Consider the following 57,671-nt stretch of genomic DNA (forward strand, 5'->3'; position numbering starts at 1 on the left):
CTCTAACTTACCCGGCTGACCGAGCGGTGTAAACCTTACCAGAAGATTTTCACTGCTTCGTTCATCCGGTGTTCCCTGATCGAGCACTTCAGGCCCAACCCGGCGTGGGTTAGTCCTCGGAAGGTGTTCCAGGGAAGTTGAGCCAGGACCGGCCGCTTTCGCGTCCGTGTCTCCCTCGCTCCAACACGTAGAACTTTACGGATGGCCCACAGGCAGGTCAAATCGACGTGACATCACGACGCCGATGAGGCCCAAAGTGACCACACCGCAGGCAGATCAGCCCCGGCGGAGCACCGGGACGCCGAGCGAGACCGGCGTCGGCCCGGTGCCGGCACCACCCGCAGGAGCGGGAGCCGGACCACAGGCGTCGATCTGCCGGCGTTCCCAGGCGTCACCCGCCCGGCTGCGCCGCACCGCGTAGGCACTCCCCGAGTCGTCGGCCACCAGGTGGTGCGGCGCCCCGTAGGAGATGCGCACCGTGGCGAAGTCACCCGGCCGAGGCGTGGCCGCCCCGTCCGGGACCGAGAAGTGCACAAGACGGTTGTCGGGTGCGCGCCCGGAAAGGCGCGTCGTCGCCCCGTCCTTACGCCCCTTGCTCTCGGTGACCAGCAGCTCGAGGACCTCGCCCTCCAGCTTGCGGTTCTCCTGCCAGCTGATCTCTTCCTGCAGCTCCAGCAGGCGCACGTACCGCTCCTGCACCACCTGCTTCGGCAGCTGGTCGGGCAGCGTGGCAGCCGGAGTACCCGGCCGCTGCGAGTACTGGAAGGTGAAGGCCTGGGCGAAGCGGGCCTGGGCCACCACGTCGAGCGTGCCCTGGAAGTCCTCCTCGGTCTCCCCCGGGAAGCCGACGATGATGTCGGTCGAGATCGCGGCGTGCGGGATCTGCTCGCGCACCTTCTCGAGGATGCCCAGGAACTTCTTCGACCGGTAGGAGCGGCGCATCTCCTTCAGCATCCGGTCGGACCCGGACTGCAGCGGCATGTGCAGCTGCGGCATCACATTGGGGGTCTCGGCCATCGCGTCGATCACGTCGTCGGTGAAGGCCGCCGGGTGCGGGCTGGTGAAGCGCACCCGCTCCAGGCCCTCGATCGAGCCGACGGCCCGCAGCAGCGCGGCGAACGCCCCCTTGTCGCCGAACTCGACGCCGTAGGTGTTCACGTTCTGCCCGAGCAGCGTCACCTCGACCACGCCCTCGGCGACCAGCGCCTCGACCTCGGCCAGGATCTCGCCCGGCCGGCGGTCGCGCTCCTTGCCCCGTAGGGAGGGCACGATGCAGAACGTGCAGGTGTTGTTGCATCCCACGCTGATCGAGACCCAGGCCGCGGCGGCCGAGTCACGCCGGGTGGGCAGTGTGGAGGGGAAGACCTCGAGCGACTCCAGGATCTCGACCTGGGCCTCGGCGTTGTGCCGGGCGCGCTCGAGCAGCACCGGCAGCGAGCCGATGTTGTGCGTGCCGAAGACGACGTCGACCCAGGGCGCCTTCTGGACGATCGTGTCCCGGTCCTTCTGGGCCAGGCAGCCACCCACCGCGATCTGCATGTCCGGGCGCCCGGCCTTGACCGGGGCCAGCTGACCGAGGTTGCCGTAGAGCTTGTTGTCGGCGTTCTCGCGGACCGCACAGGTGTTGAAGACGACCAGGTCGGCGGCCTCTCCCCCGGGCGCGGCGGGCGCGTAGCCGGCCGCGTCCAGCAGGCCGGACAGGCGCTCGGAGTCGTGCACATTCATCTGGCAGCCGAAGGTGCGCACCTCGTAGGTGCGCACGGGCGCAGTGTCCTCGATCGTCATAGCAGCTCAACTGTACGACGCCGGCCCGGCGACCGAGGACCGGTCACCTACGCCGCTGGTAACGGTTGACGACCTCGCGCAGCGGCGGCACGTGCACCCCGTTCTCGGCCATCACCCGGCGCAGCCGCCGCCGGTTGTGCAGGACACCGACCACCCCGACCAGCCATAGCAGGTAGAGGCTGCAGAAGGCGATCCGGAATCCCTCCAGGCTGTAGGTGTCGGGCGTACCCGCGTTCTGCACGTCGAGCAGCGCCCCGATCATCAGCAGGGCCAGCAGCGAGGCCAGGAAACCGGCGCTGTTCGCCATGCCGGTGGCGCTGCTGGTCAGGTGCGGCGGGTTGGAGGTACGGGCGAAGTCGAGGCCGACCAGGGAGCCCGGCCCGCCCGCCGCGAAACACATCACCAGGATCAGGAGCTGCCAGACCGGTGCGGGCCCCGGATTGGCCACCACCACGGCCAGGGCGACCGCCTGGATGCCGACCACGGCGAGCACGGCCCAGGACCGGCGCAGCGGGTGCCGGCCGGCGAACCTGCCGATCAGCAGACCGAACACGGCGCCCGCCACGACCTGGATCGACAACAGCGCCTGGGCCTGGCCGATGGGGAGCCCCTCGCCGGCCGTCAGGTAGGGGAAGCCCCACAGCAGGGCGATCACGTTGCCCCCGTGCGGCGTGACGAAGTGCGCCCAGAAGCCGAGCCGGGTTCCCGGGTTGGACCAGACCTCCCGCACCCGCTGCACCACTCCCGGTCCGGCGGGCAGGACCGGCGCCTCGTGGTGGGGCGGATGGTCGCGCACGCTGGCCCCCACCGCGATCGCCACCAGCAGCAGCACCAGGGCCAGGCCGAGGAAGGCGAACGTCCAGCCGCGGCTGTGCACCAGGGCCAGCAGCGGGATCACGCTGACGATCTGGCCGAACTGCGCGATCAGACCGGTGACCTGGGTGAGCAGGGGCGCCTGGCGGGGTGGGAACCAGGCGATGATCAGGCGGACCACCGAGACGAAGATGGTCGCGTCGCCCGCGCCGACCAGGAAGCGGGCGGCGAAGGCGCCCGGCACCGACTCGGTCACCGCGAGCAGTCCCTGGCCCAGGGCCATCACCAGCAGGCCGACGGTGAGCACCCGGCGCGGCCCGATCCGGTCAAGGATCAGCCCGACCGGGATCTGCATCGCGCCGTACACGCCGAGCTGCAGCACGGCGAAGGTGGAGAGGGTGGCGGCGGTGACGCCGAAACGGTCGGAGGTCTCGGCGGCGACCGCCGAGAGCGACGAGCGGCTGACGATGGCGAGGATGTAGGCCAGGACGCCGAACGACCAGACGAGCCAGGCCCGGGTGGAGGGACGGGGGTGCGTGGGTCGGTCGGTTCGGGTCGCCGAGGTCGGGGCGATGCCGGTGCTCACTTGAAGACGCTTCTCTCTGCGGTTTCGGGGGTGGCGGCGGGGTCGTGGCCCGCCCGTCCGCAGCGTCTTCGGTCCGGCTCTACATTCCTGATCCTGCACTCAGGTGCGAATCCAGTATCCACCTCGCGACGCAGGGCGACGAACGGCGCCGTTCGTCCCACCGGATTGTTTCCTGGGGGTTGCCGGCTGGGCCGATCCGGGACGATCAGGCATGGTGGGCCGATGCGGTTCACCAGGACACTCGTGCTCACGGTGCTCCTGCTGCTGCCCATGGGGTGTTCCACCGGTACGGCCACGGCCGACGACTCGCTCGGCGAAGAACCCGGTCCGGGACGCATCGTGATCACGGCCGGCACCACTGCCGGGGTCTACTACGCCTGGGCCACCGCGCTGGCCCGGGAGCTGGAGAACGCGCACCCTTCGCTGACCGTCGAGGTGCTGCCCTCTTCCGGGAGCATCGAGAACCTGGCCCGGCTCTCGGCGGGTACGGCCGATCTGGCCGTAAGCGCCAACGACGCGGCGGAGAGCCGGAACGGGCGAGGTGCGGCGGACGACGAGAGCCGGGACGTGCCGCTGCGAGCGCTGGCGCGGATCTACGACGACTACTACCACGTGGTGGTGCCGGACGGCTCCGGGCTGAAGTCGCTGGAAGACCTGGCCGGGCTGCGGGTGGCGGTCGGCGACCCGGGCTCCGGTACCGCGCTGATCGCCCGGCGCCTGCTGAAGCTGGCCGGTATCTCGGTCGAGACCAAGGAACTGGGCATCGTCGACGGGCTCGTGGCCCTGGAGAACGACGAGGTGGACGCGGTCTTCTGGTCCGGCGGCGTGACCACGGCCGCGGTCGAGAACGCCTCCGAGCGCATGCCGCTGCGGCTGCTCGGGCTCGGTGACCTACCCAAGCGCATGCGCGCCGCGTACGGGGCGGTCTACCGCCCGGCCGCGATTCCGTCCGGCTACTACGGCATTCCTGAACAGGTGGACACCCTGGCTCTGGCCAACCTGCTGGTCGCCCGGGAAGACGCCGAAGGTGACCTGGTGACGGCGGTGCTCACCACGATCTTCGATCGGCGCGCGGCCATTGCCGAGGCCGCCCCCGCCGCCAATCAGACCGACCGCCGCTCAGCGATCCTGACCGGAGGGCTGGAACTGCACCCGGCCGCGGTCGCCTACTACCGCCGGCAGAAGCTCTAGCTTGCGGGCGGGATCACGAGCCGCACGCTCAGGCCCCCGGCCTCACCGGTCGTCGCCTCCAGCGAGCCGTCGTGCCGCTCCATCAGTGTCTTGGCGATCGACATGCCCAGGCCGGTGCCCTCCTGCTCAGCGCCCTCGGCGCGCCAGAACCGGTCTGCGATGCGGGGCAGGTCCTGGGCCGAGACTCCTGGGCCGTCGTCGGTCACCGTCACCTCGGCGCCGCCGCGGGGAGGCTGATCCGGTCCGGACACCTCAACGGCGTGGGCGAGAGCCAGCATCGGCGCCGAACTCGGTCCGCCGATCGGCACCACATCCCGCGGGCCGGGTCCGGCCGCGGCACCAGGCACTGAGCGCACCTCGACGGTGACCGTCCCGCCCTCGGGCGAGTACTTCAGGGCGTTGTCCAGCACTGCGTCGAGGGCTCCGGCCAGTGCCCCGGCGTCGTGCAGCCCCTGTGCTTCGACCGCTCCCCGGCGAACGATGTGCACCCCTCTGCGGTCGGCCACCACCATCCAGAAGGCCAGCCGCTCGTCCACCACTGCAGCGACGTCCAGAGCTACCGCGGGCGCACCAGCGTTCTCCACCTTGGCCAGGGCGAGCATCCGGTCGAGGGTGCCGGCCAGGTGCCGGCCGTCGGCGAGGGCCTGTTCCATCAGCTCGGTCTGCCGGGCCTTGGACACGCCGGGCAGGCCGGACGTCATCGCCAGCCCCTCCAGCCGCATCAGCAGGGCGGCGAGCGGGTTGCGGAGCTGGTGGCTGGCGTCGGCGACGAAGGCCCGCTGGGCCTCCACGGCGTCCTGCACGTGCACCGCCATGTCGTTGAACGAGGCCTCCAGGCGGCGCAGCTCCGGCGGCCCGGACCCGGTGGGCACGCGGGCCGACAGGTCGCCGGCGGAGATCTGGTGCGCGGCCTCGTCGAGCCGGGCCACCGGCCGCAGCAGCCAGCGGGCCAGCCGGTCGACCAGGGCGATCGCGCCGATCATGGCCACCAGCTCGGCCGCCAGCAGGATCGACCAGCGGGCGAGCACCCGGTTGGCCGCCTTCTCCACCGGCGACACGCTGACCACTGCACCCACGACGTCCCCGTCGCGCACCACCGGCTGGGCCGCCACCAGCGGCTCGGAGTCCCACGGCTGGATGTGGTCCCACACCTCGGTGAGGCGCCCGGACAGCGCGGTGTCGAGCGCCGCGTCCTCCGCCACCGACAGTGCTGCCGAGTCGGCATTGCTGTACCGGGGGTGGCGCGCAGCGTCGTAGACCGTCACCGAGATGCCGTAGAGCTCCTCGTAACGCTCCAGGTCGCGTTCCAGCGCCATCACCTCGGCGGCGCCCGGCTCCTCGCCGAAGGGGGCCCGGCTGACGAACAGCGACAGGTCGGCCATCCGGTCGGTGTGCAGGGTACGGGCCTCGTCCGCGGCCATCCCGGAGATCAGCGGGATGCCCAGGCTGACCAGGACCACGCCGATCAGCACGAGCAGGAGGGCGGACAGACGTGTCCTCATCGACTCCTCATCGGTTGATCAGGACCAGGTCGAGCTCGCCGCGCCGATCGCCAGCCGGTAGCCCACCCCACGCACCGTCTCGATCAGACCCGGCGACCCGGTCTTGGAACGCACCGCGGCCACGTGCACCTCGAGCGTGCGCCCGCAGCCGTCCCAGGTCGACTGCCAGACCTCGCTGATGATCTGCTCGCGCCGGAACACCACCCCGGGATGCCGGGCCAGCAGGGCGAGCAGGTCGAACTCTTTGCGGGTGAGGGCGATCGACCGCCCACCCTTGACCACTGTGCGGCTGCTGACGTCGATCACCACCTCGTCCGGAGACAGTGGTGCCGGTTCGGTGACGGGATCGCCGTCGGGGCCCACCGACGTCCCCAGTTCGCTCTCTTCGAACGCATCGGTGACCGCGCCGCCGGCGCCCGCACCCACCAGCTCGCGCCGGTGCCGGCGGCTCACCGCGTGCAGGCGGGCCAGCAGTTCGCGCACGTCGTAGGGCTTGACCAGGTAGTCGTCGGCGCCCAGGTTCAGCCCGTGCACCCGCGCGGTGAGGTCGGAGCGGGCGGTGGCGATCAGGATCGGGACGTCGTGGGTGCGCCGGATCCGGCTGCAGACCTCGAAGCCGTCCCGGTCGGGCAGGCCCAGGTCGAGCACCACGGCCTCGGTCTGCGGGGTGAGGCGGGCCAGCGCCATCCGGGCGGTGGTCACGTGCTCGACCTCCATGCCGTGCACCCGCAGCACGTCCGACAGCGCGGCCCCGAGCCGGGCGTCGTCTTCCACGAGCAGTACACGCATCCCCCTACCTTCGCCGGTCACGGTGTTTCGGGGAAGTCACGTAACCAGCCCGTGACCTCAGAAGATCCTCAATTCACCTTCACCGGCCGCTAGGTTCTTTCTACCTTCCAGACACACCATGCCGGAGGAGGAATCAGCCATGACGGCGGAAAACGTTGCACCGGGCGACGATTCGATGACATCAAACGGTGTCAACGGGTCCGGCGAGCGGACGGCCCTGGTCACCCTGACCGGCGTCAACAAGCATTTCGGCTCTCTGCACGTGCTCCGTGACATCAACCTCACCGTGAGCACCGGGGAGGTCGTCGTGGTGATCGGGCCCTCCGGGTCCGGAAAGTCCACCCTGTGCCGGACGATCAACCGGCTCGAGACGATCGACGCGGGAACGATCACGCTGGACGGAAAGCCGCTGCCGGCCGAGGGCAAGGCCCTGGCCACCCTGCGGTCGGACGTCGGGATGGTGTTCCAGTCGTTCAACCTGTTCGCCCACAAGACCGTCCTCGAGAACGTCACCCTCGGCCCGATCAAGGTCCGCAAGGAGAAGCGCGCCGAGGCCGAGAAGCAGGCGCTGGCCCTGCTCGAGCGGGTCGGGGTGGCCACCCAGAAGGACAAGTACCCGGCCCAGCTCTCCGGCGGTCAGCAGCAGCGGGTGGCGATCGCCCGGGCCCTGGCGATGAAGCCCAAGGTCATGCTGTTCGACGAGCCCACCTCCGCGCTCGACCCGGAGATGATCAACGAGGTGCTCGACGTGATGACCTCGCTGGCCAAGGAGGGCATGACGATGGTCGTGGTGACGCACGAGATGGGCTTCGCCCGCCGCGCCGCCGACCGGGTGGTCTTCATGGCCGACGGTCAGATCGTCGAAGAGGCGCCGCCCAGCACGTTCTTCACCAGCCCGAGCAGCGACCGGGCGCGCGACTTCCTCTCCAAGATCCTTACTCACTGAACCGGTTTCACCACTTACCAAGAGATTGGCGCACCCGATGAAGACCAGCATCCTGCGTACCCCGCGCGCCCGCCGCACCGTCAAGGTCGCGGCCGTCGTCGCGGCCGGTGTCCTGGCCCTCACCGCCTGCGGTGACAGCGACTCCGACGACAGCGACACCGGCTCGGCCGAGGTCAATGACGACGCCACCTTCGAGGCCGGCACCACCATGGCCACCCTCCAGGAGGCCGGGAAGATCACCATCGGCACCAAGTTCGACCAGCCCGGCTTCGGCCTCAAGGGCCTGTCCGGCGACCCGGAGGGCTTCGACGTCGAGATCGGCAAGATCATCGCCGGTGGCCTGGGCATCGAGGGCGACGACATCACCTGGGTCGAGACCCCCTCCGCGGTGCGCGAGACGGTGATCGAGGACGGCGACGTGAGCCTGGTCGCGGCCACCTACACGATCAACGACGAGCGCAAGGAGCGGATCACCTTCGCCGGGCCGTACTACGTGGCCGGTCAGCAGATCATGGTCCGCAGCGACGACACCGCGATCACCGGCCCGGACGCGTTCAAGGCCGACTCCAAGCTGAAGGTCTGCTCGGTCGCCGGCTCCACCCCGGCCGACAACATCGGCGAGTACCTGGCCAGCCCCGGCCAGCTGGTCACGTTCGACGTGTACAGCAAGTGCGCCGACGCCCTGCGCAACAACCAGGTCGACGCGGTGACCACCGACAACGTCATTCTGCTGGGCCTGGTCGGCGACTCCGACGGCGCGTTCAAGGTGGTCGGTGACACGTTCACCGAGGAGCCGTACGGCATCGGCGTCAAGAAGGGCGATGTGGAGTTCTGCAACTACATCGTGGACACGCTGAAGAAGGCGTCCGAGGACGGCTCGTACGAGAAGGCCTGGACCTCCACCGCCGGCAAGGTCGAGGGTTCCGAGGTCCCGACCCTGCCCACGGCCGACGCCTGCGCCTGAGCTCCTGGTGAGTCCGGCACCGGGGCTCCCCGCCCCGGTGCCGGCTCCACGACGTCCCCGAACTGACTGGAGTCACTGGTCATGAACGTCATCACCGACAACCTCGACCTCTTCTTCCAGGGATTCCTGAAAACGCTCGGAATCTGCCTGATCTGCATGGTCGGGGCGCTGGTCCTGGGAACCATCGTCGCCGCGTTCCGGGTCTCCCCCGTGGCCCCGCTGCGCGCGGTCGGCACGTTCTACGTGAACGTGATCCGCAACTGCCCGCTGACCGTGGTGCTGTTCTTCATCGCCTTCGGCCTGCCGGAGATCGGGATCAACCAGTCGTTCTACGTCTTCGGCTGCGCATCGCTGATCATCTACACCGCGGCGTTCGTCTGCGAGGCCCTGCGTTCGGGCATCAACGCGATCCCGGCCGGCCAGGCCGAGGCGGCCCGGGCGATCGGGCTGACGTTCAGTCAGAACCTCGGCTCGGTGATCCTGCCGCAGGCGTTCCGCACCGCGATCCCGCCGGTCGGCAGCGTGATCATCGCGATGTTCAAGAACTCGGCCATCCTGGGCGCTTTCGGGGTCAGCGGTGACCTGCTGGGCAACGCGATCCTGCTGACCAGCTCCCGGGGCGAGGACCCGACGCCGGTCTACCTGGGCATCGGCTTCTTCTTCCTGCTGATCACGATCCCCGCCGGCCTGCTGCTGGGATACTTCGAGCGCAAGGCGGTGATCCTGCGGTGAGCACGTCCAACCTCTCCGTCCTGTACGACGCCCCCGGTCCCCGGGCGAAACGCAACGCCCTGATCGGCAGCGCGGTGGTCGGGCTGGCCCTGATCGGTGTGCTGTACCTGGTCTACGCCCGGCTCGACGAGAAGGGGCAGTTCGAGCAGGAGCGCTGGGCACCCCTGGTCGACCCGTCGAACGACGACTTCAAGGCCGTCTGGGACCTGATCTGGGACGGCCTGAAGAACACCCTGGCCGGGGCCGGCGTGGCGATCGTGCTGTCGCTGGTCATCGGCATCGTCTTCGGCGTGAGCCGGATCATGCTGGGCCGCCGCTCCCGGCTGCCGGTGGTCACGGTCATCGAGATCCTGCGTGGCCTGCCGGTCATCGTGCTGATGTACATGGCCTACCAGCTGCTGCCGGACCTGGGGGTCAACTACGAGCCGCTGCCGGGTTCGGACGCGTTCTGGTGGATGGTGACCGGTCTGGTCGCCTACAACTCGGTGATCTTCGCCGAGATCCTCCGGGCCGGGGTGAACTCGCTGCCCAAGGGCCAGCGGGAGGCCGGTCTGGTGATCGGCCTGACGCCGTTGCAGACCATGCAGATGATCCAGCTGCCGCAGGCGTTCCGGACCATGCTGCCGGCGATCATCAGCCAGATGGTCGTGGTGCTCAAGGACACCTCGCTGATCGCCTTCATCGGGCAGTACCCGGAACTGCTCAAGCAGGGCCAGTTCATCTACCTGAACCTGAACAACCCGCTGCAGACCCTGCTGATCGTCGGTGGCATCTTCGTGCTGATCAACTTCGCACTGTCCCAGCTGGCGGTGTACGTGGAGCGGCGGATGTCCCGGCGCTCGGCGGGCCGGGGGATCAATGCGGTACACATCGACCCGGGAAGTGCTGGTAACAGCACGCTCTAGGACGATCGGGTGATCGCCCGAATGCCGAAGGCGCCGTTGCGCGGGAGACTTGTCTCCTCGCACCGGCGCCTTTCGCATGGGCGCGGCCCGCAGGAGGAGCCATGACTCTGACCGGTGAACAAGTCCGGAAGTACGTCGGCCGTGCAGTTTTCGACGCCGACCACGAGATGGTCGGTGAGGTCGACGCGGTCTACTTCAGCGACGACACCGGCGAACCGGCCTGGGTGTCGTTCCACACCGATTTCTTCGCAGAACGGGACGCTTTCGTCCCGGTCACGCAGATCGTGCCCACCGGCGAGGGGGTCTCGATCCCGCTCCCCCGTGACGTGATCCGCTCCATGCCGCGGATCAAACCCCGCGACGGCGCGCTGTCCAGCGCCCAGGTGGCCCGGCTGCACGAGTTTTTTGGGACGTTCTCGGGCCAGCATTTCGCCTCGGCTCACGAGGGTGCCCCGAAGTTCGCCGACATCAGTCACATCCCGGACCCGCGCCAGTCGTTCAAGGGCCGTGCGCACGAGACCGCCTTCGGTACCGGGATCGCGGGCCCGAACGAGCCGCACGACGTGACGTTGCAGGGCACGGGTAACTCGGCTCCGTAGGGGGCTGGGTTTCCAATTCAGGACGGTCGGCGCGCCGCTGTTTCTCGGGCGCGCCGATGCGCGTGGAGCCCCTGGGTGTGCGCGTGGTCGGGGCGTGTGGGGCTCTCGAATGGTGGGCGCGGGCGATCGCGTGAGACTTGCCTTCTCGGAACGGCGCAGGGCGCAGGTCTGCGCCAGGCAGAGGAGGAGAAGGTGGATCTGAAGCCCCACGAAGCGCGTGACCTGGTCGGACGTACGCTGCACGACTCCGGCGGCGAAAGTCTGGGCGAGGTCAGCGGCGTCTATTTCAACGATGCCGACCGGAGCCTGGAATGGGTCTCCATCGCCGTGCCGGCTTCGCTGGTCGGAGCCGATGCCCAGCAGGAGGAGCGGGACACGAGCGACGCGATCGCCTCGGACGGCAGGACCGACGTGACGGACATGAGCGACGAGCGGGTCACGTCCGACACCTTAGGTGCATCCAGGACCGGAGCCGAGCTGCGGTTCGTGCCCGCTGGGGCGCTCAGGACGGCGGAGGACCGGCTGTCGCTGATTTTCTCCCGGGACGTGCTGCTGAACCAGCCGCACATCGAGCCCCAGGACGGCACTTTGTCGAACGCCCAGGTGGCCCGGCTGCACGAGTTCTTCCACACCTTCGACGGGCAGAGCCGGATCACCACCGCGAGCGAGGGCGAGCCGCCTACAGCCGCCGTCGGCGAAGGTGGGGAGAGTACGGCCCCGTTCACCGGGCGGCACCACGAGCCCGCCTTCGGCACTGGCTCGTCGGGGCCCGGGGAGCCGCACGACGTCACGCTGCAGGGAACGGGAAATCCTGCTCCCTGATGCATCGCTCCGGTTCGTGACTGGGCTTCGGCCTGGTCACGAACAGGTTGGCTTTGTCGGCGGCTAGTCGAAGTCGGGGTGACCGAACATGCCTTCCGCGTCCAGTTCGGCCAGCTCTTCTCGGATCGCCTGGTAGGCGATGCCCGAGCTGTAGCCCTTACGGGCCAGCATCCCGGCCAGCCGTCGCAGTCGGCGTTCCGGATCGTCCTTGGTCATGCTGCCCGCCTTCTTGCGCACCAGCTGCCGGGCCGTTGCCAGCTCATCTTCGGAGCTGAGCGAATCCAGGGCCTCGCGGGCCGTTTCGTCGGCCACCCCCTTCTGCCGCAGCTCGTAGGCCAAGGCCCGCTTGGCCAGACCCTTTCCGGTGTGCCGGTTCTCGACGTACTGCCGGGAGAAGGCGGCGTCGTCGACCAGGTCGACCTCTTCGAACCGGTCGAGCACGGCAGCCGCCACGTCGTCCGGAATCTCTTTCTCGGCAAGCACTTTGGCCAGCTGGGCGCGGGTGCGGTCGCCGGCCGAGAGCTGCTTGAGCAGGATTTCGCGGGCTTCGAGCTCGGGGGCGACAGGCGGGCGGCGGCGTGCTGGGGAGGCTTCGGCACTGTCCGAGCCTTCATTGCCCAGCCTCTGGCCACCCGGGCCCTCGTTACCCGTGTATTCGTTGCTGGCGTATCCGTTGCCGGTGTTGCGGCGGCCCAACTGGCTACCGCCGGTGGCCTGGCGCTTTCGGCTGAGACCATTGCGTCGGCCTCCCCCACTTCGGCCTCGGGGCGAGTCGTTCTCGGGCGGTTCGCCGAAGAAGTTCTCTTGGCCGGGGCCGCCTGGGGTTTCGTCATCGCGGCGGGGGCGGCGGTCGAGCTTGCTGGTACGCCGAGGCTCACGCGCTCGCGGCTGCTGCCCCCGGGTGGAAGTCGGCTCCGCAGCGGGATCAGCACCCCAGCCCGGCAGGGTCCAGGCGGGCTGGGCCAGCTCGTCGGACGGAGCGCCCTGCGGCGTGCATTCGGCATCGAGCTCGAGCGGCTCGCAGGCGGGAGCGCTTCGGCCCGAGCGGGCGGACCGGCCGGCCTGGTCAGCGTCAGCAGCCTGGTTGCCGCGGGCAGACTGGTCATCTGGGCCGGGTTGGCCGGCCCGCTGCCACTCGGCCTCTTTCTGGGCGATCATGTCGCGCAGGTCGTGCGGATTCAGCTTGGAGCCGTCGAGGCTGACCACGGTGCTCTGGGCGGTGCCTTGATCGGGCCGGCGCGAGTCCCGGCCCCTGCCGCCGAAGCGGCCAGAACCTCGGCCGCTGGAGCCCTGGCCACCAGAGCCCCTGCCGCCCGAACCCTCGTTCTCGGCGCCTTGCTTGTTGGTGTCCTCGCCCTTGGAGCCCTCGTTCGCAGCGCCCTCTTTCTCGGAGCCGCGGCGAGAACCGGATCCGGACGCGGACCGCCCGGCGTCCGGTCGCGCACCACCGGCGCGGCCGGAGAACAGGTTGTGGACAGTCGCCAGTCCCGGGGTGCCCCCCTCCAGGACACCCCGGGACCGTCGCTGGTCGTCGGTCATTCGTGCTTCACCTTTCCCAGTGGTGCGCCCGCCCGCGGCTCAGACCGGTACCGGAGGAGGTCGGCCGGGACCGTGGGCGGGACGCCGCCGGGATCAGAAGCTGACCGCGACCTCAGCGGGGGCGTTGACCTGCGCGCCCACACCAAGCTTCTCCTTGATCTTCTTCTCCAGCTCGTTGGCCAGGTCGGGGTTGTCACGCAGGAAGTTGCGCGCGTTCTCCTTACCCTGGCCGAGCTGGTCACCCTCGTACGTGTACCAGGCACCGGACTTGCGGATGAACGAGTGCTCGACACCCATGTCGATCAGGCCACCCTCACGTGAGATGCCCAGGCCGTAGATGATGTCGAACTCGGCCTGCTTGAACGGCGGGCTCATCTTGTTCTTGACGACCTTGACCCGGGTGCGGTTACCGACCGCGTCGGTGCCGTCCTTCAGGGTCTCGATGCGGCGGACGTCGAGCCGGACCGAGGCGTAGAACTTCAGCGCCTTACCACCGGTGGTGGTCTCGGGGGACCCGAACATCACGCCGATCTTCTCGCGCAGCTGGTTGATGAAGATCGCGGTGGTGCCGGAGTTGTTCAGCGCACCGGTGATCTTGCGCAGCGCCTGCGACATCAGGCGGGCCTGGAGGCCGACGTGGCTGTCGCCCATCTCGCCCTCGATCTCGGCCTTCGGCACCAGGGCGGCCACCGAGTCGATGACGATGATGTCGAGCGCGCCGGAGCGGACCAGCATGTCCGCGATCTCGAGCGCCTGCTCACCGGTGTCGGGCTGGGAGACCAGCAGGGCGTCGGTGTCGACCCCGAGCTTCTTGGCGTACTCCGGGTCGAGCGCGTGCTCGGCGTCGATGAAGGCGGCGATACCGCCGGCCCGCTGAGCGCTGGCCACGGCGTGCAGCGCCACGGTGGTCTTACCCGACGATTCCGGGCCGTAGATCTCGACGACGCGGCCTCGCGGCAGACCGCCGATGCCGAGCGCGACGTCGAGCGCGATGGAGCCGGTCGGGATGATCTCGATCGGCGGGCGGGTGTCGTCTCCCAGCCGCATGACCGAGCCCTTGCCGAACTGCCGGTCGATCTGGGCAAGAGCGGCGTCGAGAGCCTTTTCACGGTCCGCAGGAGCGGGCATGTGTGTTCACCTCACAGTCGGCCGGCTTCGCGGGATCGCGGACGCCGGATTCTTCCGTCGGTACAGACGCTAGACGCGACCACCGACAAACTTGGCCGAGTAACTTCGCCCTGTGGACAACCGGGCACTCGTGGGTACCGGTGAGAGCGCGATCGTCGTTGACCTCGAGCACCGGAACACCGGGACTCTATCCGAACAGGTGTTCGGACGAGCAAGCGACACGCCCGGCCCGAGCGCCTCGCGCACCCGTCCGCAGCATCAGCGAATCGCGCTCTGACCAGCAGTGCGACACCTGTAGGACCAGAGTGCGCATCTGCATTTTGCAAGCCCTGCAAAAGCGTTGGCCGCGAATCCCAGCCCGTCATTTTGTAACGCTGCGCAATCACTGTTGAACACGCAATGTGATGACGCACCGCGCCCGGCAGAGCCCCGAACGTCACGCCACAATCGCCCCGTAGCCCCCTGCTGACACAGCATCATCACTGGCCAGGCGCGAGTGACGATTTCTGGAACAGGCTGTGACACGTGGCCCGAAGGGGTGGAAATGAGGATTACTTAGAGGCACAATGCCGGACATGATCGATGCACTCCGCGAAACCGACGAGTTCGGGCGTTCCCCGCTGCACTACGCCGCGGCCGACGGCGATGCCGCCGAGGTAGCGCGTCTCCTGGCCGAGGGCGCCGACCCGGGCCAGCCCGACGCCGTGCGCTTCACGCCGCTGCACTTCGCCGCCCAGGAGCAGCACCCCCAGGTGATCGGCATGCTGATCGCGGCCGGGGCCGCCACCACCGCCACCGACCGCTGGGGCAACACCCCGCTGTGGCGCGCGATCTTCACCGCGCACGGTCAGCGGGCGGCGGCCGACGAGCTGCTGGCCCACGGTGCCGACCCGGACGCCGCCAACTCCACCGGGATCAGCCCGCGCCGCCTGGCTCAGCGGATGGGCCTGGGTGACCTGCTGGGCCCGTCCACCCAGCCGATCCAGCTCCCCCGCCAGCGGGACTGACATCGGCGCCCACGGGCGTCCATTGTTTGGGGGCTTCCGGATTCCGGGGGCTTCAGGACAGCAGCAACCGCTCCAGCCGGCGCCCGGCCAGCCACAGCCCGGCCAGGCCCAGCACCAGCAGGTAGATCACGTGCCCGAGCACGCTCGCGTCCATGGTGCCGAGCATCAGGGCCCGCTCCAGCTCGACCCCGTGGTACAGCGGGGTGAGCTGCACGATCACGCCGAACCCGCTGGGGTAGGTGGAGAGCGGGTAGAACGTGGTGGAGAGCAGGAGCAGGGGCAGGGCCACCAGGTTGACCAGGTCGAAGTCCTGCCATGAGCGCATGAACGTGGTGGCCGCCATGCCCGCCCCGGCGAACGCCAGCCCGATCAGCGTGGCCGCCGGCACGGCCAGCACCGCCCACCCCGACTTCACATACCCCGCGACGACCAGGACCAGCAGGAACGCCGTCGCGTAACCGGCCCCACGCAGCAGGGCCCAGCAGATCTCTCCCGCCGCCACCGCCCGGGGTCCCAGTGGTGTGGCCAGCATGCCGTCGTAGACCCGCGTGTATTTCAGCTTGCCGAACACGTTGTACGTGGAGTCGGCCACCGCCCCGTTCATGGCCGAGGCCGCCAGCAGCGCCGGGCCGACGAACTCCTGATAGCTGAACGACTCTCCGCCGTACTGCACGCTGCCGACCAGTGCTCCGATGCCGATGCCCAGCGAGAGCAGGTAGAAGAGCGGCTCGAAGAAGCCGGAAATCATCACGAACAGCGAGCGCCGGGCGCCGCGGGCGTTGCGTTCGACCACGGCCGGGGCTCCGCGGAAGTGGGCCAGCCAGCCGACCAGTCGGTGCAGGACAGTCGGAGCGGTCGGGGCGCCCTCGTGCTCCAGGGTGCTCACGACAGCAGCATCTTCCGGTAGGAGCGCACTGCCAGCGCGTAACCGCCTGTGCACCAGAGCACCAGGTAGGCCAGATGGCCCAGCGAGGCGATCAGCCCGGCCTCCTGCAGGGCGAGCTCGCGGCACAGCTGCGTGCCGTGCCACAACGGGGTGAGCCAGGCGAGGATCTCGACCCCCTGCGGGAACTGGCTCACCGGGAAGAAGGTGCCGGCGAAGAGGAACAGCGGCGTCATCACGAAACGCATGAGCACGGAGAAGTCGGAGTCGTTCTCGCGGGTGATCGAGAACGCGATCAGCGGGGCGGCGTGGGCCAGCCCGGTGAGCACGGCGACCGGGACCGCGAGGATCAACCAGGCCGAGGAGAAGGCCCCGGCCAAGGTGCCGATCACGGCGAACGCGACCGCGCCGAGGAGCAGCCGGATGGCGACGAAGAGCAGGTGCCCGGTGACGATGTCGGGGATGGTCAGCGGCGATCCGGCCTGGGCGTGGTAGTGCCCGGTCCATTTCCGGCTGGAGAGGATCGGCCAGGTGCACTCGCCGAAGGCGCTCTGCATCGCGCTCGCGGCCAGGATGCCGGGAGCGACGAAGGCCAGGTACTCCACCTCGCCGAGCGGGCCGGCCGTGTTGCCGTCGACCAGGCTGCCGAGCCCGAGCCCGAAGGCGCCGAGGAACACCAGCGGCATGACGAACGCGGTGGCGGCGCTGGCGCGCCAGGTGCGGCGGTAGGCACGCAGCCAGTACTCCAGGGCAGCCAGTGAACGGTGCGGGTCACCCAGTGCGGGGACCCCGAGAGTGGGCGTGGTCATCGCTCTTTCCCCTCAGTCGACCAGGGAACGACCGGTGAGGTGCAGGAACACGTCTTCCAGCGAGCTGCGGCGGACCAGCACGGAGAGCGGGCGGTCGGGGCCGGAGTCGACCCGGCGGGCGGCTGCGTCGCCGTCGTCGGTGTAGATCAGCAGGCGGTCGGGCAGTACCTCCACCCGGGCCGCGAGCGGGCCGAGATCCAGCCTCTCGCGGTGCGGTTCGAGGTCGAAGTCGCTGAACCGGACCTCCACCACCTCCCGGCTGGAATAGCGTTCGATCAGCTCGCGGGGTGAGCCCTCGGCGACGATCCGGCCGTGGTCCATCACCACCAGGCGGTCGCACAGCTGCTCCGCCTCGTCCATGTAGTGCGTGGTCAGGACCAGCGTGACGCCCTGCTGCTTGAGCCGGAAGAGCCGGTCCCACAGCACGTGCCGGGCCTGTGGGTCGAGGCCGGTGGTGGGCTCGTCGAGCAGCAGGATCTCGGGGGCGCTGATCAGTGCCCGGGCGATGGTCAGACGGCGTTTCATCCCGCCCGAGAGCGGTTCGACCGGGCTGTCGGCGCGATCGCTGAGCTGGGCGAACCGCAGCAGTTCGTCGGCGCGACGGGCGATCTCGGAGCGGCGCAGGCCGAAGTAGCGGCCGTAGACCAGGAGGTTCTCGCGGACCGTGAGTTCCTCGTCGAGCAGGTCCTTCTGGGGCACGACGCCGAGCCGGGCGCGGATCGCCGGGCCGTCGGCCTGCGGATCCATCCCGAGCATGGTGAGGGTGCCCGCGGTGACCGGGGAGACGCAGCCGATCATGCGCATGGTGGACGACTTGCCGGCCCCGTTCGGGCCGAGGAAACCGAAGGCCTCGCCCTTACGGACCTCGATGTCGATGCCGTCGACGGCGACGAAGTCGCCGAAGTGCTTGGTCAGGGCGCGGGCCCTGATCAGGACCTCGGCCGGTTCCCGATCACGGACGTCGGTGGGCACCTGGGCCCCGACGTCCGGTGTGTGGGTGCCGGCCGGGTCGAACTGCGATGCGGGCCCTGCGTCCTGCCGGATCCCGATCTCTTCCCCCTGCTGCGGTGTAGCCGCTGCACCTTCCGTGGTTGCTGGGCCCTCCCCTGCCCTTCCCGTCATGCCCGGCGGCGCTCCTTCTCGTCTTTGCCCCACTGCCGTTCGGGGGGCACATCCATCGACCGGCACAGGGCGAACCACACCTCACGCAGTGACTCGCCCGCCTCGATCGCCTGCTCCGCCGTTCGGTTACCCAGTTCCAGCAGCACGAGGTCATGGACCAGCATGCGGCCGTGGGCGCGCCCGAACTCTTCGTCCACCAGATCCCAGAACTCGCTGCTACGCACCTTCCGAGCATGCCACCCGCCCGGCTCGGTGCGCTCGCGGACCAGTGTGGCAGCTACCTCCGACAGACTCGCCGATCTGCTCCTGACCTGCTCCGACGGCTTCTGGAGCCGAAATTGTCGGTGGTGCGTGTGAGGATCTGTGGTGTGACGGAACAGGTGCTCGAGCGATTCTCCCCGGCCACCCGCGCGTGGTTCACCGGGGCCTTCGCCGCGCCCACGCCCGCGCAGGCCGGAGCGTGGAACGCGGTCAGTGCCGGGCGGCACGCGCTGGTCGTCGCGCCCACCGGTTCGGGCAAGACCCTGTCTGCGTTCCTCTGGGCGCTCGACCGGCTCGCCGCCACCCCCGTCCCGGAAGAGACCAAGCGCCGCTGCCGGGTGCTCTACGTCTCGCCGCTGAAGGCGCTCGCGGTCGACGTCGAGCGCAACCTGCGTTCGCCCCTGGCCGGTATCCGGCAGGCGGCCGGGCGGCTCGGGCTGCCGCTGCCGGAGGTGAAGGTGGCGCTGCGCTCGGGTGACACGCCGGCCGACGAGCGCCGGGCCTTCACCCGTAATCCGCCCGACGTGCTGATCACCACCCCGGAGTCGCTGTTCCTGCTGCTCACCTCGCAGGCGCGGGAGATGCTCAGCGGGGTCGAGACGGTGATCATCGACGAGGTGCACGCCGTCGCCGGCTCGAAAAGAGGCGCCCATCTGGCGCTCTCGCTGGAGCGGCTGGACGCGTTGCTCGAGCGCCCGGCGCAACGGGTCGGCCTGTCGGCCACCGTACGGCCGATCGAGGAGATCGCCCGCTGGCTGGGCGGGCGCAACCCGGTCGAGGTGGTGCAGCCGGGCTCGACCAAGCAGTGGGACCTGCGGGTGATCGTGCCGGTGCCGGACATGGCCGAGCTCGACTCCGGTCCGGGCAGTACGGCCAGCGCCACCGCCGATCCCGACGAGGACCTGACCGGTGCAGCAGCCGGGGCCGCGGCCCGGCCCTCGATCTGGCCGCACGTCGAGGAGCGCATCGTCGACCTGATCGCCGAGCACCGTTCCACCCTGGTGTTCGCCAACTCGCGGCGGCTGGCCGAGCGGCTCACCGCCCGGCTCAACGAGATCTGGACCGAACGGCTGGCGTTGGCCGCCGACGACGGCCAGGAGCCGCTGCCTGACCACGGGGCGGTGCAGCCGGCCGCGATCATGGCCCAGTCCGGTGCCTCGGTGGGGGCCGCGCCGGTGCTGGCCCGGGCGCACCACGGCTCGGTGAGCAAGGAGCAGCGGGCGATCATCGAGGGCGAGCTCAAGGCCGGGCGGCTGCCCGCGGTGGTCGCCACCTCCAGCCTCGAGCTCGGTATCGACATGGGGGCCGTCGACCTGGTGGTGCAGGTGGAGTCCCCGCCGAGCGTGGCCAGCGGTCTGCAGCGGGTCGGCCGGGCAGGGCACCAGGTGGGTGCGGTGTCGGCCGGGGCGCTCTTCCCGAAGTACCGCGGTGACCTGGTGCAGACCGCGGTGGTGGTCGAGCGCATGCGCGAGGGCTCGATCGAGCAGCTCGCGGTGCCCGCCAGCCCGCTCGACGTGCTGGCCCAGCAGATCGTCGCGATGGTGGCGATGGACGAGTGGCGGGTGGCCGAGCTGGAAGAGCTGGTCCGCCGGTCCGCGCCGTTCGCCGGGCTCACCCGCGGGGTGCTGGAGTCGGTGCTGGACATGCTGGCCGGGCGCTACCCGAGCGACGAGTTCGCCGAACTGCGGCCCCGGCTGGTCTGGGACCGGCACGGCGACGTGCTGCAGGCCCGGCCGGGAGCTCAGCGGCTGGCGGTGACCAGCGGTGGCACCATCCCCGACCGCGGGCTCTTCGGGGTGTTCCTGGCCGGGGGTGACGAGGCCCGTAAGGGCGCCGGGCGCCGGGTGGGTGAGCTCGACGAGGAAATGGTCTACGAGTCACGGGTGGGCGATGTGTTCACCCTGGGCTCCTCGTCCTGGCGCATCGAGGACATCACGCACGACCGGGTCCTGGTCACCCCGGCGCCCGGTCAGCCGGGCCGGCTGCCGTTCTGGAAGGGCGATCAGCAGGGCCGCCCGGCCGAGCTCGGGCGCGCGGTGGGGGCCTACGTGCGCTCGGTCGGCCGGATGAAGGCCGAAGCCGCCCGCGAGCGGGTGCTGGCCTCGGGTCTGGACGAGTGGGCGGCCGACAACCTGCTGGGCTACCTGGACGAGCAGAAGCAGGCCACCGGGCACCTGCCGGACGACAAGACGATCGTGATCGAGCGCTTCCGCGACGAGATCGGCGACTGGCGGGTGGTGGTGCACTCGCCGTTCGGTGGTCAGGTGCACTCGCCCTGGGCGCTGGCTGTGGCCGCGCGTTTCCGCGAGCGGTTCGGGGTGGACGTGCAGGCCGCACCGGGCGACGACGGCATCGTGCTGCGGCTGCCGGACGTCGAGACGGAAGACGGCTCAGCGCCGGACGTGGCCGACCTGATCGTGCTGGAGGCCGAGGACGTCGAGGAGCTGGTCACCGCCGAGCTCGGTGGTTCGGCGCTGTTCGCCTCACGCTTCCGCGAGTGCGCGGCCCGCGCTCTCCTGCTCCCCCGTCGGCAGCCGGGCAAGCGGCAGCCGCTGTGGCAGCAACGTCAGCGAGCGGCCCAGTTGCTCGAGGTGGCCTCGCGCTACGGCAGTTTCCCGATCGTGCTGGAGACCCTGCGCGAGTGCCTGCAGGACGTGTTCGACGTGCCGGGCCTGGAGTCGCTGATGCGCGACGTGCGGGCGCGGTCGGTCAAGGTGGTCGAGGTGACCACGCAGCAGCCGTCGCCCTTCGCCCGCAGCCTGCTGTTCGGCTACGTGGCGCAGTTCCTCTACGAGGGCGACTCCCCCCTGGCCGAGCGTCGGGCGGCCGCACTCGCGCTCGACCCGGCGCTGCTGGCGGAGTTGCTGGGGCGGGGTGAAGGGGCGTCGCTGCGTGACCTGCTCGACCCGGCTGCACTGCGGCGCACCGAGGACGAGTTGCAGCGGCTGGCGCCGAACCGGCGCGCGCGCTCGATGGAACAGGTGGCCGACCTCGTCCGGATGATCGGGCCGTTGTCCACGTCCGAGGTGGTCGAGCGCACCATCGACGCCGAGGCATGGGCCGCCGTGGAGGCTGGACTGGGTGCTGAGCCGGGGCCGGACTCCGGATCTGGGCCAGACGCCGGACCTGGGCTGGACGCCGGATCAGCCGCGAACCGCGGGCCTGCCCTGGACGCCGAGCCTGGTGAGGGCACAGATCTTGAGGCGGGCCCACATCTTGAGGCGAGTCCAGGTCGCGAGGCGAGTCCAGGTCGCGAGGCGAGTCCAGGTCGCGAGGCGAGTCCAGGTCGCGAGGCGAGTCCAGGTCGCGAGGCGAGTCCAGGTCGCGAGGCGAGTCCAGGTCGCGAGGCGAGTCCAGGTGCCAAGGCAGCCCGAGATCCTGAGTCGGCCTCAAATGCCGAGGCAGGGCTAGGTTCCGAGGCAGGCTCAGGTCCCGACGCGGAGCCAGGTTTCGGGGCGGGGCCAGGTCGCGGGCCAGAGGCGGACGGCGCGAACGAGCTTGTCGATCTGGGTGCCGAAGGTGGCTGGGGGGATGACGCCACCGAGGCCGAGATCGCTGCGGCGGCCCCGGTGTCGGACGCCGCCGCCGGTGCCCTGGGGCCGGACGGATCGGACCCCTCGTGGCCACACGCGCGGCGGGCGGAGACGGTGACTGCCCGGGTTCCCACCGCCGATCCGGCTGAGGTGGGGCGCTGGCTGAGCGAGCTCGAGGGCGCGCGTCGGCTCATCCGGGTGCGGGTCTCGGGCGAAGAGCGCTGGGCCGCAGTGGAAGACGCGGGCCGCCTGCGCGACGCGCTGGGCACGGCCCTGCCGGTCGGGGTGGCCGAGGTGTTCACCGAGCCCGTACCGGATCCGCTGGGCGACCTGCTCTCCCGCTACGCCCGCTCGCACGGTCCCTTCACCGCGCAGGAGCTCGCCACCCGGCTCGGCCTGGGCGCAGTGGTGGTCGTCGACGGCCTGCGCCGGCTCGTCGACAACGGCCGTCTGGTGCAGGGCGAACTGCGTCCGCTGGAGTCCGGCGGCGGTCAGGGCATGGACTACTGCGACGCCGAGGTCCTGCGCACGCTGCGGCGGCGCTCGCTCGCTGCGCTGCGGGCCGAGGTCGAGCCGGTCCCGGCGCTCGACCTGGCCCGGTTCCTGCCCGGCTGGCAGGGCGTGGGCGGCCGCACCCGTGGGGTCGACGGCGTGTTGCGGGCCGTCGAGCAGCTGGCCGGGGCCTGGATCCCGGCGAGTGCGCTGGAGACCCTGGTCATCCCCGGCCGGGTGCCCGGTTACACGCCGGCCCTGCTCGACGAACTGACCAGCGCCGGCGAGGTGGTCTGGGCCGGGCACGGCACCCTGCCGGGTGACGACGGCTGGATCTCGCTGCACCCGGCCGACCTCGCGCCCCTCACCCTGGCCGCGACCGAGGCCGAGTTCGAGCCCGAAGAGAAGCATCTGGCCGTGCTCGACGCGCTGGCCGGTGGCGGGGCCTACTTCTTCCGGGCGCTGAGCGACGCGGTGGCCAGCACCGACGACCAGGAACTCACCCAGACCCTGTGGGACCTGGTCTGGGCCGGGCAGATCAGCAACGACACCCTGTCCGCGCTGCGGGCGAAGCTGGCCGGCGGCAAGGTCGCGCACAAGAGCCGCCCGAGCGCCCCACGCGCACGTTACGGCCGCTACGGCTCTCTGCGGGCCGGGCGGGGCGGTTCCTCACGCCCGGCCATGCCCAGCCGCACCGGCCCGCCGCTCGCCGCCGGGCGCTGGTCACTGCTGCCCGAGCGCGAGCCGGATCCGACCGCCCGCGCCCATGCCCAGGCCGAGGTGCTGCTCGAACGGCACGGGGTGGTCACCCGGGGCGCCGTGATGGCCGAACGGGTGGCCGGCGGTTTCGCGGCGGCCTACCGCGTGCTCTCCGGCTTCGAGGACGCAGGGCGGGTGCGGCGCGGCTACTTCGTCGAGGGCCTGGGCGCGTCCCAGTTCGCCGGCACCGGCGCCGTCGACCGCTTGCGGGCCTCGGCCCGGCCCGCCGGTGAGACCTTCGCCTCCGAAGGCGGCTTGCGCACAGTGGTTCTCGCCGCCGCCGACCCGGCCAACCCCTACGGCGCCGCCCTGCCCTGGCCTGAACGTCCCGGCGACAACGCCGGGCACCGTCCCGGGCGCAAGGCCGGAGCCATCGTCATCCTGGTCGACGGAGCGCTCACCCTCTACGTCGAACGCGGCGGCCGCACGCTGCTGTCCTGGACCAACGAGGAAGAACTGCTCCGCGCCGCCGCCGACGCTCTGGCGCTGGCCGTGCGAGAGGGGGCACTGGGCCGGCTCACGGTCGAGAAGGCAGATGGGGAGGGAGTTCTGAACACCGACAACCCGCTGGCGCAGGCCCTCGAGAACGCCGGGTTCCGGGCAACTCCGAGGGGTCTGCGGCTGAGAGCCTGAACGGCCAGGATCAGGAGACCGCGGCAACATCTCGGTCGGGTGACCGCGAAACCGGCTGACCTGGCCTTCAGCGGCCGCTCCGCAGCCGACCTGGTGATTCCGCAGCCGACCTGGTGATCAGCGGATGGGCGCCCGGCAGACGGCAGGGAACGCCCAGCCCACCCGGGCGGTCAGAGGCAGCGACGCGCAACGCTCCGCCCGGCAGCGCCGACCCCGACAACGCCGACCCCGACAACGCCCAGCCCGACAACGCCCAGCCCGACAACGCCCAGCCCGACAACGCCGACCCAGCAGCGCTGGCCCTGCAACGCCGACCCTGCAACGTCCAGCCCGGCACTCAGCAGGTAAGCCGTGACAGCCGGAAGCCAAGGGGCAAGGCACCCAGCCTGATGCTGGACGGCTCATGGTCGGGTGCTTCGGCAGCCCTTGGCCACCGGGCGATGAGATGTACATCGTGTACCAGGTGTACGCAATGTACGCCTCACCGACTGGGCCTAGCCGTAGCTGGCCGGGGGCAGGAGGCGAGTGATCGTGTGGTCATGAGTCCGGCGCGTTCCGTTGAGCGCAGCGTCTGCGTGAGCATCTTCTGGCTGATCCCGGCGATTCGGGTTCGCAGCACACGCTGTACCTGCGGGGGCCCGGGTGGGGGCCAACTGCCGCAGCGAACGCCCCGTTTCGTGTAGGGGGTTCGCGGGAGATCGGGGGCTCGGCGCCCCTCGGTCGATGGGGCCACAGGCGACAGGGCGCTGCGGGATGGCTGGCACCTGGGCAGTCAGGCGTAACGCTCGACGAACCGCCGCTGCCAGGGTGTTTCGACGGCGTGGGGAGAGTATCCGCGTCGTACGAACGCCACCGCCTCGGTCGGGGGCACGCCGTCGAGCACGGCGAGGCAGGCCAGCGCGGTGCCCGTGCGGCCTCGGCCACCCGCACAGGCGATCTCGACCCGTTGTTCCTCGGCCCGGGCCAAGGTTTCCTGCAGCACCTTGCGGGCCTGTTCCCGGTCGGTGGGTAGGCGGAAGTCGGGCCAGCGGATCCAGGCGCTGGCCCAAACGGTCGCTGCCGGTGGCTTTCCGAGCAGATAGACGCCGAACTCAGGGTCGGGGCCGGGTGGGGTGCCAGAGCGCAGGCCCCGGCCCCGGATACGGCGGCCCGAGGGCAGGTCGAGGACTCCCGGTAGACCTTGGTCCCACATGCTGCCCTCCTCGGACGCGAACGATCAGGCCAGGCTCTGGGAGGATTCTTTGTCGAGGACCGGCGCCCTGTCCATCTCTCGCCAGGCCCCGCCCCTGAGCGGCTGCAGGGTGACCAGCACGTAGCAGAGCCCCACGAACAGCAGGGTCCCGGTCAGCCCGACCTGGTCCACAGCGAGGCCGGCGGCCAGGCTGCCGAGCGGCATTCCGGCCCAGCAGCCCGCATTGACCAGCCCGAACGCCCGGGCCCGCATCTGCGGCGGAATGCGCTCGAGCATCACCGTGCCGAGGATCGGGTTGATGCCGCCGGCGCAGAAGCCGGCCAGCGCCTTCATCACCAGCAGCACGCCGAAGGGCAGGCCGGCGGCGAACGCCAGGTAGACCGGGCCCCCGGCCAGGGTGAAGGCGATGATCAGGGTGGGTCGGCGGGGTAGGCGGTGCCCGACGGCACCGAACAGGAGTGACCCGAGGAAGGCGCCGCCGCCCATCGCCCCGACCAGCAGCCCCAGGGCGACCGCACCACTCAGCTCGCGGTCGGCGTAGACCGGCACCAGCACGGAACTGCCCGCCGCGTCGAAGAAGTTGGTCACCACGACGAGCAGGACCATGGCCCGCATCAGCGGGTCCGCGGCGACGAAGCGGAAGCCGGCGCGCAGGTCCTGCCAGTAGCCCGACCCGGCCACCGACTCACCGGCCGTTGCCGGCGTTCCTGGCTCACCCTCGTCCTCAGTTGTGCTCCTGACCTTGACCAGCCGGGCCACGAGCAGCGCCGAGACGACGAAGCTGGCCGTGTCCACGAACATCGCCTCGAGACCGCCGAGGGCCACGACCAGGAACCCACCGAGCGGGGCACCGAGCAGACGGGCTCCGCGTTCGGTGGCCTCCATCCAGCCGACGGCGCGCTCGAGCGGGACGCCGGACTCGGCGGCCACCTCCGGCAGCATCGCCCGTCGCGCGGTCTGGCCGGGAGCGTCGATCAGGTTGCCCGCGAAGATCAGCACGAACACTGCCCAGAGGGGCAGGCCGGTGGTGACGTGCAGGAGCGGCACGAGCATCACGAAGAAGCCGCCGCAAAGGTCAGCGAGGATGCTGGCGCGCCGGTAGCCGAGCCGGTCCACCACTGTGCCGCCGAACAGGTCGCCCAGAACGATGGGCAGGGTGGCCACCACCCCGGCGACCCCGGTGGCGGAGGCCGAGCCGGTCTGGTCGAGCACGTACAACGGCAGGGCCAGCAACGTGATCATGTTGCCGGTCAGGGAGAGCGTGTGCGCCAGGAAGAGGGCGTAGAGCGAACCCCGGCGATGCTGCGACATCAGGGCCTCCGGTACAGCTGATAGGTGGCGACCACGGTCTCGGTGCCGGGCCGGCTGCCGTGCGAGGCCTTGGCCTCCCAGCGCTCGGCCAGCTCGTCCAGCTCCCCCTGCAGTTCCTGCATCTGCTCCACAGTCAGGTGCAGGAAGACGTCACCGGTGGTGGACGCCTGCACCCAGTCGGGTTCCAGCGTGGGTTCGATGTCCAGGTAGGCCTCGTACGTGCTCAGGAGCCGACGGGCGATCAGGCGACGCAGCGCTCCCGAGGCCACGTGGCGTTTTGGGTCTTCCAGGTCGTCGGACGGTGACCAGGAGGTGCTGGCGTGCGCCGACCGCCACCAGCGCTCGCGGCGGTCGCGGGCCAGCTCCGGCGCCTCCTCGACGAAACCGAACTCCGCCAGCTTGCCCACGTGGTAGCTGATCGAACCGGGGGCCTCGTCGAGCAGCTCGCAGAGCATCTTGACCGACTGCGGGCCCCGGATCCGCAGCTCCGCCAGCAGCGAGATGCGCAGCGGGTGGGCCAGCGCCCGCATGGCCTTGGGATCGCTGAGGTTGACCGTGCCCTCGTCGCCGACCCGTCGGCGGTCCTGCGCTTCGTCCATGAGGCACGAGAGTAGATGCACAAGAACTCTTGCGCAATGAACGTTGTGCAACTCGTAGCCCAACTAGGCAGTACGGCAGACCGGTCGAACGCACTGCCCCTTCGAGGCGGCGCCCCGCCCCACCTGCAGGCATGCTGGTCGGGTGCCCGAAGGTGACGTCGTACTGAGAACCGCGCGGCGGCTCGACGCCGCGCTCGCCGGGCGTCGCCTGGTCAAGGCCGACCTGCGCTGGCCCTCACTGGCCGGCGAGAACCTGGTCGGTCTGGAGGTGCTTGAGGTGGTCGCCGTGGGCAAGCACCTGCTGATCCGCCTGGAACAGAACGCGACGCTGCACAGCCATCTGCGGATGGAGGGCTCCTGGCACGTGCACCGCACCGGGGAGCCGTGGCGCCGGCCGCGGGCCGAGCACGAGATCCGGGCGGTGCTGGTCAACCAGGAATGGACGGCGATCGGTCACCACCTCGGGATGATGGACCTGATCGCCACCGACCGGGAGAGCACCCTGGTTGGTCATCTGGGGCCGGACATCCTCTCCCCCACCTGGGACCTGGCCGTGGCCACCCAGCGGGTGCGCGACCAGGGCGAGCGGGAGATCGGGCTGGTCCTGCTGGACCAGCGGGTGATCGCCGGGATCGGCACGTTCTTCATGAGCGAGGCGGCGTTCCTGCGCGGGGTGAACCCGTGGCAGCCGACCAGCGAGGTGGCCAAGCTCGAGGAGCTGGTGCGGCTGGCCCACCGGCTGATGGTGGTGAACGTGGACCGCGCCACGCAGGTCACCACCGGCAACGCCCGTAAGGGGCAGGAGGCGTACGTACACGCGCGATCGGGCCGGCCGTGCCGTCGCTGCGGCACGACGATCCGGGTGGCGACCCTGGGAGAACCCCCGAACGATCGGGCGGTGTTCTGGTGCCCGCACTGCCAGCCGGGCGTGGTGCCGACCGATGATGGACGTCCGCGGCGCCCGTTGGGTGCCGAACGCGGCCCGGTGGGTGCCGAGCGGCGGATCCGGCCACCTCGGCCTCGTTCGCCCTACCGACGCTGAGCACTCCTGGGCGAAACGGCAAAACCCGAGTGCCTCCGGGACGAGAAGTCCGGAGGCACTCGGGTTCAGCGCAGAGCTGTGGGGTTATGCGGCTCCGGCGAGCTCGTCGGCCAGCCCCTCCGGAACAGTGTCAGGCACCCGGACCGCAGCGGGCACGAGGTTCTCCGCCGCCGCCACCCGCTCGCTGACCTCGTGCAGCACCGAGGACAGCGGGACGTCGAGCGCCCCGCAGATCGATGCCAGCAGCTCGGACGACGCCTCCTTCTGACCGCGCTCGACCTCGCTCAGGTAACCGAGGGAGACACGGGCCACCGAGGACACCTCTCGCAGGGTGCGGCCCTGCTGGCGCCTGGCATCGCGGAGCACGTCGCCGATCTCCTGCCGTAGAAGCACCATGGCGCGCCCTCCTTTCTGTGGTCCTACCCTCGGTGCCCCGCCCGGAAGGCGGGACTCGACGGTGTTGGCACCATCTTGCCCCCGAACCGTTACGACCGCGTGGCCGACAGTCCGGCGTCCGTTCGACTTGACGGACTGTTGTTTACCCGGTTCGTACTCCGGGCGCGATCCGTACGGACCGGCCGATGTGCGTCGTGGTGGATTCACCGTACCCCGCGGCACCGACAACGGTCGCGCAGGAGTCCGAACGGGGGTGGCCGGAACGGCACTTTCGGACCGGTTGGCAGCTGACGACATGTGAGACCTAACGGCGCCGGGGGTGCCCCTGTTCCGGGGTTGAGGCAGGAGGACTCAGGTTCGGCCACCCCTTGACGAACCCGGCTCGGTGACCTGTCGGCACCCTGTGAATCAGCTGTTCACCTCGACCAGGAGCTCCAGCACCCGGGCCGCGCTGCCCAGCCGGATCGCCGCCCGGTCGCCGGGCAGGTCCAGGCGCAGCACCCGGGCCGTGACCTGCTCGTGACCTACGGTCCGGTAAAAGTCCAGGTCAGTCGCCGGTTGCGAGGCCTTCACGAGGGGTCCGGCGACGGCCACGAAGACCCTTCCGGCGGGGGCTCCGTCGGCCGGGCCCGGGCCCGCGACGCCGGTGGTGGCGAGGCCGTAGTCGGCCTTCAGCAGCTCCCGGACGCCCCCGGCCATCTGTGCGGCGACGTCCGGATCGACCGGCCCTTTCGCTGAGAGCAGAGCGGGATCGACGCCCAAAATGTCTTTCTTGAGCTCCGTCGCGTAGGCCACCACGGCTCCGCGCAGCACCGCCGACGCACCGGCGATCGCCACCAGAGAGGCCGAGACCATGCCGCCGGTGAGCGATTCGGCGATGGCCACGGTCCGCCCCTGTTCGCTGAGGGCTGAAACGATCTGGGCCGCAGTCTGGTCTATGTCCGCAGCAATCTCCGCATCGGCCACGGCGTGGTGCGGAGAGGCCGCGAGCTCACTCTCGTCCGCGTCGCCCGGCTCCAGTCCGGGCGGGGACGGCTCCTGGGTCTGGGTCATGGGGCACAGCGTGCCACTCCCCCACGTGACTACAACCCGTGAGGGCCCCTTCGGTCCAACGGCTTCTAGGCCGGGGACCGACCGGCCCGGCGCAGGCGCACGGCCTGGGCCACGTAGTCGATCCCGGTGCCCACGGTCAGGGCCACCGCGACCCCCATGCAGGCGAACGCCAGCGGCTGGACCGCGTCCGGCAGCGGGCAGACCATCAGCATGATCGCCACCGACTGGGCCACCGTCTTGGCCTTGCCGCCCCGGCCGGCCGCCATCACGCCGTACCTGATCATGAAGAAGCGCATGACGGTGATGCCGAGCTCGCGGAAGAGCACCAGCACGGTGACCCACCACCAGAGCTCACCGATCATCGACAGGGAGATCAGCGCGGCCCCGATCAGGGCCTTGTCGGCGATCGGGTCGGCGATCTTGCCCAGGTCGGTGACCAGGCCCCAGCTGCGGGCCAGGTCGCCGTCGATCCGGTCGGTGATGATCGCCCCGGCGAAGACCACCGCGGCGGCGATCCGCCAGCTGGTCTCCTGCCCGTCACCGTGCAGCATGAGCACGGCGAACAGCGGCACCAGCGCGATCCGCAGGGCGGTCAGCGCGTTGGCGATGTTCCAGTTGCTGGGCGCCTTGGTCGTGGTGCTCACCCGGCTGAGTTCACCGCGGACGAGCCCGCGGGGGCCGCCAGATCGACCGCCGGATCGACCGCGGAGGCGATCAGGTCCACACCCATCGTCTCGGTGACGACCGCCTCGACCCAGTCGCCGGGGGCGGCCTGCACGCCGGGCAGCAGCACCTGGCCGTCGACCTCCGGGCCCTGGTGGGCGGCGCGGCCGACCATCGTGCCCGGATCGTCCTCGTCCACACCCTCGACCAGGACCCGGACCCGCTCGCCGATGCGGTCTTCCGCCCGCTGCGCGGTGAGCTCCTCGACCAGGCCGGTGATGTGCGCGACCCGCGCCGCGACCTCGTCCGCCGAGAGCTTGCCGTCGAGCGTGGCGGCCTCGGTGCCGTCCTCGTCGGAGTAGCCGAACACGCCGACCACGTCGAGGCGGGCCTCGACCAGGAAGCCGGCCAGCTCCTCGACGTCGGCCTCGGTCTCGCCCGGGAAGCCGACGATCACGTTGGAGCGGATGCCCGCCTCGGCGCTGCGCTCGCGGATGCCGCGCAGCAGGTTGAGGAAGTCACCGGTGCTGCCGAAGCGGCGCATCCGGCGCAGCACGGCGTTGGAGGAGTGCTGGAACGACAGGTCGAAGTAGGGCGCCACGCCCTCGGTGCCGGCGATCGCGTCGATCAGGCCGGGCCGCAGCTCGGCCGGCTGCAGGTAGGACACCCGCACCCGGTCGACGCCCTCGACCGCGGCCAGCTCGGGCAGCATGGTCTCGAGCAGGCGGATGTCGCCCAGGTCTTTTCCGTAGGACGTGGAGTTCTCGCTGACCAGGAACAGTTCCTTCACGCCGCGCTCGGCCAGCCAGCGGGCCTCGGTGAGGACCTCGGCGGGGCGGCGGGACAGGAAGGCGCCGCGGAAGGCCGGGATGGCGCAGAAGGTGCAGCGGCGGTCGCAGCCGGAGGCGAGCTTCAGCGGCGCCCAGGGGCGGCCGTCGAGCCGGGCCCGGATCACCCGTGGGCCGCTGACCGGAGCCACCCCGGAGGGCAGGTCACCGATGATCACCGGGTCCTGCGAGTGCCCGGGGACGGCGACGGCGGCCTCCCGGCGCGCGGTCGGCGTGAGCGGCAGCAGGGTGCGCCGGTCGACCGGGACGTGCGACTTCGGCTTCTCGCCGTGCAGGATCGCGTCGAGGTGCTTGGAGAGGTCGGCGTAGGAGTCGAACCCGAGCACCGCGTCGGCCTCCGGCAGCGACTCGGCGAGCTGCTCGCCGTACCGCTCGGCCAGGCAGCCGACGGCGACCACGGCCTGGGTGCGGGCCGGGCCGTCCTTCAGCTCGGCGGCCTCCATCAGGACGTCGATCGAGTCCTTCTTGGCCTGCTCGACGAAGCCACAGGTGTTCACGACGGCGACGTCGGCGTTCTCGGCGTCGTCGACGAGTTCCCATCCGGCGGCGGCCAGGCGACCGGCCAATTCCTCCGAATCGACCTCGTTCCGGGCGCATCCCAGGGTGACAACAGCTACGGAGCGAGGGGCAACCACGGCCACAGACTACTGGCCGTTTCGGCCTGCCGGATTCACCAGCCCCGGTTGCCCGCCCGAGGAGACGTTGAGCACCCCCTCGGCCCAAGGGTCCCACGGGGAACCGGAAGGCCCCGGCCGCCTACGCGACCGGGGCCCACCGACGTCCTCGATCTCTAGGCGTTCTCGCTCAGCAGGGCCCGCATCGAACGGGTCGGCTGCAGCCAGGCGCCACCGGCCGGCAGGTTGTCCAGCCGCACCCGCGGCAGCGGGGTGGTGAAGGCGCCGGGCACGTCCTCGAGGTCGACGAACCGGATCACCTCGGACTCCTGCGCGTAACCGGCGACCTCGACGAAGGACAGCACCGTGACGTCCACGCCGTCGCGGGCCAGTTCTTCCAGCGGCTCGTTGAAGTTGCGCCCGTCACCGCTGGCCACCACCAGGCGCCGCAGCGTCCGGGTGCGGTGGCGCTCGGCGATGTGGGCGAGCATGTCGTCGTCCACGTCGTCGAGCGGGCCCAGCTTGGGCCGGGCGAACACCGAGTAACCGAACGAGCGGATCGCCTCGACCCAGCCGCGCATCGTGGCGGCCCCGCCCGGAGGCACGTTCGCGAAGACCGCACCCTCCACGTCCCGGTCGCCGGCCTGGGCCAGCAGCCACTTGGCCACCGCGTCGAACCGCGGCCGGGACTGCGCCGACGGCCGGCCGCCGATCACGTTCGAGAGCGTCATGTCGATGTTCGGGGCGTCCCAGACCAGCAGGTCCAGCTCGGCCCGCTCGCCGCTGACCAGACCGAGGTCCTCGACCGTAAGGGGGGCGTCCTCGCCCAAATCGTCGTCAATCATCATCCATACCTGGTTCCCATAGATCTTCTACCCGGCCGGCGTCGTCGTCCGGCGGGGTCTCACCGCGGATCAGGGCCAGCGTGGCAGGAAGATCGTCAGGTTTCACCATCACGTCGCGCGCCTTGCTTCCCTCGCTGGGTCCCACCACACCCCGGGACTCCAGCAGATCCATCAGCCGGCCCGCCTTCGCGAACCCGACCCGCAGCTTGCGCTGCAGCATCGAGGTCGACCCGAACTGCGAGGTGACGATGAGTTCGGCAGCCGCCAGCAGCAACTCAAGATCGTCACCGATGTCCTCGTCGATCTCCTTGTGGACGACCGGGGCGGCGACGTCCTCGCGGTAGACCGGCTGCAGCTGCTCGCGGACGTGCTCGACCACCCGCTCGATCTCGGACTCGGTGACCCAGGCACCCTGCACGCGCATCGGCTTGGAGGCGCCCATCGGCAGGAACAGCCCGTCGCCCTGGCCGATCAGCTTCTCCGCCCCGGGCTGGTCGAGGACCACCCGGGAGTCGGTGACCGAGCTGGTCGCGAACGCCATCCGGGACGGCACGTTGGCCTTGATCAGGCCGGTGACCACGTCGACGCTGGGCCGCTGGGTGGCCAGCACCAGGTGGATGCCGGCGGCCCGGGCGAGCTGGGTGATCCGGACGATCGCGTCCTCCACGTCGCGCGGCGCGACCATCATCAGGTCGGCCAGCTCGTCCACCACGACCAGCAGGTAGGGGTAGGGCTGGAGCCGGCGCTCGCTGCCGGGCGGCAGCACGACGGTGTTGTTGCGGATCGCCTTGTTGAAGTCGTCGATGTGCTTGAACCCGAACGCCGACAGGTCGTCGTAGCGGGCGTCCATCTCCTTCACCACCCACTGCAGGGCCTCGGCGGCCTTCTTCGGGTTGGTGATGATCGGCGTGATCAGGTGCGGGATGCCCTCGTAGGCGGTGAGTTCCACGCGCTTGGGGTCGACCAGCACCATCCGCACCTCGTCGGGCGTGGAGCGCATCAGCAGCGAGGTGATCATCGAGTTCACGAACGAGGACTTGCCGGCGCCGGTGGCCCCGGCGACCAGCATGTGCGGCATCTTGGCCAGGTTGGCGATGACGTAGCCGCCCTCGACGTCCTTGCCCACGCCCATCACCATCGGGTGCTCCGAGCGCCGCGCGGTCTGGCTGCGCAGCACGTCGCCCAGGGAGACCGTCTCGCGGTCGGCGTTCGGGATCTCGATGCCGATCGCCGACTTGCCCGGGATCGGCGACAGGATGCGCACGTCGGCGCTGGCCACCGCGTAGGAGATGTTCTTGCTCAGCGCGGTGACCTTCTCGACCTTGACCGCCGGGCCGACCTCGACCTCGTAGCGGGTCACCGTGGGGCCCCGGCTGAAACCGGTGACCTGGGCGTCGATGTTGAAGTCCTCGAACACCCGGGTGAGCGACTCGACCACCTTGTCGTTGGCCTCGCTGCGCTCCTTCGGGGCGGGCCCGGCGGGCAGCATGTCGGACGGCGGCAGGTGGTAGGTGACGTCTCCGGCCAGCAGCAGCTGTTCCACCCGCTCGGGCAGCTGGGTGGTCTCGGGGGCCTCGGGAGGGCTGGACGGGACGGGCGCGACCTTCGCGACCGGGGGCGGCGGCGGAGGGGGGGCCGGACTGTCGGCCGGAGCAGGGGGTGGCGTGCCCCGCCCGGCGTCCAGCAGGTCGCGCAGGTCGACCTCCTGGGTCTCGCGGACGGCGTCTTCCTGACCGGCGGCGTCGACGTCGAAGACCCGGGCCGCACGGCCTTTGCGCGGTTTGGCCGGCCGGGTCGGCACCGGGGCCGTGTCCTCCTCGTCGGGGGTGAGGATGGCCTTGGCGTAGGCCTCGTCGCCGTGCAGGGGGCCCTCGTCGCCGGCCGGCCCGCGGCGGAAGCGGCGGCCGGTGAGGTGGTACTCCTCGTCGGTGCCCATGCCGGTGAGGGAGTCGTGCAGGTCGCGCAGACGGTCCGGAATCGCGTAGACCGGGGTGGCGGTGACCACGAGCAGACCGAAGAAGGCCAGGAGCAGCAGGATCGGCACGGCGCCCCAGACGCTGACGCCGGCCTCGAGCGGGGCCGAGACCAGGTAGCCGATCATGCCGCCGGCGCCGCGCATGTCGCCCGCGCCGTCGGACGGGCCGGGCACGTCGGCGGCCAGGTGGGTCAGGCCGGTGGCGGAGACGATGATCGCGGCGGTGCCGATGAACATCCGGTTGACCGAGGCCATCTCGTCCGGCCGGCGCATCACCAGCCAGCCCGCGACCAGCAGGAGCAGCGGCAGGACGAGCGAGACCTTGCCGATGGTGCCGGCCGCCACGGCGTGCACCGCGACGCCCAGGTTGCCCGGCAGGCCCCACCACTCGCGGGAGGCGACCACGATCGCGGCGGCCACCAGGAGCAGGCCCACACCGTCGCGGCGGTGATCCGGGTCGAAGTCCCGGGCACCCTGACCGACCACCCGGGCGCCCCCGCCGACCAGGTGGGCCAGGCCCATGTAGAGGCTGCGAACCATCCGGAACGGCAGCGGGGCGCGGGCCGGGGCACTACGGCGGGCGGGCGGGCGAGCGGCGGCCTTGGTCGTCCGGCCGGTGCCGCGGGCCTTGGTGGTGCGCCCCTTGCCCTTGGCCGTGCTCTGGGTGCGGGACCGTCCGGACGCACTCTTGGAGGCAGTGGAGCGCGACGAACTGCCGCCAGATGTGGACGTACGGGTCGCCATGATGGCGAGGCTACGCGATAGACACACCGGATCACGGGTGCAACGCCGAGGGTCACGCCGGGCGGCGTCATCCCTTCGCCCAGGCCTGGTGACACACCGTGCAGCCGGTTCGAGCGCCTGGATCGGCCGCCCCTACAGTTACGCCGTGCCCGCCCACACAGCCCAGGACCAGCAGATCGAGGCCCCGGCGGACACCGGGCTGCACTTACGCCGGCACCGCTCCACCCGGGCGGTTCTGCTCGTGGTCGCAGTGGGCGCGGTGGCCGCGATCGCGGCGGTGGTGGGAGTGCGGCAGCTACGCACCGATCCCCCGCCCCCCTGGCCCGCTCAGGCTGCGCAGATCGGCAGCTCCACCTGCACCGACCCGTCCACGAACCAGCAGTGGCGAGTTTCCTGGGAGGTGAGCTCCGAGCTGGGGGTACGGCCCACCGCGCTGCATGTGCGCACGCTGCCCAACGGCGCCTGGCTGGACCGGGCCAACGATCGCTGGCAGCTGCGCTGGAACCAGGCCCCGGCCGAGGTGGCCGGCACCGACTTCGCCTGGAACCACGATCTGACCGCCCCGCTGTCCGGCCTGTCCCAGGTGGCCGTCTCGGCCTCCCTGTCGCCGCGATTCGTCACCCCTGACGGTGCCTGCACGGTCTACACCGCTCCCTTCGGACCGGGAGCCCCCGGCAAGGGGTCGGTCGCCGTCATCGGCGACAGTCTGATCGCCCAGCTGGTGCCCGCGGCCGCTACTGCTTCCGGAACCACCGTCTCGGCTGCACCCGGCGCAACCACGCCAGCACAAACGTCCGTTGTTACCCCCACCGCCGTACCCGGCGAGCCCGCGACGGGCCCCCTGCTCACCGCCCTGCTGGATCGCGGCCACCGCGCCCAGATCGACGGGCAGGGAGGACGACGATGGGTGGCCGCGCAGGAGGAGCTGGACGCGCTCGAGCTGGCCAACGGCACGATGAAGGACGAGTTGCGCGGGCTTCGGGAGGCCGGCTCAGTGGTCGTGGCGCTGGGGACCAACGATGCGAACTGGGCCGGGCTGGCCCCCGACGACGTGCAGTTCGAGTCCCGCCTCAGCTGGACCCTGGAGAACCTGCAGCAGACCATCGACGAGCTCGCCCAGCGAGGGCACTGCACGGTGCTGCTGACCATGGCCGCGCAGGGAAAGGTCAACGCCGGAACGCCCCGGGGTAACCGGTTCGAGCTGACCGCCGCCCGGATCAACGCACTGCTGAAGCAGAAGGCCGACGCCGAACCCCGCCTGGCCCTGTACGACTGGGGTTCACAGGGAGACCAGCACGCCTTCGGCACGGCCGACTCGTGGTTCGGCGCCGACACCGTGCACCTCTCCCCGGCCGGGATCACCGCCTACAGCCGTGCCCTCTCCGAGGCGGCCGATCTGGGCTGCTCATGACTGAGCGGCGCGGTGGAAGTTCTCCACCGCGCCGCTCAGTGAGCCGGATCAGGCCTCGATCACCAGGGGGATGATCATCGGCCGGCGCCGGTAGGACTCGTTCACCCAACGGCCGACCACGCGCCGCACGATCTGCGAGAGCTGGTGCGTGTCGTTGTTGGTGCCGTTGCTGGCCGCGTCCCGCAGGGCGTCCAGGATGCGCGGGCGGACCTTGTCGAACACCGCCTCGTCCTCGGCGAAGCCGCGGGCGTGGATCTCCGGGCCGGCCAGGACCTTGCCGCTGGCCGAGTCGACCACGACGATGATCGAGATGAAGCCCTCCTCGCCGAGGATCCGCCGGTCCTTCAGGTCGGCCTCGGTGATCTCGCCGACCGTCGAGCCGTCCACGTAGACCAGGCCGCACTCGATCTTGCCGGCGATCGTGGCCTTGCCGCCGATCAGGTCGACGACCACGCCGTCCTCGGCGACCAGGACCCGCTCGCGCGGCACCCCGGTCTTGACCGCGAGCTCGGCGTTGGCCACCAGGTGCCGCATCTCGCCGTGCACCGGCATGACGTTCTTCGGCTTGATGATGTTGTAGCAGTAGAGCAGCTCACCGGCGCTGGCGTGACCGGAGACGTGCACCCGGGCGTTGCCCTGGTGCACCACCTTGGCGCCGAGCCGGGTGAGCCCGTTGATCACCCGGAACACCGAGTTCTCGTTGCCCGGGATGAGCGAGGAGGCGAGCACCACGGTGTCGCCCACGCCGACCTCGACCCGGTGGTCACGGTTGGCCATCCGGGACAGCGCGGCCATCGGCTCGCCCTGCGAGCCGGTGCACATCAGCACCACCCGCTCGTCCGGCAGGTCGCCGACCGCCTTGATGTCGATCAGCACGCCCGGCGGCACGGTCAGGTAGCCCAGGTCACGGGCGATGCCCATGTTGCGCACCATCGAGCGGCCGACCAGGGCGACCCGGCGGTTGTGGGCGTGCGCGGCGTCGAGCACCTGCTGCACCCGGTGCACGTGCGAGGCGAACGAGGCCACGATGATCCGGCGCTCGGCCGCCGCGAACACCGAGTTCAGCACCGGGGTGATGTCCCGCTCGGAGACGGTGAACCCGGGCACCTCGGCGTTGGTCGAGTCCGGCATGAACAGGTCCACGCCGGCCTCGCCGAGCCGGGCGAAGGCCCGCAGGTCGGTGATCCGGCCGTCCAGCGGCAGCTGGTCCATCTTGAAGTCGCCGGTGTGCAGCACGGTGCCCGCGCTGGTGGTGACGGCGACCGCCAGGGCGTCCGGGATGGAGTGGTTGACCGCCACGAACTCGCAGTCGAAGGGGCCGAACTGCTCCTTCTGCCCCTCCTTCACGGCGAGCGTGATCGGGGTGATCCGGTGTTCCTTCAGCTTGGCCTCGATCAGCGCGAGGGTGAGCTGGGAACCGACCAGGGGCAGGTCGTTCTTCAGGCGCAGCAGGTAGGGCACCGCGCCGATGTGGTCCTCGTGGCCGTGCGTGAGCACCACGGCGACCACGTCGTCGAGCCGGTCGGCGATGTAGGAGAAGTCGGGCAGGATCAGGTCGACGCCGGGCTGGTGGTCCTCGGGGAACAGCACCCCGCAGTCGATGATCAGGAGCTTGCCCTGGTGCTCGAGCACCGCCATGTTCCGGCCGACCTCGCCGAGGCCACCCAGCGCGACCACGCGCAGGGCACCCTTCGCCACGGCCCGGGGTCTGCCGAGTTCGCTCAGGTTGTTGATCATGCGGTCACCTCGCGGCGCGCGTCGTCACCGGCACGCGCCGGTTCGGCGGGGCCGGTCTCGTTCGACAGGTTCAAAGAAGCTGTGCCTCCTCGAGGTCGCTGCGCAGCAGCGCTACCTCCTCGTTCGTGGCCGCCGTCTGCGGCAGTCGTACTGTTCTTGTGGGCAGTACTCCCATGAGTTCCAGAGCGGCCTTGGCCATCACCGCGCCCTGGGCGCGGGTCATGACACCGCGGACCGCGGGCAGCACCTCGGAGTTGATCCGTCGCGCGGTGACCAGGTCACCTGCGTCGACGGCGCCGACCAGCCGCCGGTACTGCGCGGCCGCGACATGGCCGACGACACTGATCATGCCGGAGGCGCCGATGCTGAGCCAGGGCAGGTTGAGCTGATCGGAGCCCGAGTAGATCTCCAGGTCGGTCTGCTCCAGCAGCCAGGCCCCGGCGTAAAGGTCGTCCTTGGCATCCTTGACCGCGGTGATCCGCGGGTGCTCGGCCAGCCGGAGCAACGTCTCGGCCTGGATCGGTATGCCCGAGCGGCCGGGGATGTCGTAGAGCATGACCGGCAGGCCGGTGGCGTCGGCGACCGCGGTGAAGTGGGCGAGGAGGCCGGCCTGCGAGGGCTTGGAGTAGTAGGGCGTGACCGCGAGCAGCCCGCGCGCCCCGGCCTTGGCGGCCTGGCGGCTGAGCTCCAGGGTGTGGGCCGTGTCGTTGGTGCCGATGCCCGCGATGACCACCGCGCGCTCACCGGCCGCCTCCACGACGGCCCGCAGCAGCTGTTCCTTCTCGGCGTCGGACGTGGTCGGCGACTCACCGGTGGTGCCGGAGACGACCAGCGCGTCGCACCCCGCGTCGACCAGGTGCACCGCCAGCTTCTGGGCGGTGGCCAGATCGAGCTCCCCGGCCTCCGTGAAGGGCGTGACCATGGCGACGCCGACGGAACCGAAGGAACGGGTGACGGGTTCCACGGACATGAGGGCCACGGTACCGGGCCGGGAGCGGTGCGCGGCGACGCGTGGTGCTGCGGGGCGGGCCGGCCAGTGAGTGCTGACCCTATTCGCTCGGGGGTTCGAACAGGGTCAGCACTCGCTGGGACTCATCGGTCTGGCATCCGGCGATGTTACGAAAAGGATTCGGAAGTGGTTCAGGTCACACGACGGTATTCTCGGATGCGGTAGCGGGTGCCGGTATGGGACTCCACCCACTCCGGGGCCTCTTCGGTGGTCCACTCCGGCGGGACGAGGGGTGCGTAGGTGTCACCGGCGACCTCGAGATCGATCTCGGTGACGACCAGCCGGTGCGCGAGCGGCAGGAACTCGGCGTAGACAGCCCCTCCGCCGATCACCCAGACCTCCGGGGTGTCTGCCGCGTGCAGCGCCTGCTGCGGGGTGTGCGCCACGACCGCGCCCTCGGCGGACCAGTTCTGGTCGCGGGTGAGGACAACGTTGCGGCGGTCGGGCAGGGGGCGGAACCGCTCGGGCAGCGAGTCCCAGGTGGCGCGGCCCATCAGCACGGTGTTGCCCCTGGTCAGGCGGCGGAAGTTGGCCTGGTCCTCGGGCACGTGCCAGGGAATGTCACCGGCCCGGCCGATCACCCGTCCGGCGGCCTGGGCCCAGATCAGGGCGATCGTCATCGGGGCCGCACCTGCACGCCGGCGTCGGTGACCACGAACTGCACCGCATCGAGATTTTGGACGATTGCGTCGGCCGGGAGCTGATCGGCGGCATGGGTGGTGGTCACGGCCAGGCACGCCGCGCCGGCGGCGCGGCCGGAGGCCAGACCGGCCGGAGCGTCTTCCACGACCAGGCAGTCACTCGCGTCGAACCCGAGTTTCTCGGCGGCCAGCCGGTAGGGCGCCGGGTCCGGCTTGCCCACCGCCACCATGTCGGCGGTGACCAGCACCGAGGGCGCCACCAGGCCGGTGACCGCGATCCGGGCCCGGGCCAGGGGGCCGACGCAGGAGGTGGCGATGGCCGAGCGGCCGCTGGGCGCCAGGGCGGCCAGGGCCTCGGCCGCGCCGGGCAGGACGACGACGCCCTCGGTGTCCTCGGTCTCGATCTCCTCGATCCGCCGGGTGCCGGCCGCCCACTGGTCCTCGGGCAGGAACTCGGGCACGATCTGCGCGGCAGGGACACCGTGCCACGTGCCGAAACTGGTCATGGGGACGCCGAACTCGGCCGCCCAGCGCAGCCAGGACCGCTCCACCGCGGGGGTGGAGTCGATCAGGGTGCCGTCCATGTCGAACAGGACGGCGGCGAAGGTGCGCCCGGCGAGGGAGCCCAGGAGATCGTTGTCGGCCACGCTCCTCAGCCTAGGTCCTCGGTCCTGTCCCGGCCCCCGGCCCCGGGTGCTCCCTCGGCCGTATCGGTGCGCTTTCGGGGGCGGGTGGAATGATGCCCACATGGCATCGAACGTCCTGGTCCGGCCCGCCCGCGCCAGTGATCCCGCGGTGATCGGCGCGATCCAGTCCCGGGCCTGGGGCACGGCCTACGCGCAGCTGCTCCCGGCCGAGGCGCTGGCCGTGCTCACCCCGGCCGAACTCACCCCGGTCTGGCGCGAGGCGGTGCTGCGCCCACCCAGCGCCAAGCACGGGGTCTTCGTGGCCGTGACGGACGACCTGGTGGTCGGTTTCGCCTCGGTGGCGCCGAGCGACGACAAGGACGCAGACGCGTCGACCGGCACGCTGGGCGTGCTCGCGGTCGATCCGGGGCACCAGCGGGCCGGGCACGGTTCGCGGCTGCTCTCGGCGGTGGTCGATCACCTGCGCCGGCACGACTTCGGCGCGATGACGGTCTGGGTTCCGGAGGCGGACCAGCCGCGTGTCTCGTTCTTCACCTCGGCGGGCATGGTGGCCGACGGAGCCCGCCGCTCGTTCGCCGGCGCGGGTGGGCAGACCGTGGTGGAGGCCCGCTACGGGGCCGAGATCGGGGCGCCCGCGGGTGGCTGAGACGGGCACCGTGGCGGCGAAGGGCACCCGGCTCACCGGGATCGACGTGGCCCGGTCGTTCGCCCTTTTCGGCATGATGGCCACGCACATCCTCTCCGGCCCGGGGTCGGACGAGGGCCTGATGGGTGCGGTCCACGAGGTGGCCGGAGGGCGGGCCGCGGCACTCTTCGCGGTGCTGGCGGGGGTCGGGCTGGCGCTGGCCTCGGGCGGCGACGACCCCACGCCCGAGAAGGTCTCCCGCACCCGGCGGACCACTCTGGTGCGTTCGGTCGCCCTGGTCGTACTGGGCCTGACGCTGGGCCTGGCCGAGACGCCGGTGGCGATCATCCTGGCCTACTACGGCCTGCTCTTCCTGGTCGCGGTGCCGGTGCTGGTCCTGCGGGCGCGCTGGCTGGCCGGCGCGGCCGTGGCCTGCGCCCTGGTCACCCCGGCGCTCAGCTACTGGCTGCGCGGCGAGCAGGAACTGGAAGAGGCTTCCGGCCCCAACCTGGAATGGTCGTCCCTGGCCGAGTTCGGTTCGGTGCTGCGGCATCTGCTGCTCACCGGGTACTACCCGGTGCTGACCTGGACCACCTATCTGTTCGCGGGCCTGGCCGTCGGCCGACTGGCGCTGCGCAGCCGCCCGGTCGCGGCCGCCGTGGCCGGGGCCGGTGCCCTGCTCGCGGCGAGCGCCTGGGCCGTCTCGGCCGTGGCCGTCCGTCTGGCCGGGGGTTTCTCCACCCTGATCACCAACGACCTGTCCACCCGCTACTCGGTCGACGGGGTCTCCCCCAACGACGGCTTCTACGGCACCACCCCGATCAGCGATCCGTGGTGGCTGGTGGTCCGGGTGGCGCACAGCGGCTCGATCACCGATCTGGTGCACACCACCGGCACGTCGCTGCTCGTGCTCGGGCTCACCCTGCTGGCCGTCCAGGCCCTCTCCGGCGCCGGGCGAGCGGCCCGGGTGCTGCTAACCATGCTGGCCGCAGCGGGCTCGATGACGCTGACCCTGTACTGCCTGCACGTGCTCGCGGTCGGGCTGAACGCCAGCGGCGGGTCGTTGGTGGACGCATGGCCCTTCCTGGCGCTGAACGTGGCCGGCGCGATCGTCATAGCGTTGCTGTGGGGAGCGCCAGGGCGGCGCGGCCCGGTGGAGGACGCGATCGCCACGGTGGCCGGGGTGGCGGCGCGCCGCTGACCGGCGGCGCCCAATGCGGGCGAAGATCGGTGCAACGTCGGCGGCAGGCTCGTCGTCTGTCTACCGCAAGATCCCCCGTGCCCGGGGGACGCGTGTGCTCAGCCGGCCGCTCAGCCGAGCGGCGGGCCGGAGACACCGAGGAGCCAAGGAGGCATGGTGGGCCTGTTCGACAAGATCCGCGGCGAGCTGATCGACATCATCGAGTGGCTGGACGACAGCCGCGACACGATGGTCTACCGATTCCCGCGGTACCAGAACGAGATCAAGATGGGCGCCAAGCTCGTGGTGCGGGAGTCGCAGACCGCGGTCTTCGTCAACGAGGGCACCATCGCCGACGTGTTCGGTCCCGGCACCCACACCCTGCAGACGCAGAACATGCCGATCCTGTCCACGCTCAAGGGCTGGAAGTACGGGTTCGACTCGCCGTTCAAGGCCGAGGTCTACTTCGTCAGCACCCGTCAGTTCACCGATCTGAAGTGGGGCACGCAGAACCCGATCATGCTGCGCGACGCCGACTTCGGGATGGTCCGGGTGCGGGCGTTCGGCGCCTTCTCGGCCCGGGTCTCCGACCCGGCCCGGTTCCTGAAGGAGCTGGTCGGCACCGACGGCCTGTTCAAGACCGACGAGGTCAAGGAGTTCCTGCGCCAGCTGATCGTCGGCCGGCTCACCGGCGCCCTGGCGCACGCCCAGGTGGCGGTGCTCGACCTGGCCCTGCACCAGGAGGAGATCGCCGCCCGGCTGGCCGGCACCCTCACCGAGGAACTGGCACCGAACGGCATCGCGGTGCCGAAGTTCATCATCGAGAACGTCTCGCTGCCGCCCGAGGTCGAGCAGGCGATGGACAAGCGCACCCAGATGGGGGTGCTCGGCGACCTGAACAAGTACACCCAGTTCCAGACCGCCAACGCGATCGAGAACGCCTCGAACAACCCGGGCGGCGCCGGTGACGCGCTCGGCCTCGGTCTGGGCGTCGGGCTCGGCCAGCAGGCCGCCGCGGCGATGACCCAGAAGCCCACGCCGCCTCCGGCTCCCCAGGCCCCGGCCGGCCCGCCGCCGCTACCGAACCCGGCCCAGTGGTACATCGCGGTCAACGGCCAGCAGCTCGGCCCGCTGGACGAGGCCGGCCTGCAGAACAACGTCTCCGGGGGCCAGCTGTCCGGCAGCACCCTGGTCTGGCGGGCGGGGATGAACGAGTGGACCGCGGCCTCCGCCGTGCCGGAGGTGGCCCGGTTGCTCAACCAGGGTCCGCCGCCGCTGCCGCCTTCGCTGCCCCAGAGCTGAACCCCCACCCCAACTTCCGGTAGAGCAGGTCAGGGATGACGGACGAGAGCGTCCAGAGCACGACGCCGCAGGAAGGCGCCCAGTACACCCAGCAGCAGTACCCGTGTGTCTCCTGCGGCGCCCGGCTCACCTTCGCCCCCGGCACCACCGCCCTGAAGTGCCCCTACTGCGGGGCCGAGCAGCAGGTGGCCCGCGACCCCGACCGTGAGGTGAACGAGCACTCGTACCAGCAGTGGCTGGCCGGGGCCCAGGACAAGCCGGTGGTGCAGCTGGCTCCGCACACGGTCACCTGCACCGGGTGCGGGGCCCGCACCGAGACCGACCACATCTCGGACCTGTGCCCGTTCTGCGGCGCCGCCGTGGTGGTCGAGCAAGACGCCGACCTGGTGATCGTGCCGGAGGGGGTGCTGCCCTTCGGGATCACCGCGTCCAAGGCCATGGACCTGTTCCAGAGCTGGGTGAAGAGCCGCTGGTTCGCCCCCAACTCGCTGAAAACCCTGGCTGCCCGGGAGGCCCTGGAGGGCACCTACCTGCCGTACTGGACGTACGACAGCGACACCCACACCAGTTACTGGGGTCAGCGGGGCGACTACTACTACGAGACCGAGACGTACAAGGACGCCGAGGGCGAGGAGCAGACCCGTGAGGTCCGGCGGATCCGCTGGACCTCGGTGAGTGGCCAGGTGCAGCGCGGTTTCGACGACGTGCTGGTCTCGGCGGTGAAGCGGCTGCCGGTCGAGAAGGTGAACAAGCTCGAGCCCTGGGACCTGCCCGCGGCGGTGCCGTACCAGCCGGAGTACCTGGCCGGCTACCAGACGCTGCGCTACGAGGTGGAGCCGCCCGAGGGCCTGGAACGGTTCCAGGACATCGCGCAGAACCAGATCGAGCGGGACTGCCGCGACGACATCGGCGGCGACCAGCAGCGGGTCAGCTCGATGGACACCCACTGGGGGTCGGTGACCTTCAAGCTGCTCCTGCTGCCGGTCTGGCTGGCCGCCTACCGTTTCGACAACCAGGTCTGGCGGGTGATGATCAACGCCCGCACCGGTGAGGTGATCGGCGACCGGCCCTACAGCTGGGTCAAGATCGCCGCCGCGGTGGTCGCCGGCCTGCTGCTGGCCGCCGCCATCGCCCTGCTCGTGATGGCGGTACGCGGCCGATAGCTCCTACAGGTAGTGCTCCAGGCCCTGCACCAGCCCGGGACGCCCGGCGACCTGGCGCACGGCCAGGAGCACGCCCGGCATGAAGGAGATGCGGTCGAAGCTGTCGTGCCGGATGGTCAGCTGCTCCCCCGGCCCGCCCAGCAGCACCTCTTCGTGGGCGACCAGGCCCCGCAGGCGCACCGAGTGCACGCGCACACCCTCGACGTCGGCGCCGCGGGCCCCGTCCAGCGCGGAGGTGGTGGCGTCGGGCGAGGGCGCCACCCCGGCCTCGCGGCGCGCGGCCGCGATCTGCTGGGCGGTGTGCCGGGCCGTGCCCGAGGGGGCGTCGGCCTTGTTCGGGTGGTGCAGCTCCACCACCTCGACCGACTCGAAGTGCTTGGCGGCCTCGGCGGCGAAACGCATCAGCAGCACCGCACCGAGGGCGAAGTTGGGGGCCAGCAGCACGCCGACCTCGGGGGCCTCCGCCAGCGCCGCCCGCACCTTGGCCAGACCCGCCTCGGTCCAGCCGGTGGTGCCGACCACCGCGTGCACGCCCTGCTCGACGCAGGTGGCGACGATGTCGTCCACCCCTTCGGGCCCGGTCATCACGACCGCGACCTGTGCGCCCTTCAGGCCGGCGAGGAGGTCGTCGCCGGAGCCGATCCGCGCGCTGAGCGTCAGATCGGCGGCGGCCTCCACCGCTTCGCAGGTGGTTCTGCCCATCCGACCGGCCGCGCCGATCACTGCTACCGCTGTCACGCAGGCGAAGGTACCAGCGATGGATCCGCCGACCGGCCGGTCGGCGGATCCATCGCGTTCCCGTCACCTCGGGCCAGCCGTCACTGCGGCGCCTGAGTCGCGTACGGACCCGTGTCCGGCCTCGCAAGGATGGCCAGCACGTCGGCCTCGGACGCGCCCAGCAACGGACCCAGTCCGCGGAAGGTCATGACGCCCGCCTCCCAGTCGATCCGCCACAGTTGGCTCTTGTCCGTGGCGTCGCAGGGCTTCAGAGGTACGGTGCCCTCGCGGGGCACGTCCGAGGACACACAGTTGCCGGCCGCCCCCGGTGAGATCATCCGGATCTGGTACTCCGCCCGGTCCGGGTCCGGCTGCGGGAAACCCCACAGGTCGTTCATCGGCAGGACCCCGAGGTCGGCCTCACTGAGATTGCCCGAGTCCTCGATCAGCTTCACGTTCTCCACGTTGCCGACGGTCCCCGGGACGAGCTGGATCTGCACGCCGTAGGGCAGATCCGATGCGGCCGGCTGGATGGCCACCGCGTCCGGACCCTGCACGGCCCGCAGCCCGAACAGGCCCCCGGCGGCGAGCAGGACGACCGCCAGCGCGCCCACACCGGACCGGACCACCCGACGGCGCGTACCCCGCCTGCGCACGCCCTCGGGTGGAGGCACCGGAACCTCCCTTCCCGCCGCAGCCACCAGATCGTGCAGACGCTGGTCAAGACCGGCCACCGCCCATCACCCCCTCCTCGCTCAGGTTCTCGCCGAGTTGCTCCCCCAGGGCCTGACGGCCTCTGACCAGCCACGACTTGACCGTGCCCTCGGGCGCCCCGAGCTCCTTGGCGATCACGCTCACCGGAGCATCGGCGAAGTAGTGCAGCACCAGCGCCCGCCGCTGCCCGTCCGGCAACGTGCGCAGGGCCTGGACCAGGGCGACGTGATCAGGCCCGAGCCCGGAAGGGTCCGAGGCCGGCTGTGACGAGCTCCGGCGGTGGGCCCGGAGCCGGTTCCCGTTCTTGCGCCACGTGCTGATCTCCACCCGCACCGCGACCGTTCGCACCCAGGCCTCCGGCGAATCACTGCGGCGCACAGCGCCCCAGCGTTGCCAGGCCCGGGTGAACGCCTCGGCGGCCGCATCCTCGGCGGCGGCCAGATCGCCGTTCATCGCGTAGAGCTGGCCCAGGATCCGCCGGTAGGAAACGGCGTAGAACTCATCGAACTCCTGACTCCTCGACACGACACCCCCCTTCCTGCATTCCCTCCATCACACGCAGAAGACGCCTGGACTGCGGGACAGGATGCGAGCGGCCGCGATTTTCTTCGCGGCCGCTCGGTCGGTGGGTGTCAGGAGAGCGCCGGGTCCACCTTGGCCGTCTCGATCTCGCGGCTGGTGTCTTTCAGCGCCACGCCGGAACGCCCGAGCTGACGGGCGCCGGCGATCAGGCCACTGACCACGCGGGCGGCGGCCGCGTACGGAAGGCCGCCGGGGGCATGGATGTTCGACACGCAGTTACGGTCCGAGTCGGCGAGGCCGGGGCGGGGGCGATGGGTGAGGTAGATGCCCAGGCTGTCGGCCACGGAGAGACCAGGGCGTTCGCCGATCAGGACCAGCACCGTCTGCACGCCGAGCGCCGCACCGATGTGGTCGCCCAGTCCTACCCGGGCCTGAGTGGCGATCACCGGTGGGGCCAGGGTGAGGGTGGGTGGGAGGACTTCGACCAGGGCCGCGAGCAAGGCCGGGCCGTGGGTCTGGAGGGCTCGGGCGGAAAGACCGTCGGCCAGCACGAATCCGACGTCGGCCGCGGCGGCGGGGACGCCGGAGAGGTCGGCCGGGAGCCGCCCCAGGTCTGGGCGGCGCAGGTACTCGGCGCGATCAGCGGCCTGGCTGGTCACGACCACCGCGGGGCCCAGGCGGGAATGCGGTTCCTCCGCGGAAGAACCGCCCACCCCGGCGTCGGCCAGTGCTTCCAGCAGAGCATCCACGTCGAGCGGATCGTGCACCGCGTCCCGGGCGATCGCATGAGCCAGGCGGAATTCCAGCACCCGCGACGTCGGCATCCCGTCGCCCACCCGCCCCAGCCCGATCCGGGCCTGGGTGGTGGCCCGCAATTCGTCCCAGAAGTCCGTCACGAAGCCACTCCCGTCAGGGCCAGGGCACGCAACGCCGAGGCCGAAGCGTCTACGGGCAGCACCCGTCCCCCGTCGGCCAGCATTCCCAGCTGGTCCAGCCAGGCCTCGAACTCCGGGGCCGGCCTCAGCCCGAGCGCCTGCCGCACGTACAACGCGTCGTGGAAGGACGTGCTCTGGTACCCCAGCATCACGTCGTCAGCCCCCGGCACCGCGATCACGAACGAGCAACCGGCCACGCCCAGCAGCGTCAGCAGGTTGTCCATGTCGTCCTGATCGGCCTCCGCGTGGTTGGTGTAGCAGACGTCCACGCCCATCGGGAGGCCGAGCAGCTTGCCGCAGAAGTGGTCCTCCAGCCCGGCGCGCACGATCTGCTTACCGTCGTAGAGGTATTCCGGCCCGATGAACCCGACCACGGTGTTCACCAGCAAAGGCTTGTACTCGCGGCAGACCGCGTAGGCGCGGGCCTCGAGCGTCTGCTGGTCGACCGGACGCCCTCCCACCCCACGATGAGCGTCGGCGGAGAGCGCCGAACCCTGCCCGGTCTCCATGTACATCACGTTCTGCCCGACCGTGCCCCGGTTGAGCGACAGCCCGGCCTCGTACCCCTCGCGCAACATCGAAAGCGTCACCCCGAAGCCCTGATTCGCTGCCTCGGTGCCGGCGACCGACTGGAACACCAGGTCCACCGGAACACCGGCCTCGATCAACCCGATGGTGGTGGTGACGTGGGTAAGCACGCACGACTGGGTAGGGATGTCGTAGGTGGAGCGGACCTCGTCGAGCAGATGCAGCAGATCGGCACAGGTCTGCGGTGAATCGCCGGCCGGGTTCACGCCGATCACCGCGTCCCCGCAACCCAGCAACAGACCATCGAGAGTGGCCGCAGCAATGCCGCGTAGATCGTCCGTAGGGTGGTTGGGTTGCAGTCGCGTCGCGAGCCGCCCCGGCAGGCCGACGGTGGAGCGGAAGGCCGACGTGACCCGGGTGGCGCGGGCCACCGCAATCAGATCCTGGTTGCGCATGAGTTTGCTTACCGCGGCGACCATTTCCGGCGTCAACCCAGGAGCCAGCGCCGTAAGCACGGAGCCGGCATCGGGGCGAGGTGCCAGATCCAGCAGCCAGTCACGGAACGCGCCTACGGTCAGCGAGGACACCGGCGCAAAGGCCTCGCGGTCATGGGTGTCGAGGATGAGCCGCGTGACCTCGTCGGTCTCGTAGGGCACCAGCGGTTCTTCGAGGAACTGCGACAAGGGGACGTCGGCGAGCGTCAGTTGGGCAGCAACCCGCTCGGCGTCGCTCTGTGCTGCGCACCCGGCGAGTTCGTCTCCGGAACGGGCCGGCGTGGCCTTGGCCATCAGATCGACCAGCCCGTCGAACTGGTGTGTCGTACCCCGGCTGGTCTGTGCGTACCTACTCATGGGCTTACCTCCCCGGCCCAAAATAAAGGACGCCTGTTACCGCGAAGGCGGTTACAGGCGTCCTTTGTTTCGAACGAGGTTTTCAGGCGATCCGGAAGGTGCGCTCGGGATCGAACGGCCCGACCACGGCCAGAGACAACGGACGGGAGGCCAGATCCTCGGCCAGCGACCGGATGTCTTCCGCGGTGACCTCACGGATGCGCCCCAGAGCCCGGTCGAGGCCCAGGTATTCACCGTGCACCAGCTCGGCCTTGCCCAGACGGGACATCCGCGAACCGGTGTCCTCCAGACCCAGCACCAGACCGCCGGCCAGCTGACCGTGGGCCCGGAGCAGCTCCTCTTCCGGCACCGGTTCTGTCGCCAGACGGCGCAGTTCGGCCACCATCAGGGCGATCACCTCGTCCACCCGGGACGGGGTGCAGCCCGCGTAGAGACCGAAGTAGCCGGAGTCGGAGTAGCCCGAGGCGAACGAGTAGACCGCGTAGGCCAGGCCCCGCTGTTCGCGGATCTCCTGGAACAGACGGCTGCTCATCCCGCCCCCGAGCACGGCGTTGAGCACCGACATCGCGTAGCGACGGCGGTCGGTGGCCACCAGGGAGGTGGTGCCGACGACCACGTTCGCCTGCTCGGTGGCCCGGTTCACCACGATCGAACGATGCGGCAGCCCGTCCTCGGCGAGGCCGGCCTGCTCCGGTTCCGGATGGGCCACGTCGCGCCGCGCGTAGGGACGGTGCCCCTCGTCGAGGTGCCAGCCCGAGCGCGCCAGGCTGGCCGCGACCAGCTCGCACACCCGGTCGTGGTCCACTCCCCCGGCCACCGTGACCACCAGGCCGGGCGCCTTGTAGTGCTCGGCGTAGTGGTCGGCGATGTTGTCCCGGCCGACGGCCCGGATGGTCTCCGGGGTGCCGCCGATCGGACGGCCCAGCGGGTGCTGCCCGAGAACCAGTTCGGAGAACCGCTCGTGCACCACGTCGGCCGGGTCGTCGTCGTTCATCGCGAGCTCTTCGAGGATGACCCCGCGCTCGTTCTCCACGTCACCGGCGTCCAGCCGGGCGCCGGTGACCATGTCGCAGAGCACGTCCACGGCCATCGGCAGGTCCTCGTCCAGCACCCGGGCGTAGTAGCAGGTGTGCTCCTTGCCGGTGACGGCGTTGGACTCACCGCCGACCCGGTCGAACGCGGTGGCGATGTCCATCGCGCTGCGCCGGGACGTGCCCTTGAACAGCAGGTGCTCGAGGAAGTGGGTGGAGCCGTGGTGACCGGTGGTCTCGTCACGGGAGCCCACGCCGACCCAGAAACCGATGGTGGCCGAGCGCAGTCCGGGCATCGCCTCGGACAGCACCCGGACCCCGCCGGGGAGGACGGTGCGGCGCACGAGGGCACCGCTCTCCTCCCCGGCGACGGTCTGCGTCGAGCCGGAACTCCCGGAGGCGACCAGCGGCAGCGGGACCGCCGTCACCGGCCGGTCCTCACCGGGGTGAGAGGCACTCTCAGGCCTCCGCCGTCTCGGACTTGGCCTCGGTCTCCTCTTCCAGGACCGGAGCCAGCGAGAGCTTGCCACGCGGGTCGATCTCGGCGATCTCGACCTGGACCTTCTGGCCGATGCTGAGCACGTCCTCGACGTTCTCCACCCGCTTGCCGCCGACCATCCGGCGGATCTGCGAGATGTGCAGCAGGCCGTCCTTGCCCGGCACCAGCGAGACGAACGCACCGAAGGTCGTCGTCTTCACGACGGTACCCAGGTAGCGCTCCCCGACCTCGGGCATGGTCGGGTTGGCGATCGCGTTGATCGCCGTCCGGGCAGCCTCGGCCGAGGGGCCGTCGACCGCACCGATGTACACCGTGCCGTCGTCCTCGATCGAGATGTCGGCGCCGGTGTCGTCCTGGATCTGGTTGATCATCTTGCCCTTGGGGCCGATGACCTCGCCGATCTTGTCGACCGGGACCTTCACGCTGATCACGCGCGGGGCCAGCGGGGACATCTCGTCCGGGCGGTCGATCGCCTCGCTCATCACGTCGAGGATGTGCAGCCGGGCCTCGCGGGCCTGGGTCAGCGCGGCGGCCAGCACGGAGGCCGGGATGCCGTCGAGCTTGGTGTCGAGCTGGATCGCGGTGACGAACTCCGAGGTACCGGCGACCTTGAAGTCCATGTCACCGAACGCGTCCTCGGCGCCCAGGATGTCGGTCAGCGCCGCGTACTCGGTCTTGCCGTCGACGGTGTCGCTGACCAGGCCCATCGCGATACCGGCGACCGGGGCGCGCAGCGGCACACCGGCGTTCAGCAGGGCCAGGGTGGAGGCGCAGACCGAGCCCATCGAGGTGGACCCGTTGGAGCCGAGGGCCTCGGAGACCTGACGGATCGCGTAGGGGAACTCCTCCCGGCTGGGCAGCACGGGCACGAGCGCGCGCTCGGCCAGGGCGCCGTGACCGATCTCGCGGCGCTTCGGCGAGCCGACGCGGCCGGTCTCACCGGTGCTGTAGGGCGGGAAGTTGTAGTTGTGCATGTAGCGCTTGCGGGTCACCGGGGAGAGGGTGTCCAGCTGCTGCTCCATGCGCAGCATGTTCAGCGTGGTGACGCCCAGGATCTGGGTCTCGCCGCGCTCGAACAGGGCCGAGCCGTGCACCCGGGGCAGGACCTCGACCTCGGCGCCGAGCTGGCGGATGTCGGCCAGGCCACGGCCGTCGATGCGGACCTTGTCCTTCAGGATGCGCTGGCGGACCAGCTTCTTGTTCACCGAGCGGAAGGCCGCGGAGACCTCCTTCTCGCGACCCTCGAACTCGGCCGCCAGCTTGGCCTTGACCGCGTCCTTGATCTCGTCGAGGCGACCCTCGCGCTCCTGCTTGCCGGCGATCGTCAGGGCCTGGGCCACGTCGTCGGCGACGGCGCTCTCGACCGCGCTGAACACGTCGTCCTGGTAGTCCAGGAACAGCGGGAACTCGCTGGTCGGCTTGGCCGCGGTGGCGGCCACCTCGGCCTGCGCCCGGCACAGCTCGGCGATGAACGGCTTCGCGGCCTCCAGACCGGCGGCCACGACCTCCTCGGTCGGCGCGCCGACGCCCTGGTCCTTGATCAGGGTCCAGGAGCCCTCGGTGGCCTCGGCCTCGACCATCATGATGGCGACGTCGTCCGAGCCGTCCTCGGCCTTCACCACGCGACCGGCCACGACCATGTCGAACACGGCCCGCTCGATCTCGGAGTGCCGCGGGAAACCGACCCACTGGCCGTCGATCAGGGCGATCCGGATGCCACCGATCGGGCCGGAGAACGGCAGGCCGGACAGCTGCGTGGACAGCGACGCGGCGTTGATCGAGACCACGTCGTACGGGTCCTCGGGGTTCAGGGCCAGGACGGTGATGACCACCTGGACCTCGTTGCGCAGGCCCTTGACGAAGGTCGGGCGCAGCGGGCGGTCGATCAGCCGGCAGGCCAGGATCGCCTCGGTGCTGGGCCGGCCCTCACGCCGGAAGAACGAGCCGGGGATCTTCCCGGCCGCGTACATCCGCTCCTCGACGTCGATCGTCAGGGGGAAGAAGTCGAACTGGTCCTTCGGCGTCTTGCCGACCGAGGTGGCCGACAGGAGCATCGTGTCGTTGTCCAGGTAGACGGCGACGGAACCGGCGGCCTGCCGGGCCAGCCGGCCGGTCTCGAACCGGACGGTGCGCTGGCCGAACGAGCCGTTGTCGATGACGGCCTCGGCCGCGGTGATCTCGGGACCCTCCAAGGGTCACTCTCCTGTTCCTCCGCGATGGCCTGGCCATCCGCGGTGTCGGGCAGGAGTGGTGCGCCGAGCCGTGGTCTGTCGTTCCGGTCTTCGATCGAGGCCCACGCGAGGCACCCGCCGCAGGCGGCGGTGCAGGTCGCGGAGGCCACTACCGAGGACCGGTTAACCGGGTCTCGCCGACCCCTCCTGATTGCTTTTCGTCTTTGGTGCTGGATGGTGCTCGGTGGTGCCGGTGGGTGCTCGATGGTGCTGTGGCCCACCGATGACCCGATGATCGGGCATCGATGGGCCAGCGTCACGACCTGACACACCGAAGAGGCCGTGCCCGGATGATCCGGTCACGGCCTCGGGGGTACTAGCGGCGCAGTCCGAGTCGCTCGATCAGCGACCGGTAGCGGGTGATGTCCTTCTTCTGCACGTACTGCAGGAGACGGCGGCGCTGGCCGACCAGCAGCAGCAGGCCACGCCGGCTGTGGTGGTCGTGCTTGTGCTCCTTCAGGTGCTCGGTCAGGTCCTTGATGCGCTGGGTGAGCATCGCGATCTGGACCTCGGGGGAACCGGTGTCACCCTCGCCAGTCGCGTACTCCGCCATGATCTTCTTCTTGGTCTCGGCGTCGAGCGGCACTCGATCTCCTCCTGAAGTTCGCTGCGCGGCGCCCCGGGGCACATCCACCCGGGCACTCTGGATCCGCGGCCGATCTAACGGCAGCGACCACCGTAACAGTGCGGGTGCCCCTCCTCCCAATCAGGCGCGGGAGTTCACGCCCAGCACCGCGCGGCACCGGGCCACGTCGTCGTTCATCTGCTCCACCAGGGCCTCGATCCCCTCGAAGCGCAGGGTGGGCCGCAGCCGCTCGACGAACTCCACCGCGATCCGCTCGCCGTACAGGTCGAGGTCGGTGCGGTCGAGCACGTAGGCCTCGACCCGGCGCTCCTCACCGTCGAACGTGGGGTTGGTGCCCACCGAGATGGCCGCGGGCAGCCGCTCACCGGTGTCGTGCTCGGGATCGGCGGCCGGCTCACCGCCCTTACCCGGGCGCACCAGCCAGCCCGCGTAGACGCCGTCCGAGGGCACCGCGCCGATCGCGTCGGTGGTCAGGTTCGCCGTGGGGAAGCCCAGCTCCCGCCCCCGGTGGTCGCCGTGCACCACCACGCCGGTGACCCGGTGCGGGCGGCCCAGCACCTCGGTGGCGGCGCGCACGTCGCCCCCGGCGATCAGCTCCCGGGCGAGGGTGGACGACCAGCGCCGGGAGGCGTCCGCCCCCTTCAGGTCGGCCACCTCCTCGACGGTGAAGCCCATCTCGGTGCCGAACTCGCGCAGCGTGCCGATGTCGCCGGCGTTGCGGCGGCCGAACCGGGTGTCCGAGCCGACCACCACCAGCCCGGCGTGCAGCGCGTCGACCAGGACGTCCTGCACGAACCGGCGCGGGCTCCACTGGGCCAGCTCGTGGGTGAACGGCAGCATCAGGACCGCGTCCAGGCCGGTGTAGCCCAGCAGCTCCAGCCGGTGCGCGGGGGTGGACAGCGGCTGCGGGGCGCGCTCGGGGTGCAGGACCGCCAGCGGGTGCGGGGCGAAGGTGATCGCCACCGACCGCAGGCCACCGTCGGCCGCGGCCCGCACGGTGCGGCCCAGGACGGCCAGGTGCCCGCGGTGCACCCCGTCGAAGTTGCCGATGGTCACCGCCGAGGGCCCGAATCCGGCCGGAACCTCGCCGAGACTCCGCCACACGTGCGTTGGGCTCTGCTTCACGGGGCAACTCTGCCAGGTGGCCACTTCAGTTCCACGTTCGGTGCTCCGATGTGGTGAAATCGCTCGGTCGTCGTGAGAGCAACGTAACAATCTCCCGGGCGGCAGCGATGGTTTGCAGCGATCCTTGGTCAAGTTCAGTTCATCAAGTCCACGAGGGACCCCAACCATGAACAGTCAGCATGTCGCCGGCCGGGCTCCGATGCCCGCCCAACGAGGTATCGAGAGCTTCCTGCACAGCAGCGGCGGAGGCTTCTGCACGGTCTGCGGCACGGTCTGGCCGTGCAGCCAGGCGGTCGCCCCCACCTCCGAGGCGAAGACGCTGGCCGGCACCTCCAGCTGACCGGTCCGGTGCGCCGCCCGCCCGGGCGGCGCACCGAGCTCAACCCGTAAGCACGACCAGGGGCCGGGCGGTGAGCCCGGCGTCGGCGATCAGGGCCACCAGGGAACCGTCCGGCGCGAAGGCGGCGACCGGGCCGGGGCCGAGCTCGCTGGCCTCCAGGCGCTGGCCGTGGGCCAGCTTGCGGGCCTCCTCGTCGGTGAGCTCCCGCGCGGTGAACGCCGCCCGCGCCGCGTCGGCGATGGGCAGCAGCGCGAACGACTCCTCCAGCGACGGCAGCGTGTGCGCGCCGTCGAGGTGGTAGGGCCCGACCCGGGTGCGCCGTAGCGCGGTCAGGTGCCCGGCGCTGCCCAGGGAGGCGCCCAGGTCGCGGGCCAGGGCCCGGATGTAGGTGCCGGACGAGCAGACCACGTCGACGTCCACGTCGAGCACCGGAACGCCCTCGTGCTGCCCCGGCCGGACGGCCCGGACATGCAGGGCCGAGACGGTCACCGGACGCGGCTCGAGCTGCACTTCTTCGCCCTCGCGCACCCGGGCGTAGGCCCGCTTGCCGTCCTTCTTGATCGCGCTGACCGAGCTGGGTATCTGCTGGATGTTGCCGCGCAGGAACTCCGCCGCCGCGTCGACCTCGGCCAGGCCCAGTTCGGCCTGCCCGGGGGTGAGCGAGACCGTGCCCTCGGCGTCGTCGGTGATCGTGCCGACGCCCAGGCGCATCGTGGCCGAGTAGGCCTTGTCCGCACCGACCAGGTAGGTCAGCAGCCGGGTGGCCCGCTCCACGCCGATCACCAGCACGCCGGTGGCCATCGGGTCGAGGGTGCCGGCGTGACCGACCCGCCGGGTCCCGGCCAGCCGGCGGATCCGGCTGACCACGTCGTGCGACGTCATCCCGGCGGGCTTGTCCACGATCACCAGGCCGCTGGGGCCCGGTTCACGGGACTTCACGCGTCGTCGTCCTCGTCCTCGTCGTCATCGGCCACCGAGGGCTTCTTGTAGGGGTCGGCCTCACCCGCGTACTTCGCCCCGTTGGCCAGTGCGGCCACCTCGGCGTCGCGCTCGTTGGCCACCTTGATCAGGTCGGCCATCGCCGCGGCGTTCTCCGGCAGGGCGTCGGCGATGAACTCCAGGGTCGGCGTGAGCCGGATCCCGGTGCGCTTGCCCACCTCGGAGCGCAGCACGCCCTTGGCGCTCTCCAGGGCGGCGGCCGTGGAGGCCCGCTCCTCGTCGTCGCCGTAGACCGTGTAGAACACGGTGGCGTGCTGCAGGTCGCCGGTCACCCGGGCGTCGGTGACCGTGACGAAGCCGAGCCGCGGGTCCTTGATCCGCTTCTCCAGGGCCTCGGCCACCACCTCGCGCACCCGGTCAGCCAGCTTGCGTGCCCGTGCCGTGTCGCTCATCGTCTGTCCTGCTCTTCACTTCACTCACCCCGGACCAGGCGGGGTTACTCGTCGTCGTCGCTCCACACCCTGATCCGGGCGGAGAGCAGGTGCAGCTCCGGACGCGCGGCGACCAGCCGCTCGCAGGACTGCAGGACCTCACGGCACTGGGTGGCGTCGGAGGAGACCAGGGCCACGCCGATCTCGGCGCGGCGGTGGAGGTTCGCGTCACCGGTCTCGGCCGCGTGCACCTCGAACTTACGGCGCAGCTCGGCCACCACCGGCCGGATCGCCGACCGTTTCTCCTTGAGCGAGTGGACGTCACCCAGCAGCAGGTCCAGGGTCAGCGACCCTACGTACACAGAACCTCCCGTACGGGGCGGGCGGCGGGCCCGAAGGCCCACCCCCCGTCGTCGAACCTGATCAGGCCCGCGCCTTCTCGCGCATCTCGTAGGTCTGAATGACGTCCTCGTTCTGGATGTCGTTGAACGACCCCAGCCCGATACCACATTCGAAACCTTCGCGGACCTCGGTCGCGTCGTCCTTGAACCGCTTGAGCGACTCGATCGTGAGGCCCTCGGCGACCATCCGGTCACCGCGGAACACCCGGGCCTTGCTGTTGCGCCGGATCTCCCCGGAGCGGACGATGCAACCCGCGATGTTGCCGAAGCGGCTGGAGCGGAAGATCTCGCGGATCTCCGCCCGGCCCAGCTCGGCCTCCTCGTACTCCGGCTTCAGCAGACCCTTCAGGGACGCCTCGACCTCTTCGATCGCCTGGTAGATGACCGAGTAGAAGCGCAGGTCCACGCCCTCACGGTCGGCGTACTCGGCGTTCTGGCCCTCGGACTTCACGTTGAAGCCGATGATGATGGCGTTGGAGGCCACCGCCAGGTTGATGTTGTTCTTGGTGATCGCACCGACACCGCGGTCGATGATCCGCAGCTCGACCTCTTCGCCGACGTCGATCTGGAGCAGCGCGTCCTCCAGGGCCTCGACCGAACCCGCGCCGTCACCCTTGAGGATGAGGTTGAGGGTCTCGACCTTGCCCTGCTCGAGGGCCTTGGTGAAGTCCTCGAGGCTGATCCGCTTGCGGGACTTGGCCAGGGCCGCGTTCCGCTCGATCGCCTCACGCTTCTCGGCGATCTGACGCGCGGTGCGGTCGTCGGGCGCCACCAGGAAGGTGTCACCGGCGCCGGGCACCGAGGTCAGGCCGAGCACCATCACCGGACGGGACGGGGTGGCCACCTCGACGGCCTCACCGTGCTCGTCGATCATGGCGCGGACGCGGCCGTGACCGGTGCCGGCCACGATCGAGTCACCCACGTGCAGCGAGCCGGACTGGACCAGCACGGTCGCCACCGGGCCGCGACCACGGTCGAGGTTGCCCTCGATCGCCACGCCGCGGGCGTCCTTGTCCGGGTTGGC

Annotated in this window: 52 protein-coding genes (1 of these 52 running past the window's edge); 16 read left to right on the plus strand and 36 right to left on the minus strand. The window is 70.6% G+C overall.

All coding sequences use genetic code 11. The features are described 5' to 3' along the window. Positions 1-276 precede the first annotated feature (276 nt). Positions 277-1,785, minus strand: coding sequence for a tRNA (N6-isopentenyl adenosine(37)-C2)-methylthiotransferase MiaB (gene miaB, locus LWF15_RS32585; protein WP_232814838.1), 1,509 nt, complete (start codon positions 1,783-1,785; stop codon positions 277-279). A gap of 43 nt (positions 1,786-1,828) precedes the next feature. Continuing rightward, on the minus strand, positions 1,829-3,184 hold the full coding sequence (locus LWF15_RS32590) for an MFS transporter (RefSeq protein ID WP_232814839.1): 1,356 nt from the start codon (positions 3,182-3,184) through the stop codon (positions 1,829-1,831). Between the two features lie 222 nt (positions 3,185-3,406). Between LWF15_RS32590 and LWF15_RS32595 the strand changes: the two genes are divergently transcribed. Next, positions 3,407-4,375 (plus strand): TAXI family TRAP transporter solute-binding subunit, encoded by a 969-nt coding sequence (locus tag LWF15_RS32595; RefSeq protein ID WP_232814840.1) that lies wholly within the window; start codon positions 3,407-3,409, stop codon positions 4,373-4,375. Here LWF15_RS32595 and LWF15_RS32600 read toward each other — a convergent pair. Continuing rightward, on the minus strand, positions 4,372-5,877 hold the full coding sequence (locus LWF15_RS32600; protein WP_232814841.1) for a sensor histidine kinase: 1,506 nt from the start codon (positions 5,875-5,877) through the stop codon (positions 4,372-4,374). The genes LWF15_RS32595 and LWF15_RS32600 overlap by 4 nt on opposite strands. A gap of 18 nt (positions 5,878-5,895) precedes the next feature. Then, positions 5,896-6,666 (minus strand): response regulator transcription factor, encoded by a 771-nt coding sequence (locus LWF15_RS32605; protein WP_232814842.1) that lies wholly within the window; start codon positions 6,664-6,666, stop codon positions 5,896-5,898. 217 nt (positions 6,667-6,883) lie between these two features. On the opposite strand from LWF15_RS32605, the gene LWF15_RS32610 reads away from it, so the two are divergent. From LWF15_RS32610 to LWF15_RS32635, 6 genes are all read left to right on the plus strand, one after another. Then, positions 6,884-7,612: an amino acid ABC transporter ATP-binding protein gene (locus LWF15_RS32610; RefSeq protein WP_232814890.1), complete on the plus strand. Its 729-nt coding sequence runs from the start codon at positions 6,884-6,886 to the stop codon at positions 7,610-7,612. A 37-nt stretch (positions 7,613-7,649) separates the two neighbouring features. Next, positions 7,650-8,576, plus strand: coding sequence for a glutamate ABC transporter substrate-binding protein (locus LWF15_RS32615; protein ID WP_232814843.1), 927 nt, complete (start codon positions 7,650-7,652; stop codon positions 8,574-8,576). Between the two features lie 81 nt (positions 8,577-8,657). Further along, entirely contained in the window at positions 8,658-9,308 is a 651-nt protein-coding gene (locus LWF15_RS32620; protein WP_232814844.1) for an amino acid ABC transporter permease, read from the plus strand. Further along, on the plus strand, positions 9,305-10,213 hold the full coding sequence (locus LWF15_RS32625; protein ID WP_232814845.1) for an amino acid ABC transporter permease: 909 nt from the start codon (positions 9,305-9,307) through the stop codon (positions 10,211-10,213). The genes LWF15_RS32620 and LWF15_RS32625 overlap by 4 nt, the downstream gene beginning before the upstream one ends. Positions 10,214-10,314: 101 nt before the next feature. Continuing rightward, positions 10,315-10,812, plus strand: coding sequence for a PRC-barrel domain-containing protein (locus tag LWF15_RS32630; RefSeq protein ID WP_232814846.1), 498 nt, complete (start codon positions 10,315-10,317; stop codon positions 10,810-10,812). A gap of 192 nt (positions 10,813-11,004) precedes the next feature. Beyond that, a complete protein-coding gene (locus LWF15_RS32635; RefSeq protein WP_232814847.1) occupies positions 11,005-11,634 on the plus strand; it encodes a PRC-barrel domain-containing protein in 630 nt (209 codons plus the stop codon). A gap of 63 nt (positions 11,635-11,697) precedes the next feature. Here LWF15_RS32635 and LWF15_RS32640 read toward each other — a convergent pair whose 3' ends face one another. Then, positions 11,698-13,173 (minus strand): regulatory protein RecX, encoded by a 1,476-nt coding sequence (locus LWF15_RS32640; protein WP_232814848.1) that lies wholly within the window; start codon positions 13,171-13,173, stop codon positions 11,698-11,700. A 93-nt stretch (positions 13,174-13,266) separates the two neighbouring features. Continuing rightward, positions 13,267-14,301, minus strand: coding sequence for a recombinase RecA (gene recA, locus LWF15_RS32645; RefSeq protein ID WP_232814849.1), 1,035 nt, complete (start codon positions 14,299-14,301; stop codon positions 13,267-13,269). A gap of 575 nt (positions 14,302-14,876) precedes the next feature. Between recA and LWF15_RS32650 the strand changes: the two genes are divergently transcribed. Continuing rightward, positions 14,877-15,308 carry an ankyrin repeat domain-containing protein gene (locus tag LWF15_RS32650; RefSeq protein WP_232814850.1) on the plus strand — a complete coding sequence of 144 codons (432 nt, stop codon included), beginning with the start codon at positions 14,877-14,879 and terminating at the stop codon, positions 15,306-15,308. A gap of 52 nt (positions 15,309-15,360) precedes the next feature. On the opposite strand, the gene LWF15_RS32655 is transcribed toward LWF15_RS32650, so the two are convergent. Genes LWF15_RS32655 through LWF15_RS32670 form a run of 4 tightly spaced genes read right to left on the minus strand, consistent with a single transcriptional unit; the run spans position 15,361 to position 18,346 of the window. Next, the gene (locus LWF15_RS32655) at positions 15,361-16,194 is read right to left on the minus strand and encodes an ABC transporter permease (protein WP_232814851.1); all 834 of its coding nucleotides are present in this window, start codon (positions 16,192-16,194) and stop codon (positions 15,361-15,363) included. After that, a complete protein-coding gene (locus LWF15_RS32660; protein WP_232814852.1) occupies positions 16,191-17,000 on the minus strand; it encodes an ABC transporter permease in 810 nt (269 codons plus the stop codon). The genes LWF15_RS32655 and LWF15_RS32660 overlap by 4 nt, the downstream gene beginning before the upstream one ends. Before the next feature lie 12 nt (positions 17,001-17,012). Continuing rightward, entirely contained in the window at positions 17,013-18,122 is a 1,110-nt protein-coding gene (locus LWF15_RS32665) for an ABC transporter ATP-binding protein (RefSeq protein WP_232814853.1), read from the minus strand. Then, positions 18,119-18,346 carry a DUF3046 domain-containing protein gene (locus LWF15_RS32670; protein WP_232814854.1) on the minus strand — a complete coding sequence of 76 codons (228 nt, stop codon included), beginning with the start codon at positions 18,344-18,346 and terminating at the stop codon, positions 18,119-18,121. The genes LWF15_RS32665 and LWF15_RS32670 overlap by 4 nt, the downstream gene beginning before the upstream one ends. Positions 18,347-18,490: 144 nt before the next feature. Between LWF15_RS32670 and LWF15_RS32675 the strand changes: the two genes are divergently transcribed. Further along, complete coding sequence (locus LWF15_RS32675; RefSeq protein ID WP_232814855.1) at positions 18,491-23,800, plus strand: Lhr family helicase; 5,310 nt, start codon at positions 18,491-18,493, stop codon at positions 23,798-23,800. Between the two features lie 772 nt (positions 23,801-24,572). Here the strand turns inward: LWF15_RS32675 and LWF15_RS32680 are convergent. From LWF15_RS32680 to LWF15_RS32690, 3 genes are read right to left on the minus strand one after another with little or no spacing between them, the layout of a single operon-like run. Next, on the minus strand, positions 24,573-24,992 hold the full coding sequence (locus LWF15_RS32680) for a protein-tyrosine phosphatase family protein (protein ID WP_232814856.1): 420 nt from the start codon (positions 24,990-24,992) through the stop codon (positions 24,573-24,575). Positions 24,993-25,016: 24 nt separating this feature from the next. Continuing rightward, entirely contained in the window at positions 25,017-26,303 is a 1,287-nt protein-coding gene (locus tag LWF15_RS32685; protein ID WP_232814857.1) for an MFS transporter, read from the minus strand. Next, positions 26,303-26,902 (minus strand): winged helix-turn-helix domain-containing protein, encoded by a 600-nt coding sequence (locus LWF15_RS32690; RefSeq protein ID WP_232814858.1) that lies wholly within the window; start codon positions 26,900-26,902, stop codon positions 26,303-26,305. The genes LWF15_RS32685 and LWF15_RS32690 overlap by 1 nt, the downstream gene beginning before the upstream one ends. Before the next feature lie 142 nt (positions 26,903-27,044). On the opposite strand from LWF15_RS32690, the gene LWF15_RS37980 reads away from it, so the two are divergent. Then, on the plus strand, positions 27,045-27,944 hold the full coding sequence (locus LWF15_RS37980; protein WP_232814859.1) for a DNA-formamidopyrimidine glycosylase family protein: 900 nt from the start codon (positions 27,045-27,047) through the stop codon (positions 27,942-27,944). Between the two features lie 84 nt (positions 27,945-28,028). Here the strand turns inward: LWF15_RS37980 and LWF15_RS32700 are convergent, their stop codons facing one another. The 6 genes from LWF15_RS32700 to LWF15_RS32725 form a co-directional block, all read right to left on the minus strand. Further along, a complete protein-coding gene (locus LWF15_RS32700) occupies positions 28,029-28,340 on the minus strand; it encodes a helix-turn-helix domain-containing protein (RefSeq protein ID WP_232814860.1) in 312 nt (103 codons plus the stop codon). Between the two features lie 408 nt (positions 28,341-28,748). Beyond that, positions 28,749-29,393: a CinA family protein gene (locus tag LWF15_RS32705; RefSeq protein WP_232814861.1), complete on the minus strand. Its 645-nt coding sequence runs from the start codon at positions 29,391-29,393 to the stop codon at positions 28,749-28,751. 65 nt (positions 29,394-29,458) lie between these two features. Continuing rightward, entirely contained in the window at positions 29,459-30,037 is a 579-nt protein-coding gene (pgsA, locus tag LWF15_RS32710; RefSeq protein ID WP_232814862.1) for a CDP-diacylglycerol--glycerol-3-phosphate 3-phosphatidyltransferase, read from the minus strand. Beyond that, on the minus strand, positions 30,034-31,539 hold the full coding sequence (rimO, locus tag LWF15_RS32715) for a 30S ribosomal protein S12 methylthiotransferase RimO (RefSeq protein ID WP_232814863.1): 1,506 nt from the start codon (positions 31,537-31,539) through the stop codon (positions 30,034-30,036). The genes pgsA and rimO overlap by 4 nt, the downstream gene beginning before the upstream one ends. A 155-nt stretch (positions 31,540-31,694) precedes the next feature. Beyond that, positions 31,695-32,366 (minus strand): NYN domain-containing protein, encoded by a 672-nt coding sequence (locus LWF15_RS32720; protein ID WP_352396544.1) that lies wholly within the window; start codon positions 32,364-32,366, stop codon positions 31,695-31,697. Then, positions 32,356-35,082, minus strand: coding sequence for a DNA translocase FtsK (locus tag LWF15_RS32725; RefSeq protein WP_232814865.1), 2,727 nt, complete (start codon positions 35,080-35,082; stop codon positions 32,356-32,358). The genes LWF15_RS32720 and LWF15_RS32725 overlap by 11 nt, the downstream gene beginning before the upstream one ends. A 145-nt stretch (positions 35,083-35,227) precedes the next feature. Between LWF15_RS32725 and LWF15_RS32730 the strand changes: the two genes are divergently transcribed. Beyond that, on the plus strand, positions 35,228-36,493 hold the full coding sequence (locus LWF15_RS32730) for a GDSL-type esterase/lipase family protein (protein ID WP_232814866.1): 1,266 nt from the start codon (positions 35,228-35,230) through the stop codon (positions 36,491-36,493). A 48-nt stretch (positions 36,494-36,541) separates the two neighbouring features. Here LWF15_RS32730 and LWF15_RS32735 read toward each other — a convergent pair whose 3' ends face one another. From LWF15_RS32735 to LWF15_RS32750, 4 genes are all read right to left on the minus strand, one after another. Then, positions 36,542-38,230, minus strand: a complete 1,689-nt coding sequence (locus LWF15_RS32735; protein WP_232814867.1) for a ribonuclease J — start codon at positions 38,228-38,230, stop codon at positions 36,542-36,544. Positions 38,231-38,300: 70 nt separating this feature from the next. Further along, the gene (gene dapA / locus LWF15_RS32740; RefSeq protein ID WP_232814868.1) at positions 38,301-39,200 is read right to left on the minus strand and encodes a 4-hydroxy-tetrahydrodipicolinate synthase; all 900 of its coding nucleotides are present in this window, start codon (positions 39,198-39,200) and stop codon (positions 38,301-38,303) included. Positions 39,201-39,370: 170 nt separating this feature from the next. Then, positions 39,371-39,859, minus strand: coding sequence for a dihydrofolate reductase (locus LWF15_RS32745; RefSeq protein ID WP_232814869.1), 489 nt, complete (start codon positions 39,857-39,859; stop codon positions 39,371-39,373). Next, positions 39,856-40,527 (minus strand): HAD-IA family hydrolase, encoded by a 672-nt coding sequence (locus tag LWF15_RS32750; protein ID WP_232814870.1) that lies wholly within the window; start codon positions 40,525-40,527, stop codon positions 39,856-39,858. Before LWF15_RS32750 ends, LWF15_RS32745 begins: the two co-directional genes overlap by 4 nt. A gap of 100 nt (positions 40,528-40,627) precedes the next feature. On the opposite strand from LWF15_RS32750, the gene LWF15_RS32755 reads away from it, so the two are divergent. The 4 genes from LWF15_RS32755 to LWF15_RS32770 all read left to right on the plus strand — a co-directional run bounded on the left by LWF15_RS32755 (position 40,628) and on the right by LWF15_RS32770 (position 44,797). Further along, a complete protein-coding gene (locus LWF15_RS32755; RefSeq protein ID WP_232814871.1) occupies positions 40,628-41,173 on the plus strand; it encodes a GNAT family N-acetyltransferase in 546 nt (181 codons plus the stop codon). After that, positions 41,166-42,353, plus strand: a complete 1,188-nt coding sequence (locus LWF15_RS32760) for a heparan-alpha-glucosaminide N-acetyltransferase domain-containing protein (protein WP_232814872.1) — start codon at positions 41,166-41,168, stop codon at positions 42,351-42,353. Before LWF15_RS32755 ends, LWF15_RS32760 begins: the two co-directional genes overlap by 8 nt. A gap of 156 nt (positions 42,354-42,509) precedes the next feature. Continuing rightward, positions 42,510-43,634 (plus strand): SPFH domain-containing protein, encoded by a 1,125-nt coding sequence (locus LWF15_RS32765; RefSeq protein WP_232814873.1) that lies wholly within the window; start codon positions 42,510-42,512, stop codon positions 43,632-43,634. A gap of 35 nt (positions 43,635-43,669) precedes the next feature. Beyond that, positions 43,670-44,797, plus strand: coding sequence for a hypothetical protein (locus LWF15_RS32770; protein ID WP_232814874.1), 1,128 nt, complete (start codon positions 43,670-43,672; stop codon positions 44,795-44,797). A 3-nt stretch (positions 44,798-44,800) separates the two neighbouring features. Here the strand turns inward: LWF15_RS32770 and dapB are convergent, their stop codons facing one another. From dapB to LWF15_RS32815, 9 genes are all read right to left on the minus strand, one after another. Further along, a complete protein-coding gene (gene dapB, locus LWF15_RS32775) occupies positions 44,801-45,535 on the minus strand; it encodes a 4-hydroxy-tetrahydrodipicolinate reductase (protein WP_232814875.1) in 735 nt (244 codons plus the stop codon). Positions 45,536-45,615: 80 nt separating this feature from the next. Continuing rightward, a complete protein-coding gene (locus LWF15_RS32780; RefSeq protein WP_232814876.1) occupies positions 45,616-46,188 on the minus strand; it encodes a hypothetical protein in 573 nt (190 codons plus the stop codon). 46 nt (positions 46,189-46,234) lie between these two features. After that, entirely contained in the window at positions 46,235-46,753 is a 519-nt protein-coding gene (locus tag LWF15_RS32785; RefSeq protein ID WP_232814877.1) for a SigE family RNA polymerase sigma factor, read from the minus strand. A 107-nt stretch (positions 46,754-46,860) separates the two neighbouring features. Then, entirely contained in the window at positions 46,861-47,646 is a 786-nt protein-coding gene (gene eutC, locus LWF15_RS32790) for an ethanolamine ammonia-lyase subunit EutC (RefSeq protein WP_232814878.1), read from the minus strand. After that, positions 47,643-49,064, minus strand: coding sequence for an ethanolamine ammonia-lyase subunit EutB (locus LWF15_RS32795; protein ID WP_232814879.1), 1,422 nt, complete (start codon positions 49,062-49,064; stop codon positions 47,643-47,645). The genes eutC and LWF15_RS32795 overlap by 4 nt, the downstream gene beginning before the upstream one ends. 82 nt (positions 49,065-49,146) lie before the next feature. Beyond that, the gene (locus tag LWF15_RS32800; RefSeq protein WP_232814880.1) at positions 49,147-50,523 is read right to left on the minus strand and encodes a M16 family metallopeptidase; all 1,377 of its coding nucleotides are present in this window, start codon (positions 50,521-50,523) and stop codon (positions 49,147-49,149) included. Between the two features lie 31 nt (positions 50,524-50,554). Then, positions 50,555-52,786 (minus strand): polyribonucleotide nucleotidyltransferase, encoded by a 2,232-nt coding sequence (locus LWF15_RS32805; RefSeq protein WP_232814881.1) that lies wholly within the window; start codon positions 52,784-52,786, stop codon positions 50,555-50,557. Positions 52,787-53,141: 355 nt separating this feature from the next. Next, a complete protein-coding gene (gene rpsO / locus LWF15_RS32810) occupies positions 53,142-53,411 on the minus strand; it encodes a 30S ribosomal protein S15 (RefSeq protein ID WP_232814882.1) in 270 nt (89 codons plus the stop codon). Between the two features lie 120 nt (positions 53,412-53,531). Then, entirely contained in the window at positions 53,532-54,536 is a 1,005-nt protein-coding gene (locus tag LWF15_RS32815) for a bifunctional riboflavin kinase/FAD synthetase (protein WP_232814883.1), read from the minus strand. A gap of 166 nt (positions 54,537-54,702) precedes the next feature. Between LWF15_RS32815 and LWF15_RS32820 the strand changes: the two genes are divergently transcribed. Next, positions 54,703-54,876 (plus strand): hypothetical protein, encoded by a 174-nt coding sequence (locus LWF15_RS32820; RefSeq protein ID WP_232814884.1) that lies wholly within the window; start codon positions 54,703-54,705, stop codon positions 54,874-54,876. Positions 54,877-54,915: 39 nt separating this feature from the next. Here the strand turns inward: LWF15_RS32820 and truB are convergent, their stop codons facing one another. From truB to infB, 4 genes are all read right to left on the minus strand, one after another. Continuing rightward, positions 54,916-55,815 carry a tRNA pseudouridine(55) synthase TruB gene (truB, locus tag LWF15_RS32825; protein WP_232814885.1) on the minus strand — a complete coding sequence of 300 codons (900 nt, stop codon included), beginning with the start codon at positions 55,813-55,815 and terminating at the stop codon, positions 54,916-54,918. After that, a complete protein-coding gene (gene rbfA / locus LWF15_RS32830) occupies positions 55,812-56,267 on the minus strand; it encodes a 30S ribosome-binding factor RbfA (protein WP_232814886.1) in 456 nt (151 codons plus the stop codon). Before rbfA ends, truB begins: the two co-directional genes overlap by 4 nt. Positions 56,268-56,311: 44 nt before the next feature. Then, positions 56,312-56,608: a DUF503 domain-containing protein gene (locus LWF15_RS32835; protein WP_232814887.1), complete on the minus strand. Its 297-nt coding sequence runs from the start codon at positions 56,606-56,608 to the stop codon at positions 56,312-56,314. A 61-nt stretch (positions 56,609-56,669) separates the two neighbouring features. After that, on the minus strand, positions 56,670-57,671 hold part of the coding region annotated (infB, locus tag LWF15_RS32840; RefSeq protein WP_408624509.1) for a translation initiation factor IF-2 (this coding region is incomplete at its 5' end). 1,780 nt of the annotated region lie beyond the right edge of the window; 1,002 of 2,782 annotated nt are visible.

It is taken from the genome of Kineosporia rhizophila (genome assembly GCF_021277265.1).
GTDB classification, from domain to species: Bacteria; Actinomycetota; Actinomycetes; order Actinomycetales; family Kineosporiaceae; genus Kineosporia; species Kineosporia rhizophila.

Bases quoted from the DNA above. Each gene is read 5' to 3' on its own strand.
- LWF15_RS32705 (WP_232814861.1), bottom strand. From the start codon at position 29,393: ATGACCCAGACCCAGGAGCCGTCCCCGCCCGGACTGGAGCCGGGCGAC.
- LWF15_RS32630 (WP_232814846.1), top strand. From the start codon at position 10,315: ATGACTCTGACCGGTGAACAAGTCCGGAAGTACGTCGGCCGTGCAGTT.
- LWF15_RS32665 (WP_232814853.1), bottom strand. From the start codon at position 18,122: ATGACGGGAAGGGCAGGGGAGGGCCCAGCAACCACGGAAGGTGCAGCG.
- LWF15_RS32700 (WP_232814860.1), bottom strand. From the start codon at position 28,340: ATGGTGCTTCTACGGCAGGAGATCGGCGACGTGCTCCGCGATGCCAGG.
- LWF15_RS32660 (WP_232814852.1), bottom strand. From the start codon at position 17,000: ATGACCACGCCCACTCTCGGGGTCCCCGCACTGGGTGACCCGCACCGT.
- LWF15_RS32680 (WP_232814856.1), bottom strand. From the start codon at position 24,992: ATGTGGGACCAAGGTCTACCGGGAGTCCTCGACCTGCCCTCGGGCCGC.
- LWF15_RS32820 (WP_232814884.1), top strand. From the start codon at position 54,703: ATGAACAGTCAGCATGTCGCCGGCCGGGCTCCGATGCCCGCCCAACGA.
- LWF15_RS32720 (WP_352396544.1), bottom strand. From the start codon at position 32,366: ATGATGATTGACGACGATTTGGGCGAGGACGCCCCCCTTACGGTCGAG.
- LWF15_RS32725 (WP_232814865.1), bottom strand. From the start codon at position 35,082: ATGGCGACCCGTACGTCCACATCTGGCGGCAGTTCGTCGCGCTCCACT.
- rbfA (WP_232814886.1), bottom strand. From the start codon at position 56,267: ATGAGCGACACGGCACGGGCACGCAAGCTGGCTGACCGGGTGCGCGAG.
- LWF15_RS32795 (WP_232814879.1), bottom strand. From the start codon at position 49,064: ATGAGTAGGTACGCACAGACCAGCCGGGGTACGACACACCAGTTCGAC.
- miaB (WP_232814838.1), bottom strand. From the start codon at position 1,785: ATGACGATCGAGGACACTGCGCCCGTGCGCACCTACGAGGTGCGCACC.
- LWF15_RS32755 (WP_232814871.1), top strand. From the start codon at position 40,628: ATGGCATCGAACGTCCTGGTCCGGCCCGCCCGCGCCAGTGATCCCGCG.
- LWF15_RS32620 (WP_232814844.1), top strand. From the start codon at position 8,658: ATGAACGTCATCACCGACAACCTCGACCTCTTCTTCCAGGGATTCCTG.
- LWF15_RS32690 (WP_232814858.1), bottom strand. From the start codon at position 26,902: ATGGACGAAGCGCAGGACCGCCGACGGGTCGGCGACGAGGGCACGGTC.
- LWF15_RS32650 (WP_232814850.1), top strand. From the start codon at position 14,877: ATGATCGATGCACTCCGCGAAACCGACGAGTTCGGGCGTTCCCCGCTG.
- LWF15_RS32600 (WP_232814841.1), bottom strand. From the start codon at position 5,877: ATGAGGACACGTCTGTCCGCCCTCCTGCTCGTGCTGATCGGCGTGGTC.
- LWF15_RS32745 (WP_232814869.1), bottom strand. From the start codon at position 39,859: ATGACGATCGCCCTGATCTGGGCCCAGGCCGCCGGACGGGTGATCGGC.
- LWF15_RS32640 (WP_232814848.1), bottom strand. From the start codon at position 13,173: ATGACCGACGACCAGCGACGGTCCCGGGGTGTCCTGGAGGGGGGCACC.
- LWF15_RS32735 (WP_232814867.1), bottom strand. From the start codon at position 38,230: ATGATCAACAACCTGAGCGAACTCGGCAGACCCCGGGCCGTGGCGAAG.
- recA (WP_232814849.1), bottom strand. From the start codon at position 14,301: ATGCCCGCTCCTGCGGACCGTGAAAAGGCTCTCGACGCCGCTCTTGCC.
- LWF15_RS32770 (WP_232814874.1), top strand. From the start codon at position 43,670: ATGACGGACGAGAGCGTCCAGAGCACGACGCCGCAGGAAGGCGCCCAG.
- dapA (WP_232814868.1), bottom strand. From the start codon at position 39,200: ATGTCCGTGGAACCCGTCACCCGTTCCTTCGGTTCCGTCGGCGTCGCC.
- LWF15_RS32615 (WP_232814843.1), top strand. From the start codon at position 7,650: ATGAAGACCAGCATCCTGCGTACCCCGCGCGCCCGCCGCACCGTCAAG.
- LWF15_RS32685 (WP_232814857.1), bottom strand. From the start codon at position 26,303: ATGTCGCAGCATCGCCGGGGTTCGCTCTACGCCCTCTTCCTGGCGCAC.
- LWF15_RS32595 (WP_232814840.1), top strand. From the start codon at position 3,407: ATGCGGTTCACCAGGACACTCGTGCTCACGGTGCTCCTGCTGCTGCCC.
- LWF15_RS32605 (WP_232814842.1), bottom strand. From the start codon at position 6,666: ATGCGTGTACTGCTCGTGGAAGACGACGCCCGGCTCGGGGCCGCGCTG.